The 57,671-nt window shown below is 46.9% G+C and carries 36 protein-coding genes (1 of these 36 running past the window's edge); 13 read left to right on the plus strand and 23 right to left on the minus strand.

The window, feature by feature from the left end; genetic code table 11:
* Window positions 1-48: 48 nt before the first annotated feature.
* Both QUA71_RS06415 and QUA71_RS06420 read right to left on the minus strand, forming a co-directional pair.
* Window positions 49-510, minus strand: a complete 462-nt coding sequence (locus QUA71_RS06415) for a hypothetical protein (protein ID WP_333283413.1) — start codon at window positions 508-510, stop codon at window positions 49-51.
* 213 nt (window positions 511-723) lie between these two features.
* Entirely contained in the window at window positions 724-873 is a 150-nt protein-coding gene (locus QUA71_RS06420; RefSeq protein WP_333283414.1) for a hypothetical protein, read from the minus strand.
* Window positions 874-1,487: 614 nt separating this feature from the next.
* Between QUA71_RS06420 and QUA71_RS06425 the strand changes: the two genes are divergently transcribed.
* Both QUA71_RS06425 and QUA71_RS06430 read left to right on the plus strand, forming a co-directional pair.
* Complete coding sequence (locus QUA71_RS06425; protein ID WP_333283416.1) at window positions 1,488-4,256, plus strand: DUF3536 domain-containing protein; 2,769 nt, start codon at window positions 1,488-1,490, stop codon at window positions 4,254-4,256.
* Window positions 4,257-4,532: 276 nt separating this feature from the next.
* A complete protein-coding gene (locus QUA71_RS06430) occupies window positions 4,533-4,766 on the plus strand; it encodes a ferredoxin-thioredoxin reductase variable chain (protein ID WP_006635793.1) in 234 nt (77 codons plus the stop codon).
* Window positions 4,767-5,057: 291 nt separating this feature from the next.
* Here QUA71_RS06430 and QUA71_RS06435 read toward each other — a convergent pair whose 3' ends face one another.
* From QUA71_RS06435 to QUA71_RS06450, 4 genes are all read right to left on the minus strand, one after another.
* Complete coding sequence (locus QUA71_RS06435; protein ID WP_190661358.1) at window positions 5,058-5,291, minus strand: hypothetical protein; 234 nt, start codon at window positions 5,289-5,291, stop codon at window positions 5,058-5,060.
* Between the two features lie 149 nt (window positions 5,292-5,440).
* A complete protein-coding gene (locus QUA71_RS06440) occupies window positions 5,441-6,235 on the minus strand; it encodes a YdcF family protein (protein ID WP_333283418.1) in 795 nt (264 codons plus the stop codon).
* 181 nt (window positions 6,236-6,416) lie between these two features.
* A complete protein-coding gene (locus QUA71_RS06445; RefSeq protein WP_333283420.1) occupies window positions 6,417-6,800 on the minus strand; it encodes a hypothetical protein in 384 nt (127 codons plus the stop codon).
* Window positions 6,801-6,829: 29 nt separating this feature from the next.
* The gene (locus tag QUA71_RS06450; RefSeq protein WP_333283422.1) at window positions 6,830-8,389 is read right to left on the minus strand and encodes an AAA family ATPase; all 1,560 of its coding nucleotides are present in this window, start codon (window positions 8,387-8,389) and stop codon (window positions 6,830-6,832) included.
* Between the two features lie 152 nt (window positions 8,390-8,541).
* Here QUA71_RS06450 and QUA71_RS06455 point away from each other — a divergent pair, with 152 nt between their 5' ends.
* Window positions 8,542-9,558 carry an adenosine kinase gene (locus QUA71_RS06455; RefSeq protein WP_333283424.1) on the plus strand — a complete coding sequence of 339 codons (1,017 nt, stop codon included), beginning with the start codon at window positions 8,542-8,544 and terminating at the stop codon, window positions 9,556-9,558.
* 374 nt (window positions 9,559-9,932) lie between these two features.
* Here the strand turns inward: QUA71_RS06455 and QUA71_RS29205 are convergent, their stop codons facing one another.
* Window positions 9,933-10,085 carry a hypothetical protein gene (locus QUA71_RS29205; RefSeq protein WP_445243758.1) on the minus strand — a complete coding sequence of 51 codons (153 nt, stop codon included), beginning with the start codon at window positions 10,083-10,085 and terminating at the stop codon, window positions 9,933-9,935.
* Window positions 10,086-10,440: 355 nt separating this feature from the next.
* Between QUA71_RS29205 and QUA71_RS06465 the strand changes: the two genes are divergently transcribed.
* Window positions 10,441-10,791, plus strand: a complete 351-nt coding sequence (locus tag QUA71_RS06465) for a hypothetical protein (RefSeq protein ID WP_333283428.1) — start codon at window positions 10,441-10,443, stop codon at window positions 10,789-10,791.
* Between the two features lie 198 nt (window positions 10,792-10,989).
* On the opposite strand, the gene QUA71_RS06470 is transcribed toward QUA71_RS06465, so the two are convergent.
* Window positions 10,990-11,970, minus strand: a complete 981-nt coding sequence (locus QUA71_RS06470; RefSeq protein WP_190661350.1) for an ABC transporter ATP-binding protein — start codon at window positions 11,968-11,970, stop codon at window positions 10,990-10,992.
* Window positions 11,971-12,080: 110 nt separating this feature from the next.
* Here QUA71_RS06470 and QUA71_RS06475 point away from each other — a divergent pair, with 110 nt between their 5' ends.
* Window positions 12,081-12,269 (plus strand): hypothetical protein, encoded by a 189-nt coding sequence (locus tag QUA71_RS06475; protein ID WP_333283429.1) that lies wholly within the window; start codon window positions 12,081-12,083, stop codon window positions 12,267-12,269.
* A gap of 89 nt (window positions 12,270-12,358) precedes the next feature.
* Here QUA71_RS06475 and QUA71_RS06480 read toward each other — a convergent pair whose 3' ends face one another.
* Together QUA71_RS06480 and QUA71_RS06485 are read right to left on the minus strand one after the other, a co-directional pair.
* Window positions 12,359-13,288 carry a phosphoribulokinase gene (locus QUA71_RS06480; RefSeq protein ID WP_333139879.1) on the minus strand — a complete coding sequence of 310 codons (930 nt, stop codon included), beginning with the start codon at window positions 13,286-13,288 and terminating at the stop codon, window positions 12,359-12,361.
* Window positions 13,289-13,522: 234 nt separating this feature from the next.
* Window positions 13,523-15,166: a GTP-binding protein gene (locus QUA71_RS06485; RefSeq protein ID WP_333283431.1), complete on the minus strand. Its 1,644-nt coding sequence runs from the start codon at window positions 15,164-15,166 to the stop codon at window positions 13,523-13,525.
* A 131-nt stretch (window positions 15,167-15,297) separates the two neighbouring features.
* Between QUA71_RS06485 and QUA71_RS06490 the strand changes: the two genes are divergently transcribed.
* Window positions 15,298-16,503 (plus strand): transposase, encoded by a 1,206-nt coding sequence (locus tag QUA71_RS06490; protein WP_333283432.1) that lies wholly within the window; start codon window positions 15,298-15,300, stop codon window positions 16,501-16,503.
* A 498-nt stretch (window positions 16,504-17,001) separates the two neighbouring features.
* Here the strand turns inward: QUA71_RS06490 and QUA71_RS06495 are convergent, their stop codons facing one another.
* Genes QUA71_RS06495 through QUA71_RS06505 form a run of 3 tightly spaced genes read right to left on the minus strand, consistent with a single transcriptional unit; the run spans window position 17,002 to window position 27,516 of the window.
* Complete coding sequence (locus tag QUA71_RS06495; RefSeq protein WP_445243759.1) at window positions 17,002-18,135, minus strand: hybrid sensor histidine kinase/response regulator; 1,134 nt, start codon at window positions 18,133-18,135, stop codon at window positions 17,002-17,004.
* A 57-nt stretch (window positions 18,136-18,192) separates the two neighbouring features.
* Window positions 18,193-19,269 carry a hybrid sensor histidine kinase/response regulator gene (locus QUA71_RS06500; RefSeq protein ID WP_333283436.1) on the minus strand — a complete coding sequence of 359 codons (1,077 nt, stop codon included), beginning with the start codon at window positions 19,267-19,269 and terminating at the stop codon, window positions 18,193-18,195.
* Between the two features lie 3 nt (window positions 19,270-19,272).
* On the minus strand, window positions 19,273-27,516 hold the full coding sequence (locus QUA71_RS06505; protein WP_445243756.1) for a PAS domain S-box protein: 8,244 nt from the start codon (window positions 27,514-27,516) through the stop codon (window positions 19,273-19,275).
* Window positions 27,517-29,728: 2,212 nt separating this feature from the next.
* Between QUA71_RS06505 and QUA71_RS06510 the strand changes: the two genes are divergently transcribed.
* Window positions 29,729-31,660 (plus strand): ATP-binding protein, encoded by a 1,932-nt coding sequence (locus QUA71_RS06510; protein ID WP_333283439.1) that lies wholly within the window; start codon window positions 29,729-29,731, stop codon window positions 31,658-31,660.
* A 253-nt stretch (window positions 31,661-31,913) separates the two neighbouring features.
* Window positions 31,914-32,444, plus strand: coding sequence for a hypothetical protein (locus QUA71_RS06515; RefSeq protein WP_333283441.1), 531 nt, complete (start codon window positions 31,914-31,916; stop codon window positions 32,442-32,444).
* Window positions 32,445-32,551: 107 nt separating this feature from the next.
* Here QUA71_RS06515 and ilvD read toward each other — a convergent pair whose 3' ends face one another.
* Complete coding sequence (ilvD, locus tag QUA71_RS06520; protein ID WP_333283443.1) at window positions 32,552-34,237, minus strand: dihydroxy-acid dehydratase; 1,686 nt, start codon at window positions 34,235-34,237, stop codon at window positions 32,552-32,554.
* 419 nt (window positions 34,238-34,656) lie between these two features.
* Between ilvD and QUA71_RS06525 the strand changes: the two genes are divergently transcribed.
* Both QUA71_RS06525 and QUA71_RS06530 read left to right on the plus strand, forming a co-directional pair.
* The gene (locus tag QUA71_RS06525) at window positions 34,657-35,499 is read left to right on the plus strand and encodes a pentapeptide repeat-containing protein (protein WP_333214487.1); all 843 of its coding nucleotides are present in this window, start codon (window positions 34,657-34,659) and stop codon (window positions 35,497-35,499) included.
* An 80-nt stretch (window positions 35,500-35,579) separates the two neighbouring features.
* Window positions 35,580-36,443 carry a sulfite exporter TauE/SafE family protein gene (locus QUA71_RS06530; protein ID WP_333283445.1) on the plus strand — a complete coding sequence of 288 codons (864 nt, stop codon included), beginning with the start codon at window positions 35,580-35,582 and terminating at the stop codon, window positions 36,441-36,443.
* A 94-nt stretch (window positions 36,444-36,537) separates the two neighbouring features.
* Here the strand turns inward: QUA71_RS06530 and QUA71_RS06535 are convergent, their stop codons facing one another.
* Window positions 36,538-37,338, minus strand: coding sequence for a hypothetical protein (locus tag QUA71_RS06535; protein WP_333283447.1), 801 nt, complete (start codon window positions 37,336-37,338; stop codon window positions 36,538-36,540).
* A 364-nt stretch (window positions 37,339-37,702) separates the two neighbouring features.
* Here QUA71_RS06535 and QUA71_RS06540 point away from each other — a divergent pair, with 364 nt between their 5' ends.
* Both QUA71_RS06540 and QUA71_RS06545 read left to right on the plus strand, forming a co-directional pair.
* Window positions 37,703-38,029: a hypothetical protein gene (locus QUA71_RS06540; protein WP_333283449.1), complete on the plus strand. Its 327-nt coding sequence runs from the start codon at window positions 37,703-37,705 to the stop codon at window positions 38,027-38,029.
* A 59-nt stretch (window positions 38,030-38,088) separates the two neighbouring features.
* Window positions 38,089-38,628, plus strand: a complete 540-nt coding sequence (locus QUA71_RS06545) for a GIY-YIG nuclease family protein (protein WP_333283451.1) — start codon at window positions 38,089-38,091, stop codon at window positions 38,626-38,628.
* 301 nt (window positions 38,629-38,929) lie between these two features.
* Here QUA71_RS06545 and QUA71_RS06550 read toward each other — a convergent pair whose 3' ends face one another.
* From QUA71_RS06550 to QUA71_RS06560, 3 genes are all read right to left on the minus strand, one after another.
* Entirely contained in the window at window positions 38,930-40,252 is a 1,323-nt protein-coding gene (locus QUA71_RS06550; protein ID WP_333283453.1) for a response regulator, read from the minus strand.
* A gap of 105 nt (window positions 40,253-40,357) precedes the next feature.
* Window positions 40,358-44,488 carry an ATP-binding protein gene (locus tag QUA71_RS06555; protein ID WP_333283454.1) on the minus strand — a complete coding sequence of 1,377 codons (4,131 nt, stop codon included), beginning with the start codon at window positions 44,486-44,488 and terminating at the stop codon, window positions 40,358-40,360.
* A gap of 747 nt (window positions 44,489-45,235) precedes the next feature.
* Entirely contained in the window at window positions 45,236-50,743 is a 5,508-nt protein-coding gene (locus QUA71_RS06560; protein ID WP_333283456.1) for a PAS domain S-box protein, read from the minus strand.
* A 229-nt stretch (window positions 50,744-50,972) separates the two neighbouring features.
* Between QUA71_RS06560 and QUA71_RS06565 the strand changes: the two genes are divergently transcribed.
* Window positions 50,973-54,785: a sugar-binding domain-containing protein gene (locus tag QUA71_RS06565; RefSeq protein ID WP_333283458.1), complete on the plus strand. Its 3,813-nt coding sequence runs from the start codon at window positions 50,973-50,975 to the stop codon at window positions 54,783-54,785.
* 267 nt (window positions 54,786-55,052) lie between these two features.
* On the opposite strand, the gene QUA71_RS06570 is transcribed toward QUA71_RS06565, so the two are convergent.
* The 5 genes from QUA71_RS06570 to QUA71_RS06590 form a co-directional block, all read right to left on the minus strand.
* The gene (locus QUA71_RS06570) at window positions 55,053-55,298 is read right to left on the minus strand and encodes an HNH endonuclease (RefSeq protein ID WP_015179287.1); all 246 of its coding nucleotides are present in this window, start codon (window positions 55,296-55,298) and stop codon (window positions 55,053-55,055) included.
* Between the two features lie 50 nt (window positions 55,299-55,348).
* On the minus strand, window positions 55,349-55,786 hold the full coding sequence (locus QUA71_RS06575; protein ID WP_333283459.1) for a KGK domain-containing protein: 438 nt from the start codon (window positions 55,784-55,786) through the stop codon (window positions 55,349-55,351).
* A 28-nt stretch (window positions 55,787-55,814) separates the two neighbouring features.
* The gene (locus tag QUA71_RS06580) at window positions 55,815-56,201 is read right to left on the minus strand and encodes a type II toxin-antitoxin system PemK/MazF family toxin (protein WP_333283460.1); all 387 of its coding nucleotides are present in this window, start codon (window positions 56,199-56,201) and stop codon (window positions 55,815-55,817) included.
* Window positions 56,164-56,367, minus strand: coding sequence for a hypothetical protein (locus QUA71_RS06585; protein ID WP_333283462.1), 204 nt, complete (start codon window positions 56,365-56,367; stop codon window positions 56,164-56,166). The genes QUA71_RS06580 and QUA71_RS06585 overlap by 38 nt, the downstream gene beginning before the upstream one ends.
* An 84-nt stretch (window positions 56,368-56,451) precedes the next feature.
* A protein-coding gene (locus QUA71_RS06590; RefSeq protein ID WP_333283464.1) for a dynamin-like GTPase family protein crosses the window boundary here: on the minus strand, window positions 56,452-57,671 show its 3' portion. It continues 1,216 nt past the right edge of the window; only the last 1,220 of its 2,436 coding nucleotides appear in the window; its start codon lies beyond the right edge, outside the window; its stop codon occupies window positions 56,452-56,454.

A 57,671-nucleotide genomic window follows, 5' to 3' on the forward strand; every position in this document is an offset into this window, starting at 1 on the left:
CATCAGTTGACGTGCCATAACTCATCACCTCTCAACATTATCTTTATTCTATGCAACTTCATGTAAAATTGGTATAACATCTTCCAAGCTAAAGGAGCCTAAAGCAGATTGAGAAGAAATGAGCCACCCTTTTTCGTAATTTTCTTTAACTGCCTTCAACTTTGACAGATGAGTCTCTAAATTCGTTTTAAGATTCGAGCCCGAGGATACTTCAATTAATGAGGTTCGCTGACTGCTAGTTAATGGGATAACTTGCTCTAGAAGTAACTTGTAGTTAGTCTGCCACTTTTCCCAATCATAATTTCCATCCAAGACATATCTGTCAGGCCCTTGTATAGGTGAATCATCGAAACTGATGACAAATATGCCAGGTGGTTGATCGAAACTGGGAGATCTGGGTTGAGAAAATTCTCCAGGTATGACTTTTATTGCTTTGTACATGGCCTCTCCCTCAGCTATAAGTTCATTAAACTGAGCAAGGTATCTCTTAAAATTGTTTGAAGTTAACATAATTAGGTTTCTGCTTCCATTAATTAATTTCTTGATTTAAGGGAAATCCCACACTCAACTCTAGCAAAAAATCGCGGATGCGATCGATTAAAGCTTTCTCTAATTCTCGCTATTGCGCTTCTAGGTCTAAAAAGTACGGCCCGCACTTGATATTGCACAATAGGTTCCTTAAGTTCTCGCAAAAAATCATGATAATCTTCAGCAATTGACGAACTATCCGCCAGAACCCCCCCTCTGCCGATTTTCCCGAATCATCGCCTCTAACTTGGCACTCTCGGCAAATTGCCTCTCCAACTTCGCCGTCAAATGCAGCATCTTCTCGTCCAAACCCTCCTCCTCCTCCTCCTTCGACTCCGCCCCCACATACCTCTCAGGAGTTAAAACCTAACACTTACTGTTTTGCTTTTTTGTGGCTTTTTGACTTCGCACAAGTGTTACAACTCTTCTGGAAAGTACATTTGCAGCAAATCTGCCCCGCCCTAACCAAACTGGCCTAACTTCTCCAGAACTTAGGTAAAAAGCACCTAAAGTATGATGCGAAACTCGGGCAAAACTCTTACTCTATAAATTCATCGGGCATTAAACCGATATCCACAACCGCCAAGATTTAGTGCCAAAAATTAAATCTTTCCGGCGAAAAGTTGCTATTTAATGAATAAGACTTTACAATCCAGCAAGGTAAATGAAACTCTCAATGAGCAGTGCTGCAAGCACTAACCCGAAATGGGTCGCAAGTGCCAAAAAGCAGCAAAAGCTACATTTTTTAACTCTTTCAACAGCAAAGCATTGGCAAAAAAACCAGGGATCGACGGTTGGCATCTTGGAACGAATGCTTTGCTCGCAATACTACAAATGTATCAAAACTTGTCAGCCAAATTTAGTCCTAACAGATGCCTAGCTGTAACTCTTGCTGCGTAAGGTTTCAGTTTCTAATTAGGCTCGTTTTATTGTCTTTAACTACTTGAGGATTCGATCGCATGATTTCGATTACTACTACTCAATCCGATGTGCTACCTTTGTCTTCGCCAACCGTAACGGCTGCAACCCAAACCAGCGTGGCTGCTGCAACTGGGGTCTGCGTGACGGTTCACGGTCACTTTTACCAGCCACCCCGGGAAAACCCTTACCTGGACGCGATCGAACGCCAAGCCAGCGCGTCTCCCTCCCATGACTGGAACGAACGCATTGACAAGGAGTGCTACCGCCCGAACGCCTTTGCCCGCATACTCAACGATCGCGGCGAAGTCGCGGGGATCGTCAACAACTACGAGTATATGAGCTTCAACATCGGCCCTACACTGATGAGCTGGCTGGAACGCTATGACCCGGAAGTATACCAGCGGATTCTGGAAGCCGATCGCAAAAGCTGTCAGCGGCTCAACGGTCACGGCAACGCGATCGCCCAAGTCTACAATCACATCATCATGCCCCTCGCTAACGAGCGAGACAAATACACCCAAATTCGCTGGGGGATCGCAGATTTTCGCTCCCGGTTCAATCGCGATCCCGAAGGAATGTGGCTCGCCGAAACCGCCGTAGACTACGCCACCCTCGAAGTTTTAGTCGCTGAAGGCATCCGCTTTATTGTCTTAGCCCCCTCCCAAGCAGAACGCTGCCGCCCGCTAATCGGGCAAAACCACGAAGGAGAACCAGCGGAAAATTCCGAATGGCACGAAGTCGGCGGCGGTCAAATCGATCCGACTCGCCCGTACCGCTGCTATTTGAAACCAGAAATGCGGTTGATGGCCGACCACCAACTCTCGCCGCTGAGCACTCACTATTTTGGCCGCCAGCACTCCCAAAATTCTGCAGCCCCACCTGCCAACACTCCCTACATTGATATCTTTTTTTACGACGGCCCGATCTCGCGGGATATGGGCTTCAATGACGTTCTCAGCAGCAGCCACCACTTGGCAGGTCGCTTGGGCCAAGCAGTACGGGGAGACCACCGCCCGGCTCAATTAATCTGCGTGGCGACGGACGGCGAAACTTTCGGCCACCACAAAAACAGTACCGAAAAATGCCTCGCCTACGCCTTCACAGAAGAGTTTCCCCGCCGAGGCTGGACGGTGACGAATTTTGCTCATTATTTAAGTCAAAATCCGAGCGCTTGGGAAGTGGAACTCAAACCCGTGACGGCATGGAGTTGCTCTCACGGGGTCGATCGCTGGCAAGATGATTGCGGCTGCGGTGGTGGCGGCGGATGGCACCTCAAATGGCGCCGCCCTCTGCGGGATACTCTCAATTGGCTGCGCGATCGGCTGATTCCGATTTATGAAGAAGCGGGGCGCAAGCTGTTGAGCGATCCCTGGAAAGCCAGAGATGAATATATTGAGGTCATCCGGGATCGATCGCCCGCTAACGTTGACAGTTTCCTTCAACGCCATCAAGTGCGCCAACTCGACGACGCCGAACAGGTAGACGCACTGCGACTGCTGGAAATGCAGCGCCACACCCTGTTAATGTTCACTAGCTGCGGCTGGTTTTTTGAAGAAATCTCGCGGCCAGAAGGCGTGCAAATTCTGCGCTACGCGGCCCGGGCGCTGGAATTGGCGGGCGAAGTTACCGGCATCCAGCTAGAAAAGGATTTTGTCGCTCAACTAGCCCTCGTACCCAGCAACGTTGACTGTTTTAAAACAGGGGCAGAAGTTTACCGCCAACTGGTGGTGACAGCCCAAATTAGTCTCAAACAAGTGGCCGCCCACTACGCGATCAGTTCTCTGTTTGCCAAATTTCCCCGCGAACAGCGAGTTTACTGCTATCAGGCCGAGCAGCAAGATTTCCAAATTCAGCGCATGGGCTCGATGACTCTGGCTGTGGGTCAATTGCAGTTAACCTCGGAAATTACGCGGGAAACAGAGATTTTTGTGTTTGCTGCGTTGCACCTCGGCGGCTGGGACTTCCACTGCTGCATTCAGCCTTTTGGCAGCCGCCGGTCTTACACTATGCTCAAAGAGCGGTTGTTTGGAGTTATGCAAGAAGCTTCGGCGGCCCACGCCATTCTGGAAATGGTGCGGCTGTTTGGGGATCAGTCCTTTAGCTTGCGGGATTTATTTGCTGAGGAACGCCACCGGATCGTGCAGTTGCTGAGTCAGGAAAACTTGACTCGCTTGGATCAGCTTTACACTCAGGTTTACCGCGAAAATTACGGGGTGATGATGGCGTTCCACCGCGACGAGTTGCAGGTGCCGGTAGAGTTGCAGGTTGCTGCTGAGGTGGCTTTGGGACACCGCTGTTTGACGGCGGCCAAGGCCCTGGAAGTGGAAACGGAGGATGTGGAACCGCTGCTGGCCGAAATTGAGGCGATCGCCACTGAAAGCGGCCATCTCCGCTGTCGGTTGAACGTTCCCGAAGTCAAGGAAATTTTGGAAAAGATGGTTTGGCGATCGCTTGAGGCGCTGCTGCAAGCAGGATCGGGCATGGAGGATCGCTCGCCTGTCCACTTAGAAGCTGATATCCGCACGATCGAGCGTTTGATTGCCGTGGGCGATCGGCTGAGTTTGGGTTTGTGTCTGGATCGATCGCAGGAACTGTATTTCAATTCTCTGTACACTCAAATTGTGCCTCTGTGTTTGGGCTGGCTGCAACTGCAAGATGTCTCGGCGGGCGACAGTGTGGTCGCTGCCGTTGCCTTGGGGATTGCAGGTTCCGGCGCCGGCTGGGACTTGTCTTCGATCCGGCAGTTGCTGGAGTTGGGTCAAACCTTGGCCGTTGATGTTGAGTGTTGGTTAAATCAGTTAAGTTGATCGTTTCTCGATTAAACCAAATCAATTCTCGCCCTTGAACATCCGCCCGATCGAGCTTTAAAGCTCGATCGGGCCTGCGGCTTCAACCGAGAATTATCAACATTTCGGCTGACGTGGATCGCTGCTGGGGATCGAAGCAGCGACAGGGAACCGCCAACTTTGTTTAAGTTTTCGCTCTACTTGTGGGAAGATAAAAAGACTGTCCCCAAAGCGTACAGGTGTTCTCCACTTGCGCGCTTTGTAGAGTTTGGAAGAAAGAACACTAAGTTTAAATTTATGAAAGTTGGCGATCGCGTTTGCATTAAAAACTCTGTTGTTGTCTACCACCACCCTGAAAATCGCAGTCAACCATTTGATATTAAGGGTATGGAAGGAGAAGTCGTGGCGATCGTTCACGAATGGCACGGCCGACCTGTCAGTGCTAATTGGCCGATTCTAGTACAATTTGACAAAAAATTTCGAGCTCACCTGAAAGAGGATGAGGTCGAATTGATATCTTCGGAAGTCTAGCTGTCTCCAAAGTAGAAGCCCGAGGTCAAAGACAATATCAAATCCGGTCAGTCGATTTTAGATTTTAGATTTTAGATTTTAGATTTACTCCACAGATGAATCTGGAATCTTGAACTAAGGTCTAAAATTTTGCGCTGGTCGCGACTCCTGTCGGAAAGCAAGTATCCGTTTTTGGGCGGGAGTCATATAGCTGTTGTACAGTTTGTAGTGAGGACTTCAGTTTTTTCTGTAGCTTTTAGTCGGTCAGCAGGGCTAAACTCCTTACTACAAACCATCTTTTTTATTTAACCCTTAATTTTTCGACCGTCCGCGGCTAAACCAACCGAAGATATTCAAATCTCCCTGCATTTTCTGCAATTCCTGCTGATGCTGCTTGGCTGTAGCGTAATACCACTGGCAGTGAAGTTCTAGTTCTTGACGGTACTTAATTTCCTCGTAAAACTCGCGGACAATTTGGTGTCTCTGAAAAATTTCGGCCGCGGGAGTCGGTTCTGGGGCAATGTTTTGCAACTCGTGGGGCAGCATGATTGTTTGGGGGCGACTGTGGCTAATATTTGCTGTAATGACTTTAAGCTAGCACACAGAATCAATTTTGGATTTGGCAAGTGACTTCACGGTTGAGACTACTTAAATTCTTCCATCCAAAATCCCAAATCTAAAATTTTGTAATTCTGTTAAAGCCATCCCCGCAGCCGATAAACGATTAAGCCGATGTATTCTTTCAAAGCTTTAGTTGACTGGTTTAACTGATAGGTGTCCGGCAATAAATCCAAGGCGACTGCTTGCCAATTGCTTTCTGATGCTGCGATATCCTGCTGCGTTATCTGGAAGTCTGTTGGTGCTGGAATGGCTGCTATGCCTTGCCGCTTGAAAATTAAGAGCGATCGAGTCATGTGCATCGCGGATGTCACTAGCAAAACCGGCCCTTTTATGCCTTTAGCATCTAAAATTTTCCGCACGTTGACGGCATTTTGATAAGTGTTGTGTGAATCGGGGTCTTGCAGAATTGCTGATGCCGGTACACCCATTGTTTGGGCAATTTCTGCCATGTCTGCCGATTCGGGAGGCCCGCCGCCTTTCCAATCTACTCTACCGCCGCTGAGAATTAGCAGGGAAGCTTTGCCTTGCTTGTAAAGTCGGGAACCGTAGATTATTCGATCGCCCGCTTCCGCTAATTCTACCCAAGGACGGGGAGGTAAAGCTGCTTTGACGCCGCCGCCCAAGACGATAATCGCTTCAGCTTGAGGGAGTTCGGCGGTTGGTAAGTTTTGCCATTCGAGCGATCGAACTAATGATTTTGAAACCCAACCGCTACTTCCGAGCAGTAAAATAATTAGAGCCGCAGCAATTGGCGCCGCCGCCAATTTGGGACGCTTCCAAAGTGTGATTAAAGCCGCCATCATTAACAGGCAACTCAACCCCAAAGGATAAATAAACAGCGGCAGGAGTTTCGACAGAAATACAAACATTCAGCAAGTAATTCAAATTGCTAGTTAGCGGTAATGGGTAATTGGTAATGGACTCTCGTTACTCGCTAATCTGTAATTAGTAATTTAGGTGGCGGGAGTTGTTAATTTTTAGTATTGAGTTTTGAATAGTGAACTCTTTAACTTAAAGCTTAAAACTCAATACTAAAAACTATTTTCGGTGCTAGCGACGATCCTCTGGCCCAGACAACCAGTCGAACAATGTAGGAGCTTCACGCCTAGAGGTTTTGGTATAGAATTTGCTCTCGGTTTCCACTACTTCTTTATTAAGGACAGCATCCGAGGTTTTATCCTTGGAACGCATATTCGGGTTGAGTAGTAGTTCGTTGTGCCACCAAGCGACAATTAAACCTGCTGCCACACCGCCAATGACACCAAGACCGAGACTCACGGGCAGGCTACATCCTACTAAGCGAAACCCAACGGTAAACAACACAAACCATATCAGCGCGGGGTTAAACCCCTTGGAGTCTCCGGTAAATTTTGGCATGAGCTGCAAGTTGTGTTTGTAATAACACAGAAAGATATTGACAATATTAGCAGACAATCAAATTCGCAAGGGCGATCGATCTGCAACTACTCTCCACAAATCAAGTTTAATTGTACCTCTAAGTCTTGCGCGGTATCTACAATGTTTACAGAAATTTGCTCTAATTCTGTACAATGTTCAAAAGCTGCTTGCTGCGAACTCAATAGTTCTGCCGTCGCGTCGGCAATATCGCCCCTGCGCTGTTGCAGTCGTTCTCGCAATACTTCAATTGGTGCGGTGCAGTAAATAATTTGTAGGGGCAAGCCGTGGGATTGAGCCCGATCAATCGCATCGGTTCTCAAGTTTTGGCGATCGAACTTTGCATCTAAAATCACATCCCAACCTCGGTCAGCCAGCACTCTCCCCAACTCTAACAATCTACCATAAGTCTGTGCCGTCATTTCATCCGAGTACAAATTTTGCCCCCCGCGTTCATTTAAAGGAATTCCGCCTAAATGCTTGCGAACAGCATCGGATCGAATGTGAATTGCCCCTGTACGGCGAGCCAAATATCGAGCCGCTGTACTCTTGCCAGAACCCGACAAACCAGACATCAAAGTTAACTTTCCCCGGCGCGGTTTTGTGTATTGCCAAGCCTGTTTATAGTAATGAGCGGCAGTCTGTGAAATCTCTGCTTTTTGGGCAGTTGAAATAGCGGCATCGTCCAACATTAACGAAGTTACTTTTGCTCTCACATAAGCTTGACGGCTCAAATACAGAGGCAACAGTTGCAGTCCTTCCCAATCTCCTGTTTGTTCGATGTAAGTATTGAGAAAAGCATTGCCTAAGTCTCTGCGCCCTCGCGATTCCAAATCCATTACTGTAAAAGCGACATCGTACATGACATCAACAAAGCGAAAAGGCTCGTTAAATTCAATGCAGTCGAACAGCAAGATTTTATCTTGCCATAATGCTATATTCCGCAAGTGCAAATCTCCGTGGCACTCGCGAATTTTATTCTTGACCATCCGCAGGTTAAATAACTCTTGATTGTCTGAAAAAAACGTATCAGTATAATCTTTAGTTTCCTGATATTGTGTCTTAGTCTGCGGCCCGCCGATATATTTTTGCGAAATCAGGTAATTTTTGTCTATTGCTGTGCGAATCTGACTGACTTCGCCAAATGTGCGAATGTAGCTATTACTAATTGCCGTGCTGTGAAAGTTGGCAACTTCCCGCCCTAAGTCTGCCATAAGTTGCTCGGTCAACAGTCCGCGTTCCAACAAACTGAGCAACAGCGAATCTTGAGGAAATTCCCGCATTTTCAGCACGTATTCTACAGCAAGTTCGGCAGAATTTATAGCAGGTAGCTTGCTGGAAAATTGAAACGACTCGCCTATTTGCACAATCGCCAAAACTTCCAGATAAATTTCGGCTGCTGTACGCTGGTTCATCAGCAATTCTTGATTGCAAAAATGCTGTCTTTTCTCCAAGGTTGAATAATCGAAAAAGCCAAAATCAACTGATTTCTTGATTTTGTAAACATAGTCTCCGGTGAGGAGAACAAAGGAGGCATGAGTCTGAATTAGCTGCACTGGTTCTGTCACCCCGTGCGGGTAAAACCCGGGCTGCAACATTTGCTGAATCAGAGGTGGGAGACAAGTCATAGCGATTTTAGATTTTGGATTTTAGATTGGGGATTGGGGATTTTGGATTTTGAATTTTAGATTTTAAGTTGGGGACTTTAGATTGGGAGTGGGGATGTTGACTTTAATCCGATTTATTATAGAGTTGATAGTTAGTGTAAAAAAAAGCAGCGATGACAGAAAATAATCAAGAATCTGGTTCAGTGGACGTGTTTGGCGTGGGAAATGCCCTGGTAGACATCCTAGCATTGGTGGAAGATGAATTTGTACTCGCTCACGGGCTTAATCGCGGCGGGATGACGCTGATGGATTCGGAAACGCAGGGGGGGATTTTGCACGATTTAGAGCACAATTCGCTGCAAATGCGATCGGGCGGTTCGGCGGCAAATACGATGATTGGTTTGGCTCAGAGTGGCGGTAAAGGCTATTATTCGGGGAAGGTTGCTAAGGATACTAACGGCGAATTTTATCGGCAAGATTTGCTGGCGGCGGGGATTGATTTTAACGTGCATCCTGCTGAGTCGTCGAAGGAACCCACTGGTACTTGTGTTGTGCTGACTACGCCGGATGCGGAACGCACGATGTGTACTAATTTGGGTGTTTCTACTACTCTGGCTGCGACTGATATTGATGTCGATCGCCTGAGTCACTGCAAGTACAGTTATGTTGAGGGTTATCTTTGGGATGCTCCCGATCCGAGAAAGGCTAGCATTGAGACGATGGAACAGTCTAAGCGTCTGGGTGTGAAGGTTGCTTTTACTTTTTCGGATGGCTTTTTAGTCGATCGCTTTGCTGATGATTTTCACAAGGTGGTTTCGGAATATTGCGATGTAATTTTTTGCAATGCTGATGAAGTTCGGAGCTTTTTTAAGGAGGAATCTCTGGAAGAGTGCGCTCGGAAAATGAGCGAGATTTCGGATTTGGCTTTTATCACTAATGGGGATAAAGGCTGCATGGTGGTGGAGAACAAACAGATTGTTGATGTGGCTGGATTTCCGGTAAAGGCGATCGATACTGTGGGTGCTGGCGATGCTTTTGCGGGCGGTGTTTTGTTTGGAATTACTAATGGTTTGAGTTCTGTACAAGCGGCTCGTTGGGGCAATTTCTTGGCTTCTAGGGTGGTGCAGATTCACGGGCCTCGGCTTGAGGGTTCTCAGGCTCATCTTTTGAGTGAGGTGATTTCTGGTTAGGAATTGAAATGGGCGATCGCACTTTTTGTCGTAAGGGCGATCGCACTTTTTTGCACCGCAGATGAAGGCGGATGAACGGGGATGAACGCAGATGGGAGAAGGGTAATTTATATGTATCAAAAAAATTGATAGAGTTTTCTCAGCAAGATGAGGTACAATCACAGCAGTCAGTAAACCAATTCCCAATATTTTCTGATGTAACTTCATTTAAGGCAAAGTTAATCGCTTTTCATAACTCTTGAAAATTAGTCGTCTTGATAAAACGGAGAATATTTTTAAGTTTTGACCGTAAATTTTCACGGTTGTGAGAAATCCGGCGAATAGGGCGACAAATATATTAATTTTGCCCCTGGGTTTTTGATGGCTTTTTCTATTTATTCTCCGGTATGAATAGTACAATTATCCATCACTACACAAACCGCTTTCCATGATTTTGGTACGAGCTTTCGGATGATAATAGCCTCAAATGTCATTGCATCGGTTGTACCTGTTAAATTGACTGATGTTAGGGCTTCATTAACCGATATGGCTCCAATTATTGAGACATTATCAGAGGAATTAGCGGAAATGGGCGATCGCTATTTAGGACATCCCAAAGCGTTACAACTCATTACAGCCTTGATTCGAGATGATACCGAGTTTCAGGGAAATGTCGGGCTTTTTCTGCACCAGAGAGACTGGTTGCTGATTCGAGATATTGAAAGAGCGATCGATGAAATGATAGCCCGTCTCAGCGACGGCGAGCAAACTTGTCTCAGCCGAATTTCTGTCTATCAAACTTCAGAATATCCCCTATCTTTTGCAGGGATTAGCGCTCAAATGCCAGAAGTTAGCAAGTATGAACTTAAATAAAATATTATTCAGGCACTCAAGCGCCGACAATTGCTATATTACGATCGCCACTTTAAATCCTATCAGTTGCACCCGCTAGTCCGAGAAAAGGGCGAGTACCTACTAAGTCAAAACCCTAAAAATTTCCGTACCGCCCACAGCCAAGCCTATCACTATTATATCAGCATTCCCCTCAAAACTAAATCGGAATGGCAAGATATCGAGGATATTAAGCCCCTAATCAGAGCGCACTATCATGCTTCTCAAGCAGGAGATTTAGATGCGGCCAATGCGATTATTTCTGAAGTCTATGAGTATTTGCGGCAGTGGAATTGTGCAGAGTTAGTATGTGCAAATCTACAGTTGCCATTGTTAACGGAAGTAAAAAACATTAGCCTTTAAGAGGCGGGCAAGATGCCCACCCCACAAGAAACTTGATGTGCTGTGGAACGGGCATCTTGCCCGTTTTATTATTAATCAGGGCGGGAAAGATGCCCACCTCACAAGAAACTTGATGTGCTGTGGGGTGGGCATCTTGCCCGTTTCTATAAGTCAGGGCGGGCAAGATGCCCACCCCACAAGAAACTTGATGTATTGACTTCAACTACTAGAATAAATTCCTCTTTCTTGCAGTTGCTGCATAAAAAACTCTTCCAAACTCGGCTTAGCCAAATTCATCCCAATTAGCTGCCCTCCCGTACCGCTCAGACTAGAAAGAAACTCCTTCGGATCGCCCTGCAAATGACCGTACCACAAATCATTATCAACTTCCATATCCGGTATCCATTTTTTCAGGATATTCAAGTGGCCGCCCCTACCTTCAACCCGGTAAGTTTCAGTATTACCTAGGATTTCGTCGATCGCACCAATGCAGATTAATTCACCCTTCGCCAAAATAGCCACTCGATCGCAAATCTTCTCCACATCAGACAATATATGCGAATTAAAAAAAATTGTTTTTCCTTGATTTTTCAGCGATAAAATTATCTCCCGCATCTGATAACGTCCCATCGGATCTAAACCCGACATCGGCTCATCCAAAAATACCACATCTGGATTGTTAATCAAAGCTTGAGCCATGCCGATCCGTTGCAGCATTCCCTTAGAATACTGGCGCAACTGTTTTTTAATTGCCGCCGATTTAGATAGCCCAACTAAGTCTAGCAAATTCGGAATTCGCTGTCGCTGAATTGAGGGGGGAATTTCAAACAAGCCCGCCGCAAATTGCAAGAATTCCCAGCCGGTGAGATAATCGTAAAAATAGGGATTTTCTGGCAAATAGCCGACTCGCTGCTTCACGGTGCGATCGCCCAAAGGCCTCCCCAACAGCAGCGCCCTGCCAGAAGTCGGCCGTACTATACCCAGCAAAGTTTTCAGCAGCGTAGTTTTCCCCGCTCCATTTTGCCCTAACAACCCGAAAGTTTCCCCCTCAGAAACAGTCAGAGTGCAATTTTTGAGCGATTCAATTTTTTCATTCATCCAGAAGCCAGTACGGTAGAACTTCCCCAGATTAAATGTTTCCACCACTGGGGTAGCTCCGGGCATCTCGGTGAAAGTTGGCGCATCTATAAGAGGTTCCATTTTTGTCAGAGAAATAACTAGCACCTGATTATATTCTATTGCATAACTTCAGTAATAATTGCTGTTTTTAATGTTAAACTAATATTAGCTGTACTTAAAATTGGCAGAATATGGATCGTTCAAAAATTATTGCTATTATCACTGGGGTGATTTCTATAATTTTAGCAGTTGCCTACCTGCTGCTCGTCACCCTCCTCGACTTCCGAGGCGAAATGCTGCCCGCACCTCAAAGTCAGTTGCCAGTCTCCATGCCACTTCAGCAATTAGGCACTGCCAACCCGACTTTGCGAGTACATTAGTTATTGGTTATTGGTTATTGGTTATTAATCATTGCAATAAAAACTAACAATTAACAACCAAGAACTGCCAACTAACAACTAACAACTAACTAATACACATGAATGGCTTTCATCATGTGATATGCAACTAGCAACTGCGTCAAAGCTAGCGGGTAACTTTGCAAAACTTCGCCAGTTGTGCCGATCAGTTTGCCAATTTCCGGGTTGCCTTGGGCGGTGCAAAATCCCCGCAGGTGGGGCAACTCACTGCACAAAAGCATTTCTAGTTCGTTTACTTGCTCGCTGGTAGCGTGGGAGTCTACTTCCAAAACGTCAACAGGTTTGCCCATATCCCGATCGAGTCCCAAGCGAATTGCAGGTTGAAAACTCTCGCTGCCTCGACCTAAAATTTCAGTAAAATCAGGGTGAGGAATTGTCGGTCTGAGCACTAAACGGACGCTCAAATCCGATTGATTGTCCGCTTCTGGCGGGTAAAAACTAACTACAACGTCGGCCGATTTGCGCTGAGGGCGAATGAAGTCTTCAGAGTCCGGTTCCCGTTTTTTTATTTCTGCAAGCACCTGTTCTTCAGTATAGCCGCGCTTCATAATATCGCGCTTAACTTTCCACTGAGTTCGCAACTCTTCGGGAGGAGCAAGATACACTTTTACGTCGTAAGAATCGCGGATTGTTCGAGTTGCGTAACCCAGCAAACCTTCAACTATGACAAATTTGCTGGGCTTGATGTATTCCGGTGGGTCGAATGTACCTGTCGTGTGGTTGTAGATGGGTTTGAGAATTGCTTGTCCGGTACGAAGCAGGCTGAGGTGCTGCTGCATGATGTCGAGGTAATTGCAGTCGGGATGCAATGCTGTGATTCCGATTTCGGCCCGCTGCTTTCTGTCGTAGCGGTGATAGTCGTCAGTGCAAATCACCGTGACATTTTCTGGCCCCAATACTTGGGCAATTCCCCGCGTGAGGGTGGTTTTGCCCGCTGCGCTATCTCCGACAATACCGAGAATAATTGGTCGATCGCTCATTGTTTTTACCCGGACGCACAATAGCAAATTTTGTTGTGAATCTTCAATTTTATCAAAATTGTGTTCCATCCGATCGCTCGGTTTGACTTGATCCCCCCCGGAGTCTCTGCCCTGTGTAAAATTTTTGTAAAACTTCTTAATAAAATTCAACAAAGCATACTCAGGGAACATCTCATTGAACGATCGTAATTACCCAATTCTCAATTCCCTGTTTGCCCAATTCCCAAGGCCCCATTACCACTCATCCTTTCGTTTGTTGCTGTGGGTTTCCCAATCGTCGTCTTGCGGCCGCTGATACAAAGGTTCTGGTTCTATTTCTGATTCCAATTCGGCTGACATTTCTAATTCTGGTTCCGATTCCTGCTGATAAATATTCAGAGGTTCGACAACGCGGGCGATCGCATCTTTGACAAATGCTTTGACAAACTCGTCTTTCCGATTTAACTGAAACTGCCTTTGCACGACTTCGGTGATGCCGCCGTCGCCCCAATCTTGGTCATGGCGGAAATATTCAATAAAACTTTTACCGGCAATTCTGGTTAAATAAGCCGCACTGACTGCTTGAATTGCTTTGCCCAGTACAAACCCCGCTACGCTTAACTGCAGCGCCCTTGACACTACTTGAATTACGCCTTCAACTATTCCCAAACTTGCTAGGGTTTTTGCTAGAGACAATGCCAATTCTTTCGCGCGATCGATATTTAATTCGCAGCCGTAAATCTTGGCAATTTCTACTACCATTTGAGCGTTCACTGCTGCTGTCGCTAACAAATCCACAACTGGCAAAGGCGTTACGGCAATTACTCCGGCTCCGATCCACTGAAATCGCTCTACTGCCTTATCAGCTTGCCGCCTTCTTTGAGCATCAATTAACTTGCGCGCTTGGTCTCCCAAGTGCTGAGATTGCAGCAAAATATTGTCCGCAATTAAGTCTTCGCCTTCAGCTCGCAAAATCGCAGCGACGCGCCGAATTAATGGCATAATATCCGGGTCTGGCTGAAAAATTGTGCCGTCTTCTAGTACAACTTTTTGCGGATTGGCGCTAATGGCTACTACATCCATTGCTGATACAAAACCTTTGACTCGCTGCCGCAGCCGATCGAGAATTTCATCTCTGTCGGTGTCGGGATAAAGGTCAACTTTATTAAAAACCACGATCGACCTTTTGCCAATTTCCGCCAAAGTCCGCAGCGGTTCGTACTCAGATTTTCGCAAATCGCCGTCCAAAACAAATAAGATCAAATCTGCCCTCGCCGCCAACTGCCTCGCCAATTCCTCTCTGTAAGTCCCCGCAACTCCCGCTTCCAAGATACCTGGGGTATCAGTAATTGCTAATTCTCGATCGATTCCTTTCAATTTCAGAGTGTAAGTTTCGCCAACTTCGGTAGTTCCCATCGGCGCGCCCACCTGTCCCGCCATCCGCCCCACCAGCGCATTCACAGCGGAAGTTTTGCCCGCAGAACCGGTGCCGAAAACAACCACTCGAACGCTGCCCCTAGCCATGCTAGCTTCAATTTCGCGAGCTCTCAACAGCAAAGCTTGCCGCGCTACTTCATCTTGAATGCGATCGACTTGTTGCCTGATTGCTTTGAGATTTTCCGAAGCTGCTTCACTTTTGACAACAGGAACCTTCGGAGTAATCGGCCGTTTTCCCTTAACTTTCTGAGGGCGTTGCAGCAGCCTAAAATAGTAAACCAGCGCAAAAATTAGGGTTCCCAAAAGTACAATTATCAGGAAAATCAGCAAATTAGCCAGCAGCGGAGAAGCAGACCACGCAACTTGACTGTAAAGCCCTGTTAAGGAACTCACCAGCCCAATAATCAGCCCCAGGGCGAGGCAGAAAGCAGCAATTAAGGTTAACAGGCGCGGCAAAGGCATGAGGGGAGTGGCAAATAAAAGGGTTATGCTTTGATTTTTACATTACCAAAAATAATGGGTTTAAAGCCCCGCCCTTCTAGGACGGCTTTCTTTAACGGTGGTATACTTACGCTAGTTATGTCAGCGTAAGTATGCTTGTTTTTGAGGCAAAACTAGAGGGACTTGCACAGCAGTACGAGCGGCTCGATGAAGCCATTCGTACTGCTCGCTTTGTCCGCAATAGCTGCCTTAGATACTGGTTGGACAACTTGGGGATTGGCAAGTACGAGTTGAGCGCCTATTGCGCTGTTCTCGCCAAAAAGTTCCCGTTCGCTGGCAAACTTAACTCCCAAGCTCGACAAGCTTCGGCTTCGCGGGCTTGGAGTTCTATCGCTCGGTTTTATGACAACTGCAAAAAAAGCAAGCCAGGGAAGAAAGGCTTCCCACGCTTTAAGAAGCATCAAACACATGGCTCTGTTGAATATAAAACAACGGGCTGGAATTTGTCGTTCGATAGACGAACTATCACCTTCACTGATGGGTTTGAAGCAGGAAGCTTCAAGATGTGGGGAACTCGTGACCTTCACTTCTACCAGTTGAAGCAGATTAAGCGAGTGCGTGTTGTTCGTAGAGCTGATGGGTACTACGTTCAGTTTTGCCTTGACCAAGAACGGGTAGAGAAGAGACAGCCAACGGGTAAGACCCTGGGACTGGATGTTGGATTGACTCACTTCTACACCGATTCGGACGGTCAGACAATCGAGAACCCCCGTCATCTGAGAAAGTCCGAGAAAGCGATAAAGCGTCTTAGTCGTAAACTTTCTCGCACGACCAAAGGGTCGAAAAACAGAGTCAAAGCGAGAAATCGCCTGAGTCGAAAGCACCTCAAGGTAAGTAGGCAGCGTAAAGATTTTGCCGTGAAGTTAGCAAGATGCGTCATCCAGTCTAACGACCTGGTTGCCTATGAGGACTTGCAGGTGCGTAACATGGTTAGAAACAGACAACTGTCAAAGTCTATATCTGATGCTGCGTGGTCGGCTTTCCGTCAATGGTTAGAATATTTTGGCAAGGTGTTTGGTGTGGTAACGGTTGCCGTACCACCGCACTACACTTCTCAAAACTGTTCCAACTGTGGGGAAGTCATCAAGAAGTCTTTGAGTCAAAGAACACATCGCTGTCACCATTGTGGTTTTGTAATAGACCGAGACTGGAATGCAGCAATTAACATACTTGAGTTAGCACTCCGTACCGTGGGGCACACGGGAACGTTAAACGCCTCTGAAGACATCGACCTCTGCATTGGTGAGGCAACTCCTCAATGTAAGTCGAGTCGTGGAAAGAGGAAGCCCAAGAAGTGATTCTTGGAATCCTGCGGTACGGCCGGGGAGGATGTCAAGCCGATAGTCATCAGTCATTGCAAATCTAAAACCTAAAATCTAAAATGGCGAAGCGCCCGATCGTACTGCGCGAACCCGCAAATCCCGATTCTGTCGCACTGCGGGCGCGATTTGCGGGGTTTTAGTGGTAGCGGGTGCAGATGGAGTGCGATCGGGCCCGAGTCTGCAATTGTAGCTTGCACGAGAACTAAGTAAGTCGGTGGGAAAATTCGCTACCAGTATGTAACAAAAGATTAAGTAGGGCGGTTCGAGTTAAATTTAATAGGTTGTGTAAGTTTGTGTACGATTTTTTCTTTACCTTCTACCCCATGAATTACTGCAGAAGCAAGCTATAATTTGGAGCCAAATATTTGCCCTGCTAGTTCATCTTTTTTGATGTGTTGCCGCTCCCATGCAAAGCAAACTTATTCGTTCTCATTATCGATAAAGATGCCACCGGACTTGATATAAAAACTCATGCTAATTGCCCACAATCGGCAGAGTGAGATGTACCGTTGTTTCCTTTTGATAGATACTGGTAATTGAGAACTCTCCTCCTGCCAGTTCGACTATTTTCTGGACAATTTTTAAGCCGATACCAGTACCCTGTTGCTCATACTTCTTGCGCTCAAACTGCATGAAGGCACCAATTTTAGCAATTTGCTCTTCTGTCATGCCCTGCCCCGAGTCTTGTACAGATAAATGCAGCATCTCCCCTACGACTTGACTGCTAACTTTAATGGTTGTCTCTGGTGCGGAGAATTTCAGTGCATTATCAATTAATTCACGGAGCATCGTTGATAGATATCGCTCTGATAGAGCAATCTCCGCTTCCTCAAGACTGAACAACAGATCGTTGCTACGGTTGACCTTCTGAGCCTGATATTTCAACTCGGCTTCAATGGCGGAAGCTGAAAATTGAGTCCGGGCAGATTCGATCTTGTGCTGTTGACTTGCGGATAGTTCTAATCCTAAATAAATCAGGAATTTTTTCGTTAATGTTTCTAGGCGACGGGCAGAGTCATGTGCCCAGCCTAAGAGCTCACGGATTTCGGCGATCTCAATGTCTCCGATCTCGTCCTTGAGCCACCCGATCGTGCCTAAGATGCCATTGAGGGGCGTATTCAGTTCGTGGGATAGAGTAGAAGCTAAGTTGCCACGCAGCTCATTGAGGGTGCTTTCCAAGAGATTGATGGTATTTTCTTGGATGTGGTATAAGTTCTGGATATTATCATACTGTTGCTTGATTCTGAGCATTGAATGCACGCGAGCACGCAGTTCAATAGCATTTACAGGTTTACTGATGAAGTCGTCGGCTCCGGCAGTTAGACAGTTGGCAAGGTCTGATTTTGAGCTTAATGCTGTCACCATAATGATGGGAACGGCTTGCCATTTTGACATGGCTTTGATTTGCCCACAAATCTCGATGCCGTCTATTCCCGGCATCATCACATCCAGCAAAATAAGATCCGGATCAAATAGGTCGAGGGATGCGATCGCCTCTTGCCCGCTGGCAGCGTAATGCAATTGATAATCCTGCTCTGATAACAGGGTTTCAATCACATCAAAGTTATCCGGCTCATCATCAACAATTAAGAGAGAGAATTGAGACATAATTGCCACCCTTTCAATAATGTAAAAATTTTTATTAGTTGATGTGATAGCCATCAGCTAGGCGGCCAAACTGATTTCAAAAATGGCTCCTTGTGGTTGATTACTTCTTACAGAAATGTCACCCCCATGTGCCTCAACGACCATTTTGCAGAAAGCTAAACCCAACCCTATTTGAGAGACATCCGACATCAGATTTCCAATCTCGTATTTCTCAAAAATCTTGTGCCGCAATGTATCAGGAACACCAGGTCCAGAGTCTATAACCTGGATTTTGGCGTTGCCCGATCTGGGGAATTCTACATTCACTATGATTTGACTATTACGTGGGGAAAACTTAATGGCATTCGAGAGGAGATTATCCAGCGTTCGATGTATCATGGTGGCATCAAGCGAGACTTTCCTACTGGTTTCTTCGGGTAATTGAGCGACCAGCGACTGATTTTTTTTAGCAGCGATAGCTTCAAAGCTTGATATGGCAGAGTTGACGAGTTCGGACAGATTAACCTCTGTGTAATTGAGACGATTTTTACCGGATTCTAGTAAAGCAATTTGCAATAAATCATCAATTAATAGCTGTATTGCTTGTGCTGAAGAGTAAAGTCGAGCCAGTTGGGTTTGTAGTTTTTCTCTAGGATACTCTATGGTTTTTAGGACTTCCAAGCCAAGCAAGATACCAGCCAGGGGATTGCGTAAATCGTGGACTACCATTTTAACCATGTCTTCCCGCAATTTGAGTAAGCTTTGCAGGTCGTCATACTGGTGCTTAATTCGCAGCATGGAGTGAACTCGGGCACGCAGTTCAATAGCATTTACAGGTTTACTAATGAAGTCGTCTGCGCCGGCAGTGAGACAATAGGCAAGGTCTGATTTTGAGTTTAATGCTGTCACCATAATGATGGGAACGGATTGCCATTTTGACATGGCTTTGATTTGGCGACAAACTTCGATGCCATCTATTCCTGGCATCATCACATCCAGCAAAATAAGATCGGGTTCAAATATGTCGAGGGATGCGATCGCCTCTTGCCCGCTGGCAGCGTAATGCAATTGATAGTCTTGCTCGCTCAAGAGGGTTTCAATTACATCAAAATTATTGGGATCGTCGTCAATGATTAAAACGGAGGGTCTGTTCACGGGTTATCTTTGCTTAGAAGCTAAAAGTTGTTGAATAGTGCTTGCCAATTGCTTCAGCTTGACGGGTTTGGTGAGGTAATCATTGGCTCCGGCGGCCAGGCAACGATCGCGATCGCCCGTCATGGCTAAGGCAGTTAGGGCAACGATCGGCATATCAACTAAGTTTGGATCGCTGCGAATACACTGCATAGCTTCTAGACCATCCATACCAGGCATTTGAATATCCATCAAAATTAGATTGGGGTTTTCAGACTTTGCCAGGGCGATCGCCTGTTCTCCATTCTTAGCCAAGAGAATGCGATAGCCTTTAGCTCTCAGGTAGCTCGAAATCGTAGTGATATTAGCTTCGTTGTCTTCTGCCAGCAAGATTAAGGGAGAGCCTCCCTGTTCGGGCTGGCTGGGTTCGATGCGGGACTCTGTTTGGGATTCCACATCAACAGAGGAGGGCGCACAACCAGTGCAGGGAAGGTCGATCGTGAAGCAACTTCCTACACCCACAGTGCTGGTGAGCCCCACCTGCCCGCCGTGGAGTTCGACAATGCGTTTCACCAGGGCAAGCCCCAAGCCTGTGCCTGTATATTGACGATTCAGGGCGCCATCGATTTGGATAAAGGGCTGAAACAGTTTGTTGATATGTTCTGGGGCAATACCAATACCTGTATCGATGACGGCAATTCGCAGAGTCTCTTTGACCAAAAAATGGGGTGGGGAATCGGCAGAATCTGGGTCGGCAGGGCGCTGTTGACGGCTGACTTCTAGGGTTATGCGTCCTCCGTTAGGAGTGAATTTGACAGCGTTATTGAGCAGGTTGATCAAGACTTGGCGCATCCGCCGTTCATCAATCAATAAGTCGGGCAGAGTGAGTGGCATTTGAATCTCTAGCTGGATGCGTTTTTGCAGGGCTTGTTGTTTGATAAAGGCCAGACTGGATTGACAGAGATGATTGATTGAAACTGGGGTGCAATCGAGTTCCATTTGGCCCGATTCAATTTTGGCGACATCCAAAATGTCGTTGATTAACTCTAGTAAGTGAGAGCTACTGCGCTCGATGGTTTGTAAAGCTTTGATTTGTTGTTCGTTGACGGTGCCAAAGACTTGCTCTTGTAGCCCCTCGCTCATGCCCAGAATGGCGTTAAGGGGGGTGCGGAGTTCGTGGCTCATGTTGGCAAGGAATTCGTCTTTGAGACGGGTAGCACGGGCGAGTTCTTCGTTAGAGGCTCCTAGTTGTTGGTTGCGCTCGGTGAGTTGCTGCTGGGCTTGTTGTCGTTCGGTGAGTTCCTGCTGCAACTGCTTAAATAGGCTAGCTTGTTGAATTGCGATCGCCAACTGGTTGGCAATTTGTTGCAGGAGTTGCGCTTCCGACTCTTGCCATACTCGTTGTTCTCGACAGGCATGGACGACTAAAACCCCCCATAACTTCTTGGTTTGCCCCGGGGCAACCCATCTATGGCTTTCGCTGGTTCGGACTTCTTGCAGGATAGGTGCAACGATTTTGGACTGGACTTGACCAACGCTTGCGTATTCCACCAAGCAATCAGTCCAGATATCGGTCATTACATCGGGGACGATGCGGGGCTTGCCCTGCCAGTACCGGTTGAGGATTTCTTGCGACCACTGTTCGTCCTCCCAGCGATCGTCTTTGAGCGCGGGGAACTCGCTAGACACAGCTTCTTCAACAATTTGACTTCTGCCATCCCCAAATAGCCGGAACACGATAATCCGATCGCCTTGCAAGATTTCTTTGACTTGCTGTGTCACAGCCGCCAAAATTTGGTTGAGATCCAACGATTCGCGAATTTGCTGGGCGATCGCTCCCAAAGTTCGCTGCCGTTGCAGTTGTAAAGCGATCGCATTTTCTGTTTGCTTGCGGATAGCCAGTTCCGATTGTACCTGTTCGTAGAGGTAAGATTGCTGAATTGCGATCGCTAATTGGTTAGCAATTTGTTTAAGTAAATTGATTTCCCAGTCTTGCCATTGGCGCGGACGATCGCATTGATGAACAATCAGCAACCCCCAGAGGGTTTGATTCTGAATAATTGGAACTACGAGTTTGGCTCTGACCTCGATGTCTGCGAGGAATTCAACCAAGCAGGGTACGATTGACTCGTTTTCATCTTCGGTATCGTTGAGGGCATAAACTCTTCCTTGGATATAGCGCTCGTAGTTATCTTCGGGGAAAACCTCTTCTGGGAAGAGGATATCCACGAGCCTAGGCCTATTGGGCGAAACAGATTCAGCAATGGCAGCCCCCGTCCCTTCAGGAAAAACCCGATAAACCAGCGTTCGGTCTGATTGCAATACCTGATGGATTTCCTCAACAGTGCTATTGAGAATCTCGTCCAGATGCAGAGACGATCGCATCCGTTTAGTAATCGCTCCCAGCAAACGTTCCTGTTTTGCTTGTTGTTGCAATCTCTGTTCGGCTTCTTTGCGATCGGTGATATCCTGAAACGTGCCTACCAGACCAATAACATTATCTGAGCAGTCTCGCAGGGGAGCCTTGTGGGTTTCGATAAATATTGGTTTACCATTAGGTAGGGTTAGCGTTTCTTCGATCCCTAATATAGCTTCACCCGTTTCCATTACCCGCCGATCCATCGCACAATACTCGTTCGCCTCGACTTCTTCTTGGCAAATATCTAAATCTTTTTTACCTATACTTTCGGTCGTAGAGGGCAAGCCTAGAGTTTGGGCAAACTGCTGATTGCATCCTAAAAAAACCGAGTCTCGATTCTTCCAAAACACCGCGAGCGGAATGGTATCGAGTACCGTTTGCAGAAACTGCTGAGATTCCTGCAAAGCCTTCTGGGCCTGTTTGCGCTCGCTGATGTCTACTAATACACAAATAGTTTGATCCTCTGAATCTGGGAGGAGTGCGGCTCCGAGCAGGACAGAAATCCGGCTGCCATCCTTACGGTAGTATTCCTTTTCCAAGGAGTCGATCTCGCCATCCTGTGTCAGGCGCTCGAGCGCTAAAAAATCAGCGGGGAGATATTCGGGGGGGGTCATGGCATCCCAATGAATCATCCCAGCATTTAGTTCCTCCCGAGTGTAGCCAACCATCTGTAAGAAGCGATCGTTGGCCTCGGTAATGTTCCCCTGAAAATCGGCAAACATCATGCCGCTCACACAGGAATCAAACACCCGGCGGAAGCGCATTTCACTGCTTTCCCTGGCGAGTTCAGCTTGTTTGCGATCGCTGATATCCGATAAAATTCCCTGGATGCTAATCAATTCCCCTTCAGCATTTATAACGGGTGTGGCGCTGCTTCTCACCCAGATATAATTGCCATCTCGGTGGCGGTGTCGGAACTCATAATCACTTGACTTTTTACCAAGTGTCATATTCTCGCGATAATCAGCAACCACCAAAGAGCGATCGTCGGGATGCACCAGATATATAAACGACTTACCAATCCATGCACTCTCATCCCAGCCAAACATGGTCTTGAATTGCGGTGACAAATAAGTGAGTATGCCATCGGGTTCACACGACCAGATCAAATCATTAGCCCCTTCTACCAGCCGCCGGAATTTAGCTTCACTCTCTGCTAATTCGGCTTCGATCTGTTTGCGATCGCTGATATCGCGGCATACACAAATCAATAATCCATCGTCTGTGAGGGTGAGGGACAGCCCTTCGGCAAAGGTAGAGCCATCTTTACGCATGGCGACAGCCTCTCCCTCCCAAGCGCGATCGCGCCCCAGCACCGGAAAGACTTCCCGCTCAAACCGTTCTAACTCTTGTTGCAAATACAAAAGTTGCCAGGTTTTGCCCAGCAGTTCATGGGGATGTTCGTAGCCAAACAGTTCTAGATGGGCTTGATTCAAATAGAGGTAGGTATCTCCTTGGATAATCGCAATGCCGTCGATCGCTGCCTCAATTGCCGCCAGTTGTATTTTTAGGGTTTCTTCGGTTTGTTTGATATCGCTAATATCGGCAAAATAGCCAACAATCTCGGTTGGGCGACCTTGTTCATCTCGCACTAGGTGCATTGCATCCCGTATCCAAACGTAGTAACCATCGCGATGCAAAAATCGATATTCATGCTGATGAGTGTCGTACTCAAAGAGAGCCGATAGATCGGCCAAAACTCTAGGGGCATCTTCTGGGTGAAGATGGTGAGTCCAGAAGCTGGGGGTCGATACAACTTCTTTTGGCTTGTAGCCCAAAATAGTTTCGATATTTTTGCTGATGAAGGTTGAGTCATAGTCGCGATTGGGCTTACAGCTATAGATCATCGCGGGACTCGATGCCAGAAGAAATTCCAGGCGTTCTTTCAACAGGCGATTTTCTCGCTCTGTCTGTTGGCGATCGGTAATGTCTTGGATCAGGGCCAGCGAATAGAGATGTCCATCATCACCCGATAGGACAGAGGTGGAAATGGAGATAGTGCGCCGCTGTCCATTTTGACACTGGATTTCCCTTTCCACAGCGATCGGGTGCATCTGTCTGCAGTTGGCGATCGCCTCTTCTCGATCTTCTAGATTCGGGTACAAGGTTTGATACCACCCCAGACGGTTAATTTCTTCTAAGGTGTAACCCGTAATCGCTTGCATTTGCTGATTCCAGACTGTGAAGCGGACAAAGGGAAACTCCTCAACTTGATGGAAAACGCACAGCCCTTCTGCCATGTTTTCTACAATTTGTTGACGGAAAGTATTTTCCTGCCGAAGCGTTGCTTCGGCCAACTTGCGATCGGTAATGTCGAAGCCAATGGCTAGATACTCAAAAGGTCGCCTTTGTTCGTCCAAAAAGGGGACGACGGTGGTGGCGACCCAGTACAGGCTACCGTTTTTTGCCCGATTGCAAATTTCACCGCGCCAAATCTGACTGCTGTTAATGGTGCGCCACAAGTCTTGGAAAAAAGCAGGGGGATGATAGCCAGAGTTGACTATGCGATGGCTGTGTCCGATCAGTTCATCGCGGGAGTAGCCAGAGACTACACAGAAGCGATCGTTGACGTAGGATATCACCCCTTCGCGATCGGTGATGACCACAATGGCAGACTGATCCAAGGCTTGTTTAAAGGCTGATAATTCTTGAATTAACTGCTGTCGTTGGAGTTCAGCCTGTTTGCGTCTGCTAATATCCAAGTTGACCCCTATCATGCTCTGGGGATTGCTTTGGGCATCTCGCACGACGACACCATAGGCTTTAATAAAGTGGAGGCTGCCATCGGGATGCACCACTCGAAACTCGGTATCGTATTCTGCCTCTCCTAAGACGGCTTGCTGGAGCAATGTTTCGGTGGCAGTGCGGTCTTCGGGATGTAGGCGGTTTGCCCAAATGTCGTAAGGCAGAGGGGAATCAGATTGTTTTGTGACACCGTACAGTTCGTACATCCGCTCATCCCAAAAGACGGTGTTGTGTGCAAGATCGAAGTCCCAACAGCCGATCGCCCCTGATTTGAGAGACAAGGCGAGGCGATCCGATACTTTCTTTAGTTCCGCTTCTGCACGTTTGCGATCGCTAATATCTTTGGCGATGCCTAAAAAGCCGATAATTTGCTGATTGACATCCTTGAGGGCGGTGATGGAGAGCGACACAGGAAATCGAGAGCCATCTTTGCGGATATAGCTCCACTCTTCTTCGCTGACCAAGCCTTGGCGTGCTTTGGCAACAAAAACCTCAAAGCCGGGGGGAATATTTTGCCCTAGTTCGGCAGATAGTGATGCTGCCCGGTCAATTACCTCATTTGCATCGTGGATGAGCGCGGGGGTGGCTTGGCCGATGATTTCTTGAGCACTGTAACCCAGCATCCTTTCGCCTGCGGCATTCAAGGTCTGGATGATGCCAGTTGGGTCAGTGGAGAGGATCGAGTAATCAGCACAATCGAGGATGGCGCGTTGCAGGCTGTTGACTTGCCAAAGCTCTTGGGTGCGTTCTGCGACTTTGGTTTCTAGCTGTTGGTTGAGTTGCTGGAGTTTTTGTTCGGCTTGTTTGCGATCGCTAATGTCTGTAGTAGTTCCTACATAGCCGACTACTTGCCCGTCTGCATCCAGTTCGGCAACGGACTGCCCATAAACCGACGTTACCCCACCGTCGGGACGTTGAAAGCGATATTCGAGTTGGAAAGAGCGATTTCTTTGGATAGATTGCTCCCATTCGGCGATGACGCAATCGCGATCGTCGGGGTGTAGCCCTTGTTGCCATCCTTCCCCGACGGCGGTTTTTGGGGTGAGTCCGCTGATCTGACACCAGCGATCGTTAACATAGATGCAATTGCCCACAGCATCGGTGCGAAAAATCCCCACGGGAGCGGCTGCCACTAGGGTGGCGTAGCGTTCTTCGCTTTCTTGCAGGCGGACTTCTGTTCGTTTGCGATCGCTAATGTCGGTAATGGTGCCTATATAGCCGCTCCGATGTCCATTTGCATCGAGTTCGGCGACGCACTGCCCATAAACCCACGTTACCGTACCGTCGGGACATTGAAAGCGATATTCGAGTTCAAAAGAGCGGTTACCTTGAATGAATTGCTTCCATTCGGCCATGACCCAATCGCGATCGTCGGGGTGCACTCCTTGTTGCCATCCCTGTCCGATAGTGGCTCCTGGTGTGAGTCCGCTGATCTGAAAGTAGCGATCGTTGACATAGGTGCATAGCCCCGTAGCATCGGTGCGAAAAATCCCCACCGGAGCAGCAGCGGCAAGGGCGGCGTAGCGTTGTTCGCTCTCGATCAGGGTGGCTTCGATCCGCTGTCGCTTTACCAGTTCCTTCTGCAATTTTTGCTGGATCGTGGATTGCCCAAGGGCGATCGCCACCTGTAGAGAAACTTGTCGCAGGAGTTCGATCTCGTCAGTCGTCCAAGAGTGTGCACTGGCTCGATAACTGGCGATCATTAATCCGCGCAGTTGTTCCTCAATCACGATCGGCACCATCAGCTTGGCGCGAATATCAAACCCCACTAACATTTCCTGATGGCACTGGGTCATTGGTTCGCCGTAGATGTCGTTGATGATGCGAATTCTGCCCTGGCGATAGGGTTCAAGCCATTCTGGGCTCATGCAAGGATCGTGGGCTTCCCTATGAAGCACCGATCGCCCCGTGTCAGTAATCGCTTCCGCAATCACGGTGCCGCTAAAGTCAGGTTGAAACTGGTAAATGATGACGCGATCGCACCCCAGAAGCGAGTGACTTTCCTGTAGCGTAGTCTGCAGAATATCTGACAAATTCAGGGACGAGCGGATCTGGTCGGCAATGGTATTGAGAAGTTGTTCTCGATCGGCCTTTGCTTTGAGGGCGACTGTCCGAGCTTCCACCTGCTGCTCGAGCTCAAGGTTGCGATTTGCCAGCAGCGCCACCTTTTCCGCTTCTAGGCGCACCACCTTCTCTTCCCACTTCTGGACCAGTTTGTATAGCTCCAGCGGGTTGAGGGCTTGCAGCAAACTGGTCTGGGTGACGATGCCTAATAGTTCTCCTAGCTCCCCTGTCACCGCCAACCGACGGATCGATCGCTGTTCCACGATCTGCTGCACAGTCCAGAGCGAATCGTCGGGTCTAACGGCAAAAATCGGCGTACTCATTACCGCCTGAGCCAGACAGGTTTCCAGGTTCAAGCCCAATGTCTGAAATTGCACAATATCCCGCTCGGTGAGAATCCCCACTGGAATTTGTAGCGGTTGAGTAGAGATTCCGCCTGGGTGTACAATCACCACGGAACTGACGCGATGCTCTGCCATAAGTTGGGCGATCGCCAGTAGGGAAGAATCTGGCGCAGCACAAATCACTTCGCTGGTCATCACTTCTGCTACCATACGCAACCGCAGCAGGTCGATCGGTCTAGAGGTTTGGCGCAGACTTTCGTGAGTCACTAGGCCCACTAGGCGATCGAGATCGTCCAGGATTGGTAAATGGCGAATGTGGTGCTGCTGGAGCAGATTAATCGCAAAAAATAAATCGGTGAAGGCGGACTCGCGGAGGGTGACGACGGGGTGTGCCATCACCTCCCGGAGCACCAAATTCTCCAAGGAACGCTGTTGGGCACTCAGCCGCACCACGTCTCGCTCGGTCAGTACGCCGACCAATTGCTCGTTTTCCACTACCAACACGCAGCTCGATCGCGCCTCTAGGTGGAGGTCGTCGAGTTGACCGTCGGCCGTTCTAGGGGTGTTGCAGAGCGATCGCACGCCGCTCATTTGGGCGATCGCATCCATCACCGTCGTATCGGGCGAAACCACCAAGGGTTCCCGGACGATCGCAGTCCTCAGTTCTATTGGAGTGAGAGCCGTAGTACGCATGAACATGAGTTTATAGGGTTTTATTGCTGATTATTTTTTTAAACACTTCGCCTTAAACACATGAGCTGATAGCGTAGCTTGGCGTCAGCCATAGTAACGAGAATAGTTACTTAGCTGCACGACATTCTCTAAATATTATATTTACTTACAGTTCGCTTTTGCATGAAATGAGTTAGGGAAATTAGGCGACTATAAAATAACGATTTCTTATCAATTTCATGAGATAATAAAAATCTAAAGTAACGCTCTTTCATCTATTTCATGAGATAATAAAAACCCAAAGTAACGCTCTTTCATCTATTTCATGAGATAATAAAAAAAGAAAGTGCCGTAAACCCTTTACGACTATGTTGAAGCTCGGAGAACTCGGCGTAAAGATAAAATTTGTTGACGATTGACGATTACGGTGAATTATACAGAGCATACAGAACACTATTCCCCGAAGTGAGAAATTGTGAGGCATTTAATTACTTTCATGTGGGATTTTTCTGATAGGAAGCGTAAAACACTACCAGCAATATCTCGTGTAGTGGGATTAAGCAATCAACAAAAACTCTGGGATTTTCTAAGCGAATTAATTGAAAATTAGAAGGCTTGAGAGAGCTAGATTAAACCTTATTCTACAACAACTACCAGCATTATAATTTTTTATAATTATTGTTGATAAAGTAGGAGATTTAAAAGAAAGGGAATATAACCGATTCTCTAAAACGAGGTCAACACCCAAATATAGTTTTAGTAAGTAGGCGTGAGAAAATAAAACTCTGTTAAAGATATAAGTGACTACAGAGAATGTTTCTACTGAGTAAACTAAATATATGGGGGCTATATTAAGGGTATTTTTGACTCAAAAGCAAGACAAAAATCTCTGAGAATTGAGAACGGCGGATGGAACACAAAAACTTAAGTACGCCCGCCCTTTTAGTTAGATTAAATGCACATGGCTGGTACGTTGGAAAAATAGCTGCTCCGGATTAATTGAACTCCACAAACAGGGAAATAGGTTTTACATAAATGGCACAAACTATGAACGAAAAAGGTTTGGTTATTTCGTGACCGCTTTTTAAAACCGAAGTTAAAAGAAGAAGACATAGAGTTTTTATAATAATGCCTCAAAAAAAACTCCTTACATACAACAGGGTTATATTAGAAATTATAAAAAGAGCGTTCTATTATATTAAGTCACAAGGAATTAAAAAATACTAAATAAAAGGGTTTATTTGCCAATGAGGGAGGAAGAGTCATAAAGGAAACCAGGAAGCTGTATTACACCAAATTAAACCAGACCTAGATATGTTGGAATGAACTGGATGGGTGGAAGAAATTGAGTGAAAATATTTGTTTCAATGAGGGTTTTGTGCATGGAGTGAACCTGGTTACACTTATTACCAACGAGGGGAGTAAAAACTGCTGAAATAAACGAAACGGCGGGATCGTAAATTATTGTAGGAATTTTATAACATTAAATTAGCTGGGTTTGCGGTTTGGTAATTTGGTTTATTTAGCGAAAACTTTATATCAAGCTCATGGAACAATAAGCCCAAAAATATGTTAAGATTAGACGCTCCAGCATCATCATCCAAAACAACTAATAATACACCGATTTCAAGAATTACAACGAATAATAAAAAATAGGTTTTACCTATTTTTTATTATCCAAATATGGTGCCGACATAAACCAAATTTAATTGGAGTGGCAACCCATGAAAAAAGATGAATTAGGGGGAGAGATATTTGACTTGAAGTTAGAAGTCGCCACGCCGTAATTCATAGATTAGAAGTTAGAGGAGAAAGAGGAAACTACCGTACACAATCTGTTAAATTTCACTTTAATCACGATACTTAATATTTAGTTACATAAAGATTGTTCTTCCCGCCTACCTACTTAAGCTACAGCTTATTAGTCTACCGAACCGCAGGCTGGCTTATTTGCATCTACCTACTTATTTATTCGGTGATTTATTCCCTCGCGAGTGGAGCCATACCTTTTTATTAAGAATAAAATATCACATGAAGTATCCAGAAACCTGGTTTCTTAAGGTCAGTGCCTCCTGGAAGCTCCGAAAGCGGCAACGAGAAACCGGGTTTCTTAGGCAAGGTAAGAGCATCCTAATTTACAAAAATTATCACATTAAATATCAATGCGGTACTCTCAAATCCGCCGCGAGTTAAGGTAGACTGAATTGTCAGTGCGTGAATTATTCACAGGTTAGCATCTATGCAGCTCAAACATCTGAATCAGCCTTCACAAGAACTCTCTACCTCTTGCGAGCATAACATCAAAGAGACCCAGCCACCAAAGCCCAATTATTTCGCTCAAATAGCCCGTTCCTTGGGCAACCTCAGTATTCATGACAAAATCTGCCGTGGGTACGCACTGGCTCTTTGTGTTGCGATTGGGGGAACGACTGTCGGGATGTTGGTGGGCACTCATTACTATCGCAGAACTAACAATCAAGTACACCTCGATCGAGAAACTCAGCTTTTACATAAGTTGCAGGTGGCTTTAGTGCGGACGCAAAACAGCCAAGAGTGGCTGATTTACGGCATCGACAAGCCCCAAATATTTGACAGCAAATACCAACAGCTACAAAAGAATATTTACAGCTTAAAAGAGTTACTATCTGAAGTTAAGAAACCTAAATACCTGAAACAAATAAAAGGGATAGGGAAATTTAGAAATACTTGCGATTCGCTACTGTCTAATTATATTTATCAACTAGAAATAGTTAATAAAAAAATTAGTCAGTTGCCCAATAACCCCGCTCAACAAAGCGTAAAACGTAAGTTGCTGTCGAATGTCGCTCGAAATAAAACAGGGTTGCAACTAGATACGGCTGTCAATGATATAGCAGCAATTATCGATCGCGCCCAAGAGCAAGAAGATGCAGGGCGGGAGGATCTGCTGCGAGCCCAGGCGCTGCGGGTGCAAATAATTTTGGGTAGCATGGCACTGTCGATCGTCGTTGCAGCAGTGCTGGCGGGCTTCACCAGTCGGGCGATCGCCAAACCCCTCGCCGCTGTAACTAAAATTGCTCAGCGAGTCACTGAAGAATCTAATTTTCAGTTGCAAGTACCAGTTACCAGCACCGATGAAGTGGGAGTATTAGCAGCTTCGCTGAATCAACTGATTCAGAAAGTAAATCAGTTGCTAGAAGAATTGAAATCTGAACAACAAACCCAGATACTTCAAAATGAGAAAATGGCAACTTTAGGGCGGATGTTAGCCGGTGTTGCTCACGAAGTTAACAACCCAATCAATTTTATCTATGCCAATATCGACCCAGCCCGAAATTATGTTGAAGATATTTTAGATTTGCTCAAAACTTACGAAACAGAAATTGCCAACCCGCCTGCCGCAGTGCTGGCGAAAGGCGAAGAAATAGACATCGATTTTCTGAAAGAAGATTTGATCAAAATATTTGACTCGATGCAAGTAGGCGCTGAAAGAGCCAAAGCTATTATCTTAAGTTTGAAAGATTTTTCTCGCCTCGATGAGGCTGCCCCTCATCCCGTCGATTTGCACGCCTGCATAGACAGCAGTTTGCTGATTCTCAACAGCCGAATAAAACAAGGCATTGAAGTGGTGTGCAATTACGGGAACATCCCGAGTATTGAAGGCTATATGGGTTTGCTTTACCAGGTATTTGTGAATCTTCTGAACAATGCACTAGATGCTGTGGAAGAGAAAGCAAAAATTGAGAAAACCAGCTCTGAGGAGGCGAAAAAACAATCGGCTTCGGACTCAAGCAAACAAGGAACACCGAGTTTTTCGCCGAGAATTGTGATTGCTACAGAATACTTGGACGACGACTCCGTGGTAGTGCGAATTTCTGATAACGGTATGGGAATAGCGCCCGAGAGTCAAGAAAAAATGTTTGAAACATTCTTTACTACTAAACCGAGAGGTGTAGGTACTGGTTTGGGATTGGCAATTGGTCGCGAAATTATCGTCCAGAAACACGGGGGAACGATTAACTTTTGGTCGGAGGTGGGAACGGGGACGGAATTTTCGATCGCCCTGCCGATTAAGTATGAGGATTCAATGCCAAATGCGCTCTTACCACCTCCAATTGCTCGGGAATCAAATTCCATAGGCAACGATAAAGTGCCAACCCAGGCCGAAAAAAGAGGAACTGTAAAAACTTAAAAATCATCCGTTTTTATCCCTGTTGGAAAAAAGAATGCAACTGCAAGCAAGCTCCCCAATCTGATGTCATAATTCATTCCATCTCTAAAATCTAAAATCTAAAATCTAAAATTGTATGAGATTGCTTACTGACTGGCTGTCGCTACCCCACTGGGTGAGTGATAATACCAAAATAAAAACTATTTTCCATAATCTTGAAAAACAGGATTTGCTATAATTTAAAGTTGAGCAATCACTGTACGGAGCGAAAATTATGGGACTATTTGACCAAATTTTGAGCGCGATCGACAATCCCAACCAACAAGCAAGCCCCAATCAGTTGGGCAACATTCTCGGTGCGGTAGAGCAGTTGAGCGGCAACCAGGGCATCGATGCGGGTACGACTCAGCTAGCAATGTCGGTTTTGGGCGGACACGTGCGATCGGCATTGCAAAACGTGCGATCGCAGTCGGGAGACGCACAAGCTCAACAACTTGTCAACCAATTTAGCGGTACAAATCCCAATCCCCAAGCGGTACAGAGTTTGTTCGGAGCCGGCCAACTGACGCAAATAATAGCCGATATCGCCCAAAGAACCGGTTTAAATAACGCCACAGTGCAAGCGATGATACCTGTTTTGGTGCCGCTCGTACTGAATTTGCTACAAACCGGCGGCAACGCCCAAAATCCTGCCCAGGGCGGAAATCCCGTTTTGAATACGTTTTTAGATGGAGATGGAGACGGCGATGTAGATATTACTGACGCCATGTCGATGGCTAGCCGCTTTTTGAATCAGCGCCGTTAATTTGGGATTTTTGTAACTGCAGATATCAGCGGATGGACACAGATGAACGCAGATAGGATTTTATCTGCGTTTATCTGCCTTCATCTGCGGTTAAAAAATTTCCAACTTTAACCCAAACCCAAATCAGTCACAGCACCGACACTGCTAGAAGAAACCAACTTAGCGTATTTAGCCAAAACGCCCCTAGTATAGCGAGGTTTAGGAGGCTGCCAAAGAGCCCGCCGCTGCTCCAATTCTGCATCAGAAACATTGAGCTGCAACAAGCGATTTTGAGCATCAATCGTAATTGAATCGCCCTCTTGTACCAAAGCAATTGTCCCGCCAACTTGCGCTTCGGGTGCCACGTGCCCGACAACCATGCCGTAAGTTCCGCCAGAGAAGCGGCCGTCAGTAATTAACCCGACAGAATCCCCCAAACCAGCGCCAATAATTGCCGAAGTTGGTGCTAACATTTCGCGCATTCCCGGCCCGCCTTTGGGCCCTTCGTAGCGGACGACAATCACATCTCCGGCTTGAATTTTGCCCGCTAAAATTGCCTCCAAACAATTTTCTTCAGATTCAAATACCCGCGCTGGGCCAGTAATTTGCGCTTTTTTAACGCCAGTAATTTTAGCAACGGCTCCTTCTGTTGCCAGATTTCCCCTGAGAATTGCTAAATGTCCTTGGGCGTAAATCGGGTTGTTCCAAGGGCGGATGACATCTTGGTCGGTGCGGGGTTCGGCTGGAATATCTGCTAACACTTCCGCAAGAGTTTGACCGGTAATTGTCAGCGCGTCTCCGTGCAGCAAACCCTGTTCTAGCAGGATTTTCATTACTTGGGGAATGCCGCCGGCTTTGTGCAAATCGGTTGCTACGTATTTGCCGCTGGGTTTGAGGTCGCACAGCACCGGCACTTTCGCTCGAATAGTTTCAAAATCGTCGAGGGACAACTCAACGCCGATCGCATTGGAAATGGCTAATAAATGCAGCACAGCATTGGTTGAACCGCCGACTGCCATGATTACCGCGATCGCATTTTCAAAGGCCTTGCGAGTCAAAATTTGGCTCGGTAACAACTGTTTGCGGATCGCTTCCACCACCACTTTTGCAGATTCGGCAGCGCTGTCAGCTTTTTCGGCATCCTCAGCAGCCATTGTCGAAGAATAAGGCAAACTCATGCCCATCGCTTCAAAAGCACTCGACATCGTATTTGCTGTGAACATTCCGCCGCAAGAACCCGCACCCGGACAAGCATTCTGTTCCACTGCATTGAGTTCTGTTTGGTCAATTTTGCCCGCGCTGAATTGACCGACTGCTTCAAAAGCGCTGACAACGGTTAAATCCTTTCCGTTGTGGTGTCCTGGTTTGATCGTGCCGCCGTAAACAAAAATAGCAGGAATGTTCATGCGGGCGATCGCAATCATCGCCCCCGGCATATTCTTATCGCAACCGCCGACAGCCAGCACCCCGTCCATACTTTGGCCGTTGCAAACAGTTTCTATCGAATCCGCAATCACATCTCTCGACACCAGAGAATATTTCATCCCTTGAGTTCCCATCGAGATCCCGTCGCTGATAGTAATCGTACCGAACATCTGCGGCATCGCCCCAGCTTCCTTTGCACCCGCAGTGGCCCGCAAAGCGAGCTCGTTCAATCCCATATTGCAGGGCGTAATCGTGCTGTACCCGTTGGCAATCCCCACAATCGGCTTAGTGAAATCGCCGTCACCAAAACCGACTGCCCGCAGCATTGCTCGGTTGGGCGCGCGCTGCACGCCCCCAGTCACAGCTTGGCTTCTCAAATTTTCAGGCATTTTAAAATTTCCTTTGTCTGTTGACAGTTGACCGTTGACAGTTGACAGTTGACCGTTGTTCAGTTGTCAACTGCCAGCTCGCCCAAAAACGAATACAAGTTTCCGATAATCGTCGTGGTGAGCCCATAATTTTAGACCAAAGTTCCGGCTCCCAGATGAATCTGTGGAGCAAATCTAAAATCTAAAATCTAAAATCGACTGACTCAGTGCCGAGCGCCGAGAGTTTTACCCTATTGTTGATTTTCTCAGAAGCTTTGATATTTGTCAGACCTTTTAGGAGGCAGTGGCACAGCAGTGCCCGGAAAGCCGTGCAAAGATTCTACAGATACTACAGCGTGCAGAGTGAATACCGTGGTTATCTGGGATGATGTGGTAACACCCATCACTCTAACGTTTAAAAAAATTGCGAGGCGAATGACATGGAGGCCGATCGAATTCTGAGGCAATATGCGGCCGGAGAAAGAAATTTTCGAGAGATTAACCTCGTCGGGGCCGACTTAAAAGGGGTAAACCTCAGCGAGGCTAACTTTACCAGATCGAATTTCCAAGACGCAAACCTCAAAGGCGCTAACCTGACGGGAGCGAACTTGCGCGAGGTGAAATTGGCAGGGGTGGACTTGACGGAAGCCAACCTCAGCGAAGCAAATCTCATCGGTACCGATTTGAGCCGCGCCAATCTCAGCGGGGCTAACCTGATGGGAGCCAACCTGCGCGGCTCAATGGCCAGAGAAGTCAACATGACCAAAGCTAATTTGACCGAAGCTAATTTGACCGAAGCCAACTTTACCGAAGCGAATTTGTTTGCGGCCAACTTAACCGACGCTAGCATGATTCGCATTAATTTGATGAAGGCAAATTTGAGTTGGTCAACTCTCAAAGCGGTAAACCTGACAAATGCCATTCTTAGCCAGTCGCTTTTAGAAAGAGCTAACCTGAATCAGGCAATTCTCAGCGGGGCGATGCTCAGCGGGGCTAACCTGACTGGTGCAGACTTGCGCCAAGTAACGATGGTGGGAGCTAATCTGAGCGAAGCTAATCTGAGCAATGCTAATTTGAGAGTTGCTAATGTGAGTTGGTCAACGCTAGCAAAAGCTAATTTGAGCGGTGCTAATTTGTACCGTGCCAAGCTGTGCTGGTCTAATTTTAGCGGGGCTGTTTTGTTGGAAGCGGTTTTGATTGACGCTAATCTCAATCGAACTAACTTCCGCGATGCAGATTTGAGGCGGGCAATTATGCCGGACGGCACGACTAATGATTCTTAAAATTTGATTGTTAACTGTTAACTGTTGACTGTTGACTGTTGACTGTTGACTGTTAACTGTTAACTGTTGATTAATAACTAATGACTATCACTGAATTATTGATTCTCGGTGCTGCAGGAATTTTTGCCGGAATTCTAGCTGGATTTTTGGGTATCGGTGGCGGTACGGTGCTCGTACCTTTGTTGGTTGCTCTCAAGTACGCCCCGGTACAAGCGGTTGCTACTAGCGGTTTGTCGATCGTCATTACAGCTATTTCTGGCAGTATCCAGAATTGGCGCATGGGCTACCTCAGCTTGAGCCAAGTCGCAGGCATCGGATTTCCAGCCGTCATTACCGCACAAATCGGTGCTTATTTGGCGGGGATATTTCCGCCTTACTTGCTGTTACTTACTTTTGGGTTGTTGCTGTGGCTCAATATTTATTTGATTGAAGTTCGCAAGCACCTGACAGCTAAGAAGAAAGCGGAAGCAGAACAAGAGGAACTAAGAGGAGAAGCAGGACAAGGAGACAAGGCTCAATTACCAATTACCAATCACGAATTACCCAATAATTCTAATATTTTATTCAATCCAACTTTTGCTAAAATTGCTACCGGCAGTGCTGCGGGTTTATTAGCCGGTTTGTTCGGCGTAGGCGGCGGCGTAATTATGGTTCCCCTGCAAATTTTGCTGTTAGGAGAAAGCATTAAAACCGCAATTCAAACCAGCTTAGGTGTCATCGTCATCACGGCAATTTCGGCGACGGCGGGACACGCGGCGCGCGGCAATGTTTTGTGGGTTGTGGGGTTGATTCTGGGGGGCGGCGGTTTGTTGGGCGCGCAGGTGAGCACGCGGTTTTTGCCGAGATTGCCCGATCGCATTGTTAGTTTAGCTTTTCGATCGCTCTTGGCAATCTTATCGATTTATGTTTTCTGGCAAGCTTGGCAAAAATTTAGTAACGGGTAATTGGTAATTGGTAAGGTGCGCGGCAGAAGAGCCCCCTACAAAAAAATCCCGGAAGGTACCCGCGCAGCACCCTACGAAAAATGAATAAGTAAGACTAATTTGCTGATAGTTTCTTCACGGCACGAGTCAGACGCTGCAAATAAGGCTTGACAATTTCTTGATTTTGCCTCTGCAACTCGGAAACTTGCTGCTGCAAATGCTGAATCTCGGTTTGCAACATCCCTGTGTCTATTGTGGGTCGATCGAGCAAATCCTGCAATTGCTTCAGAGAACCTTGGATTTGATCCAAGTCTACTTCGTTCGATCGCTCCTGCAACTGAGCCGTAATAGTTTTAACTTCAGTTAACTTTTCGCCCATCAATAAAAATCGGACGTTGACATTTTCCCAATCATGCTCTCTCAGGGCGCTATTTTCCAAAAGGCGGACTTTCTGCTGCAAATCCGACAGTTGCGTGTTGAAATCCTCAGAATCGGCCGGAAGCGCCTGCGCTTGGCGTTCGAGGGAGGCTACGGCAGCTTGTACCTCGGCGATGACGCCGGATTCCAAGCCGAGGAGTTTCTGCTGCAAGTCGGAGACGGCGGTGTAGAGTTCTGCAGGTTCTCCAGGTAGTATCTGAACTTGCTGCGATCGAGGTTCTACTGCGGCCTGTACGTCCGCGATGGCAGAATTTGCCTTTTGTTGCATTTGTTGCTCGAAACGCTGGCGATTGGCGAGATTTAGCGAGAGTGCTGCGGTTAAGGGGGCGGCAGCGTAGAGAATTTGGTTCGACAATACAGCAGTAATCGTGCCAATTGCTGAACCAGCCACAGAGGCGTATTCTGCCAATTCTAGCCAGTCCGGCTGGTTCGGGGCACTTCTCAAAGCTGGGAATGATGCTTTTTCAATCTTCTGCATAGCCTTTTAGTCGTAGTGGGATAGATGGCGATAGGGACATGATAAAAGCGATCGGCAAATAAATCAGGGCTATTTGTCAAAATTTCCGGATTGTGGTATTCTCATTGACCGAAAGCATCCAGCATACAAGCCCCCGGATTCATCCGTGGAGAAATAAAAAACCTGTATCCGACAAACAAGGCCCCGAATTTATCCGTGGGGTCAATGCTTCAATTCTTTAATCTAAAATCTAAAATCTAAAATCGATTGACCTCCTGCCGAATACCTTCTGACTTCAAAACGGTCAGTCTCAGGTAAAATTCAGGATTAAGTCGATCGCTTAAGAGTTAACCATTAACCGCCGTCTGTCAGGAGTCTACAGAAAATGGGTCTCAAGATTATTGAAAGCTACGATAGCAGTTTTGTCCTCGAACCCGATGCTAAAACGGCACTGTTCGGTTTGTTAACCGGTGAAAGCTTTGTCAAACAAGTAGCGCTACAATTGCAATGCTCGCGCATTGAGTTTGCCGAGTTACTTTTTCAGCCAGTCCCTTACAGCAGCGAGACGCCGAAGGGAATGCCTGCGGAATTTGAAAAGTATCATCAATCGAGCGATTTTGCGATCGTCAACGTCCCGCCTAATTTCATGTTCCAAGCCAAAATATTTAAACCCAGCCGCCTCTGTGCCGTTTATCGAGTTTTTAAGAGTTAGGTAAAGGCTGGTTAATCTGTGGTTAAATCTAAAATCTAAAATCTAAAATCTAAAACCGGATGACAGAAGACATTCAATCTCTCGCCAGCTTAGAATTCATTCCATACATAGACTCCGAGGGGAAATTGCCCGATTTTGTTCAGGGAAAAATCGGCGTTTACGCGATTTTTGACAGCGAGAAAGTCCTGCAATTTGTCGGCTATTCTCGGGACATTTACCTCAGCCTCAAACAGCATTTGGTACGCCAAACCCAATATTGCTACTGGCTGAAAGTCCAAACTATTGACAAGCCCAGCCGCACTATCCTAGAAAGCATTAGAGAAAGTTGGATTGCCGAAAACGGTTCCAAACCCCAGGGTAACGGTGCCGATGCTGCCAAGTGGAACGATCCCATCGACACCAAAACTGTGATGACTACCGAAGAAGTTGCAAATTATGAAGGTATCTTTGCCGATGAAATTGCCAAAGATAAATTGTTGAAAAATGTAGCGCGGCGCGTGGAAAATGAAATTTTCTCGCTGTTGAAAGCTCGCGGCGTAACTGAAGAAATCCGGTTTAATCCCAAGCTAAAAACTAGCGGATTGCTGGATTTAAAGTAAATACCGCTCACCCGGCACTCCCCCAGGGAATGAATTCCCTGTCTAATAGCGAATGTCCTCTAAAAGAGGACTGAATAATCTATTAGTCCTCGGAAGCGAGGACTTTCGCTTTGAGGCAGGGGTTTCAACCCCTGACGGACTGACGGAATATCGGTTTTACTTTAAGGGAACACCAATAGCCATTGCCGTGTCCATAATTTCCGTGCCGCGACAGCTTAATGCCGTTTCCCTACAGATGCTCGCGTACAATCTATGTGATATATTCTCTGGGTCTGATTAAATTTTAAAAGGTTAAAATTTATTAAGATTTAACACATATCGGAATCTGCAAAATTAACTCTGTTCCTCGGCCCGGAGCAGAAATACAACTGATTTGACCTCGATGTTTTTCCACTACAATATCGTGACTAATGGCCAACCCTAATCCAGTACCGCGACCTACAGGCTTCGTAGTAAAAAATGGGTCAAATATCTGGTGGCGCACTTCCTCACTCATCCCACAACCGTTATCGGCAATGTGAATAACAACGGATTTATAGTTTTGAGCGGCTAATTTGGAGTCTTGATTGTCCAGGGCCGATTCTGACTCAGAACTTACTGAAGTGCTGATGGTAATTTTTCGGGGAGACGGTTGAGTTTCCAGGGCATCAATAGCATTAGTTAGCAGGTTCATGAACACCTGATTTAACTCACTGGCGTAACAGGTGACTCTTGGCAATTGGCTGTAGTGTTTAATGACCTCTATCTCACCAGCTTTGTTCGCTCCCTTCAACCGGTGCTGCAAAATAACTAAAGTATTGTCAATGCCTTCATGAATATCCACTGGCTTGTACTTTTGTTCGCCAAGGCGGGAGAATTTCCGCAAAGACATCACAATTTCGCTAATCCGAGAAGCACCCTCTGTCATCGACTTCAGCAGTTTTGGATAATCCTCTGCGATGAATTCGGGTTGAATCTCGTCCAGTTCGCCGATAATTTCTGCAACGGGGTGGGGGTAGTAATGTCGGTACAATTCGACGAGGCGAAGCAAATCTCGCGCATAGTCCGCCGCTAGAGCAATATTACCGTAGATAAAGCTGACGGGATTGTTGATTTCGTGAGCAATTCCTGCCGCTAGCTGACCTAAAGAAGCCATTTTTTCCTTCTGTATTAACTGAGCTTGAGTTTTCTTTAGTTCAGTTACGGTTTGTTCGAGTTCCTTGGCATAGGATTGTGTTTGTTGGAACAACTGGCGCTGCACGAGTTGATTTGAAACGCGGGCGAGAACTTCTTGTTCGTGAAACGGTTTTGTGATATAATCTATACCACCAACTTCAAAAGCTGTGACTTTATCAAACACTTCATTTAAAGCACTGATAAAAATAACCGGAATGTCCTTGGTTGTGGGAGAAGCTTTCAATGCTTGGCAGACTTTGTAGCCGTCCATACCGGGCATCATGATGTCGAGCAAAATCAAGTCAGGAGGAGTTAACTCGATCGACCGCAGCGCTAGTTTGCCGTCGGGTGCGGTGCGTGTTTTGTACCCTTGCTGCGAGAGTATTTGAGCTAAAAGTTGCAAATTAGCCGGAATATCATCAACAATTAAAATATTCCCTTTTAAGGCGGGAGTTGGTTCGGAATTCATATTTAGTTCCGTAAAATAACCTTTATAGGTTTGTAGTGAGTACGATCGCCCTCATAAAACCCCCTCGGACGATCGTACTCACTACAAACCTATCTCATATCCTTATTATTTTGGTTCGGGATGGATGAGAGCTAGTATTTGATTGAACTGAAACTCGTTAGCCAATGCGGCTAGAGCGCTTGCTAAAGCGTCATTGCGATCGCGCATTTGCTCAATTTGGAGCAGAATTAACTCTAAATCGCACTCAATTGTGGCTTTCTCTAAAGCTGCCAGCCAATCTGCGGGTAAAGCTGCCAGAGTCTCTGGAGTCGGAGCCTCGATTGAAGTTGACTCGGGAACACTCTCCGGTTCACCGTAAATGTAACGCACTCCCAGATGTTTGTGCAGGGTGGCAAAAATTTCTGTATCTCGAAAGGGTTTGTGGATAAAGTCATCGCAATCATCTGATACAGTAACGGTTTGCGCTTCCTCGGCGTTACCGGCACTCACGGCAATAATTGCCGTAGCTTGACCTTTAACGGTGGCTTTAATGCGTTTGGTCGCTTCATGTCCATCCATCACGGGCATCCACATATCCATAAAAATTAAGTGTGGCTCAAAACTCGACCACTTTTCAATAGCTTCTATGCCGTTGGTGGCTTCTTGGAGTTCAAAGTTAAAGGCAGCGAGGAGTTTGATCAGCAGTTGGCGGTTATCAGATCGATCGTCCACAATCAAAATACGATAGCGCGGCTGGTTGCGTTCCAGCGCTATCACCCGACGCGGTGGCTCTACGGGTTGAGTCGCCGGGGCATCAACGGCGCTGACGGGGATATCAAACGCGAAGGTGGTGCCGCGTCCTACTTCACTGCGTACAGTAATCAGGCCGCCCATCAGCTTGACAAACTGTTGGCTGATAGCCAGTCCCAAGCCTGTTCCTTGCTGAGATTTGGTTCCTGTTTTGGTTTGCACAAAGGTTTGAAAAAGTTTATCTAACTCATCAGCAGCTATGCCGGCACCCGTGTCTTCTATTTCAAAATGTAATTGGTAATTACTGATTGGTAATTGCTGAGCTTCCCCCTCCCTAACCGCACTTACTCTTACCCTAATTTCTCCTTCTTTCGTAAACTTAATGGCGTTAGAGAGGAGATTGATTAAGACTTGGCGCAACTTAAGTTGATCGGTTTGTACGTATTCGGGAGTTTCGCTAGAGCAGTCAAATATTAACTGCAATTGTTGCTCCCTTGCCTGGAGTTGAAACATCTCTTGCACATCGTTCAACAGGCTCCTTAATTGAAAGTCTGTTGGGTTGATTGTCATGCGTCCCGCCTCTATTTTGGCTAAATCTAATATTTGATTGATTAGAGCGAGCAAGTGTTCTCCGCTGCGGTTGATAATGCGGATATTTTCCTGTTGTTCGCGATTGAGGTTGGTCGAACGCTGCATCAATTGCGAGAATCCCAGAATTGCGTTTAGCGGGGTGCGAAGTTCGTGGCTCATATTCGCCAGGAAAGTGCTTTTGGCAAGGTTGGCGGCTTCTGCGGCCCACGCGGCTTGTTGAAGCTGTACTGCTTGCTGTTGAGTCGCTTCGAGCAATTGAGCTTGTTGTAAGGCCACTCCCAGTTGAGTGCTAATTTGCAGCCCAATATTGATTTCAGCTTCGCGCCAAGTGCGGGGTCCAGAATTTTGATAGCTGGCGAGCAAACCCCAAAGTTGACTGCCGCAAAATATGGGAAAAATAACGTAGGCTGTAGCTTGAAATTGTTTTAACAGTTCTATGTAACAAGGGCTCAAGCTAGCGCTGTATATGTCTTCAATTATGCGGTAAGGAACGCCTCTAGCGTACATACCGCCTTGATTTTTTTGTAGATAAGTATCCAGCACTGGTGTACCGCCGGCTTGCATAGTTTTCACGGTACAGCGAGAGTGTTCGACGAGAGTGTTTGGCACATTACAATCGTCGGTTTCTTGGATCAGAGATATCCAGCCGGGAGCCATTGATTCGGCAACAAATTCCCCGCTCCAATCAGGATTAAAGCGATAGATACCGACACGATCGCATTTTAGGGTTTGTCGCAGTTCAGAGGTTGTGGTTTTGAATATTGTGTCAATATCTAAGGATTGACGGATGCGCTCGATCGATCGGGCGATGGCTTGTTCTCCCTGGGCGCTTTCTCGCAAAGCTGACTCGGCTTGTTTGCGATCGCTAATATCCAAAACAGTGCCGAACAAACGGATCAACTGCCCTTTTTCATCATAAATCGGTTTTCCTCGAACTTCTATGTAACTGAGCGAGCCATCTCTTCGCATCAGCCGCAAATCAATTTCAAAGCTTTGTCCCGACATAGCTTGCTCGCGCACCATTGTCAGATAGCGCGATCGATCTTCTGGATGAAAACGCTCGATTAATTGTTCGGTTGGCAGGGGTTTTTGAGTAGGATCGAGCTCGTAAATGCGATATAGTTCTTCACTCCAAGTGGTTGTTGCTGTGGCGATATCGTGTTCCCAACTGCCAATACGGGCAATTTTTTGGGCTTCCAGCAGTCGAGATTCGGCAAACTGGCGATCGCTAATGTCGCGCGCTACCCAAACCGCAGAGCTATCCGACAGCGGCGAAATTTTAGCAGCAAACCAAACTTCTTGGTTATTAATCTGCAGACTGTAATCAAAACTAATAGTTTGTTTTGTTTCCAAGGCCTGTAGAACTTGAGCGAAATAAATCTCCTCGCTTTCCTCATCAAAAAATTGTTCCATGATGGAGTCGATCTGATTCGTGTGATAGTTGTATTGAAAAATTCCCTTAGTGGGTATAATTTGGATGGTTTTTTCTTGGAAATCAAAAATCAATACAATATCTGTAATCGACTCAAATATTTTTACAAATTGCTCAGTCGAAGAGTAAAGTTTTTGCTCGAGCAATTTGCGATCGGCAATTTCATGTTGTAATAGTTCGTTAGCACCAGCTAAGGCGCAGCTACGTTCTGAAACTTCGGCTGCTAAAGTGCGATTGTAGTCAGTTAATATTTTTTCAGAGTGTTTGCGCTGTGCGATGTTATAAAAAGCATTGATGGCATAAATAATGTTTCCGCCTTCGTCAAAAATTGGTGTGGCGCGCACCTCAAAAGGAATAAATTTCCCATCTCGATAAAGTTCTACATCTTCAAGGAATACCGTTTCACCGCGCAGTGCTCGGAATGCGGGCAGTTCTTCAGTGGGATAAAGCTGGTTTTGGCGGTAGATTTGATAAACTTCTACTGCTTCTTCTAAAGTCGCATCGGGAATAGTTTCTACGCCGAGCCAATGCTTGGCAGTTTGGTTGAAGTACACGACTTTACCCGAAGCATCGTGGATAGATACTCCCGCAGGTATGGCTTCGATAAATTGCTTGAGTTGGCTCTCGCTGTGCGCTAAAGCTTCATGTAAAGAGTTTTTGTCTGCAAAAGCCTGTTGCAGTTGCGCTGCCATAAAATTGAAGGAATTGGCGAGATCTCCGACTTCATCCAAGCGTTTAATTTCTAAAGGTCGATCCCATTCTCCTTTGGCAACATTTTTGGCAGCGGTATTCAAGCGCATAATTGGTTTTGTCACCCAACGGGAAGTCAACAATCCGATCGCGATCGCCAGCGGCAGTGTACCGGCCAATAACCACAATGTGTTGCGCGTATTTGCTTGAATCGGAGCCATGAAATCAGACTCTGGCACCACCACCACAATTAACCAATCCAAACCACGGACATCTCGATAGGGAGTGACGCGGACAAACTGCCTATCGCCCTTGCTCGCCAGGGTAAATTTCTGAGTAGTTTGCAGCGTGCGGAAGTTGCCAAATCGGTTGGCGAGTTGTCGAGCAATATCTCGCGTTCGCGCATCCTTGCTGTTGGTGGCTAGCAATGGCGTCGGTTGCTTTTTTGCTGGCGCCACCAAGGGTGTTTCTACTGTGGATGTGGCAATCAGATTGCCCGATCGATCCATAATAAAAGTTTGTCCTGAAGCCGAGAATTGCAGCCCAGCCAGAAAGGTATTGATTGCCGACAGCCCATTATTATCCGTGAGGCGATCGCTAATTCGCTCTCCTACTTGTTCGATTAGCTGATGCGCTACATCCTCGACTGATTCCTGACCACTTTGGAAAGAAAGATAGCCCACTAGCCCAACTACACTTACCGTTTGCAAAACCAACGGAACAATCAGAACCGTTCGCAGCGGCAGCTTGCTGAAAAATTTGGCGGCTAGGCGGTTGAAGCGATAAATGGGCATGGGTGTAAACCAATTGCGCTGATAATCGTATTTTAACTGCTGTAGCGTGATTTTCCCGGCAATTGGCGCGCCCTAAAAACTGTGAAATTTTCCGCCCGGTTCAATATAGCCAACTACTAGCGAAGATGGGACGCGGATGCGAAATTTTGCTTCTATGATATAAATTCCGGTTGCACTACTTATGATAGGCAAGGTCGGACAGGGCAATGCCGTTTCCCTACCCCATAATTATCAATTTTCCTCGATGAAAGATGTAACAATTGCCGGATTAATTGTAGCGAAACTGCATTGCCCATTGGTTTCAATTTAAGCGGAAAATCTATCAGTCAGCCCGTCCGCCAGCGAATGAATTCCACAGGAATTTTAGCTAAAGTCCTCATAGCGAGGACTAATGAGTTTAAAAGTTTTATTTTCATATCGTTTATGGTTGTTTGGGAAGGATTAAACCGCAGAGGACGCAGAGAACACGGAGGAAGAGAACAGAGAAATGAATAATTATGATACCAACGGATTTGATATCAGTCTTCGCTAGGAGGACTTTAGCTTTGAGGCTGGGGTGTCAACAAGAGCCGGACTATCGGTTTTAGGCTAAGTTGACACCAATGCCCTCGAACGAAACCCAACATTCAATTAATGAGTGTTGGGTTTCGTTCAAGGGCCAACCTACTAACTACTAACTACAAACATTTTTTATTAAGGGTAATTGACCCCATAGAAGATCGAAGTTTGCAGTAATGCCCGATCGCCCTAATGCAAATTTGTTAACTTGGCTAAAACGGTGGCGAAGTGAGCGGGTTCGATCGGCTTTGTTAAATGTTCGTTGTAACCAGTGGCGATCGCCTGATCGCGGTCTTCTTCGCTAGCATAAGCTGTCAGCGCCACGGCCGGCAAGCGCTTGATTTTGTCTGATTCCGACGATCGCACTTTGCCGATCAGCCAGTAGCCGTCCTCAATGGGCATACCGATATCACTAACTAAAATATCCGGCGGCGACTGCTGTAAAATGTCGATCGCCTCCGCAGCCGTTGCAACCGCAGTCGCAGTCGCCCCCAACTGTTCGAGGGCCCCAATCAAAAACTCGCGGTTGTCGGGTTCGTCATCAACTACCAACACCTTTAAACCTGCCAAAATACCCGGACGAATTTGAGGGAATTTGCTTTCCTCCCTCAACTGCGGCTGCTGACTCCGACGCTGTTTGAGCGGCAGTTTCACCGTAAATGTCGCACCCTTGTCTTTACCGGGACTTTCCGCCGTCACAGTGCCGCCGTGGAGTTCCACCAAGTGCCGGACGATCGCTAATCCCAGTCCCAAACCGTTTTGATGCCTCGTAAGCGAACTGTCTGCTTGTCGGAAGCGATCGAATACGTAGGGCAGAAACTCAGCAGAAATGCCCTTTCCGGTATCGCTGACAGTAATTTGCACGTAATTAGGTGATGAGGAATTGGTAACAGCTACCGCAGATAAGCGCATTTTTACAGTTCCTCCAGAAGGCGTAAACTTGACGGCGTTAGTCAGCAAATTCGACATTACCTGCTGCAACCTCTGGGCGTCGCCCCACATCAAGTTGACTGCGGGGTCCAATTCTGACGAAACGGTGACAGACTTGGCCTGGGCTGCAAAACGAACAGAATTCAGAGCAACCTCGATCGTCGGTTTCATGATGAACCAGCCGGGTTTCAGAACCAGCTTACCTTGAATAATCCGGGAAACATCGAGCAAATCTTCCACTACCTGCACCTGCACCTTCGACTGACGCTCGATCGCTTCCAAACCGCAAGCTAAATCATCTTCCGTGTAGGGGAGGGCGCGCAGCCTCTGCGCCCAGCCCATAATCACATTTATAGGCGTGCGGAGTTCGTGGGAAAGAGTGTCTAGAAACTCGTCTTTCCGGCGGCTGATAGCTTCTGCTTCCGCCCGCGCGGCCTGTTCGCGCTCGAGCAACTGAGCGCGTTGGGCCTCGACTTGCTTGCGATCGCTGATGTCGGCGATGATCGACATACAGTTGATATTGCCGTTGCTGTCGCGGACTGGAGTTGCCCACAAACTGATGTCGATCGAGCTGCCGTCTTTCCTTTGGCGGTGGGTTTCCATGCCGGCGATCGCGTTTCCTTCGCGAATTCCTTTCAAATTAGCCGTGAATTCCTCCCGCTTGTCTGCGGGAACGCTGGGTATAAATTGACCTACCGCCTCTGATTCGGGCCAGCCAAAAATCCTCTCGGCGGCTGGGTTCCACATTTTCACAGTCCCGTCCTCGCAGTCCAAAACGGTAACTGCTAGGGGACAAGCCTGAATCAAGGCTTCTAAAGTTTGATGGATGTGCGATCGCGCTGCTTCTGCTTGTTTGCGAGCGCTGATATCGACGTTCACCCCGATCATCCGCAAAGGCAAACCCCCATCGCCCTGAAACACCCTAGCCCTGCAAGCAATCCAGCCCACGCTTTTGTCCGGGCGGCAGATGCGGAACTCTATGTTTAATTCCTCCCCGGACGCCCCCGCAGCTTTTACCTGCTGTTCGGTAACAGCGCGATCGTCTGGATGCACCATTTGGGCCCAACTTTGATAGCTGTCGATAGCGCCGGCCGGCAGCCCGTACAAAGCCTCTAACTCCGGCGTACAGGCGATATCGCCGGTTTGGACGTTCCATTCAAAAGTTCCGATTTTGCCTGCTTGCTGAGCGATTTGGAGCCGTTCTTGATTGTTTTTGAGTTCTGCTTCCACGCGGGATATCTCGGTCAAGTCGATGAAGAATGCGACGATCGTCTCGGGTTCGCGATCGTCCGGGGACAGAGTGGTTCCGCCCATCAGAATCGGCACGCGGCTGCCATCTTTGCGGATGTACTCTTTCTTGAAAGGAGTTGCGACTCCCTTAGCCCGCAGTTCTTGGGCCGCTAAGGCGTCGAGGTGCAGGTATTCGGGGGGGGTCATCCTGTCCCACCGCATTTTACCCGAGAGCAAGTCTGAGCGGGTGTAGCCGACCATGTTGAGCAGGGATTGGTTGGCGTAGGCGATGCGGCCGGTAAAATCGCCGATCGCGACTCCGAAAATATTTGACTCGAACAGCCGCCGGAATATGGCTTCGCTTTGCTGCATTACCCGTTTTGCTTCTTTGCGATCGGTGATTTCGGCAACCACCGTGCTAACTCCCAGCAGTGTTCCTGATTCATCGTTCACTGGGTAAAAGCTGATTTGCCAATCCCGCAAAACTCCCGGCTGTTGCTTGGTTTCGGCCTTAATTTCCAAGTCGAGCACGGGGGTTTGCGTCGCCAGCACTTGGCGGTAAATCCGCTCTACCATATCGGCCATTTCGGGAATTACTTCCCTAACGGTGCGCCCGAGGTGATCTGCGATCGATCGGCCGTTGATCGCAGCGAGGCATTCGTTCAGGCGGATGTAGCGCAAATTGGTATCGACAAAGCACAGCCCGACTGGTGTGGTTTTGTAAACTAAGTCGAGTTCTGCTAGTTGGCGGCGAATGCGTATTTCGTTTTCTCGAAGTTGATTTTGGGCTTGTTTGCGATCGGTGATATCGAGTACGAAGAATGCTCCTTTGTCTTTGCATCCTTGGAAGTTTCCGCCGCCGACTAAAACTGGGAAGCGCGTGCCGTCTTTGCGGAGATATTCTTTTTCAAAAGGCGCGCAACTTCCTTCTGCTTCGACTTGCGCGAGGGCGACGCGATCGAGTTCTAGATATTCCGGCGCCGTAAGTTCGAGCCAGCGGATCTGTCCCGAAGCTAAGTCTTCCCTTGTATATCCGATCATTTCCAGCAAGGCGTCGTTAGCGTCCGTAACTTCCCCGCTGGCATCCCAGAAACCAATGCCGATTATGTTAGATTCTACCACGCTGCGGAAGCGCATTTCGCTTTCCCGCAAAGCTAATTCGGTTTGTTTTGCTGCGGTAATATCTGTGATAATTAGGCCGACTCCGATTATTTCTTCTCTTTCATTTTTCACTGGGTAGTAGTTGGCGAGCCAGTAGCCGAAATATCCGGGTTTTCCCGGAGGTTCGCCGCTAATTTCTAAGTTTAAAACAGGCTGGCCGGTTTCTAAAACTTGCTGAATTATCGGTGCCCATTTGGCGGCGCATTCTGGCAACAATTCCCGGAAGTCTTTACCGATATGCTGTTCGGCTGGCAAACCGTAGAGTTCTGCTAAAACTTGATTGATACGGATGAAGCGCATTTCGCGATCCAGAAAGCAAATCGCTAGGGGAGATGCTTCTAATAGCGAGTCAATTAAGGCGAAGGATTGCGATGTTTGAGATAGTGCTTGCTGCGCTTCTGTGTAAAGTCTGGCGTTGTCTAGGGCGATCGCCACGCGATATGCTAAGTCTTCTAGCATTGCCATGTCTTCTGCACTGTAGCGGCGGCCCAACTTGGAGGTAAAGCAAGTAATGGAACCCATTACCCGCCCGCGGGCTTTCAGCGGTACGCAAGCCTGAGATCCGATATTGAGCGATCGCAATATTTCCAATTCTGCTGCATTGTCGGCTCCTGCTGCTAAAATTTCCTCATCCACTTCGGCAATTAGTTCGGATGTTCCGGTGCGGATTACCAGGGGATAGCCGTTAACAGCATTCTCGGCGATCGAACTGCGGATTCTCAAGTTATTAATAGTATCAATCGTGGAGGGCTCTGCGTGAGCCACAGCCACTAGCCGCACTTTTGAGTCGGTTTCGGTCAAATGAATGCAGCACCCGTCGGCGATCGAATTTACGGCTAATTCTGCTACCTTTTGCAGCGCCGTTTCCCCGTCAAACGCATCAGCCAGCATTTTGCTGACTTCTGCTAAAAATGCCGAGCGCTGCTGTTCAATTTCCGCTTTTTCCCTCGCTGTTTGCTCGATTGTTAACTGCAATCTTTGAGTTTCCGCAAGTTTTATTTCTGTGATATCGCGAGCGACAATTAAGGCTGATTCGGGTACGCCATTTTTGTCCAATTCTGGAACTACGTGGGATTGATAACTTCGGAAACCGTTGATTGAGAAAGCCTCAAATTCGATAATTTCTTTTTGACCTGTTTCTAACACTTTGTGCAGGGTTTCCTCCCACATCTTGCACTGTTCCGGCGGCATTCCTATTTCTTGACTGGTTTTACCCAGGAAGAATGAAATTGGTTTTCCTTGGCTTCTTTCTACTGCTTGATTGACATAAATATAACGCAGATCTTTGTCAGCGCGAATAATGATATCTGGCGTATTTTCTAGCAGCGTTCTCAGTTGCTGTTCGCTGCTTTTCAAAGCTGCTTGCGCTTGTTGTCTTTCGGTAACATCTCTCACCGTGCCCACGTATCCGATGAGTTCGCCGGAGTCCGAGAACATCCGCGAGGAACAAACGTTAATCCAGCGCACAATGCCCTCTGGTGTTTGCAGGCGATACTCGATCGCATATTCTCCACCTTGCCGAGTATAATCCAGCCATCGGCTCAATACGCGATCGCTGTCTTCCGGGTGAATGCAATTCTCCCAACCGTTTCCTAAAAGTTCTGTCAGACTTAAGCCGCAAATAGCCTGACAGCGTGGGTTTGCATAGGTGTAGCGCCCCTGGGAATCGGCCATAAAAATGCCGACAGGCGAACACGAACTTAAACAGCGAAATCGTTCTTCTTGAGCTTGCAGCGCTTCTTTAGCTACTGTTAGTTCTGCTGTGCGTTGTTTGACGTGGCTTTCTAGGTTAGTGTAGGATAAAGCCAGGGCTATTTCTGCTTGTTTGCGGTCAGTAATATCGATGCCTGTTCCTATCACATATTCCACCCAGCCCTCGCCATCTAAAGTCACAGTATTAGACCAAGAAATTAAGCGCTGCTCCCCATTTTTAGTGCGCCAATAGTTTTGATATTCGCTGTGAAAATTTTCGACTTTGAGCTTTGTAAAAACTGTTTTAACTGGCTCTATTTCTTCGGGAATTAAGAACAAATCCCAAACATATTTATTGATTACTTCTGCTGCCGAGTAGCCTGTAGTTTTTTCGCAAGCTTGGTTAAACCGGACAATCCGTCCTTGGCTGTCGAGAACTACAATCAAGCAAGCTGTGGTGTCAACTATTTTGGAAATAATCTTACGTTCTATTTCTACTTTTTGTTCTGCGGAATTTAAGCCAGCATACCAAGCGATAACCATTGCAGCGGCCAAAAGTAAGATTGCAGGAGCTGCCTGGAAGGAAAACAGTAACAGAGTTGTCAGCAGTAAAGCGGTGCTGGCACTAAATAGAGCAATTTTGTAGGATGTAATGGGTGAGGCCAAGACCTGAAACCAACTCATTTTTGTTGACCTGTAGCGATGGCGCGATCGCACTATTGCTTATGTCGATGAAACAACCTCGTTAAAACTTAGTTAAAACTAAGTATTTATTTTTTCTCTACAAAACCACATTTGTGGGTCGCGTGCCATCTTCCCAGAGACAGATTGGCAGCGGGATTGGTGCTGAATCAACTGCTATCATAGATCCAGGGACAAATTAGATTATCTAATTTTTGGGAGCAATAAGCGAGTGAATGACAAGCTGGCAAAAATTATCGGGTTATTTTTCGCAGCCGCCACCCTCTTTGGATTCGTCGGTTACGCGCTTCAATATCCCAACGCAGGTAGCAGCTCAGCGATATCGATCGGCTTCCCCAATCTTACCACCCTGGCCGTCGGGGCGATCGACAACAAACGATCCCAAATCTATCTCAACGGAACTTGGCAATTTGTCCCCGCAGTTGGCAACCCCCAAAACCCCCCCGTCTCCCCAAATTGGGGTTCCATTTCGGTGCCTGGAGACTGGCAAAAAGAAAACAACGAATCCGTACCCGGAATCATCACTCGCGGCAGCGGCAAAGATTGGGAAAACTTCAACAGTAAACAACTATCAAAAGCTTGGTATCAGAGAAATATAGACATTCCCGGCGACTGGACAAACCGCCGAATTTTTCTCGACTTAGCCAGAGTCAGCACAGATGCAGTCATCTTTGTCAACGGCATTAACTGCGGTCAAATTCCATGGCCCTACGGCACTATTGAAATTACCAAAGTAGCAAAACCAGGTCAAAACACCCTATCTATTTTAGTCGTGGCAGTATCCGATGAAAAGGAAAAAGCCGTCATCATGGGCCCCACAGAAATCTACACAGAAAAAGCCAACTTGCAATCGCGGGGAATCATCGGTGAGGTACGGCTTCTGAGCCTTCCCCCCGGCCCGCTGATTAGCGACGTATTCGTCCAAACTTCCACCAGAAAAAAGCAAGTTAAATTAGATGTAGAACTCAAAGACGTTGCCCAAAACGGTCAAGTTGAATTAATCGCGCAAATGCTCGACGAAAAAGGCAAAGTCGAACAAAAATTTACCGGAACTGCCCGGGTTCAAGCTAAACCCATTCAAACCGTACAAGTTCAGTGGAATTGGCCAAATCCCCGTCTTTGGGATGTCGGCAAACCAAACCTTTACACCTTGCAATTAGAAGTAAAAGGCAGCGGCGTTAACACGCAATACGACCAACCTTTTGGCTTCCGCGAATTTTGGATAGAAGGGCGCAAATTTTTCTTAAATGGAACTGAATTTCGGCTGCGACCAAACTTGCACTCGGATACTTGGCAAGGCGGGACAGTAGAAGTTTCTGACAGCCTAATTGATGGCTACGTAAAAGCCGGTTTTAACATAACAGAAATGTGGCCTTGGAACCACGACGAACGCGGTAGGTGGCACTTCCGAGAGTTATTTTCCGAAAGAGCCGACCTCAAAGGTTTTCCAATTATGGCTCCCGCTTTAGACATTAGTCCTATCGCTTGGAACGGCAAGTGGAAAAACCGCCAGTGGAACGACCGCTGGAAAGCCCGAATGGTGATTGAAATGCATCGCTACCGCAATCATCCATCAGTATTAATGTGGGCGACAAGTCCTAATTTTTTCGGCCACGCTGACGACCAAAATCCCCGCCGCATCGGCAAAAGAAAAGTAGAAGGAACTATCAGTACCTCCGAAAACGAGCGTTTGCGGGTGAACACTCCCCTAGGAAATGACGCTATAGCTGCGATTAAATCGGCCGACCCAACCAGACCTGTGATGGTACACCAAGGCGCCAACTTCGGCGAGGTTTATGCGCTGAATTCTTATTTAAATATGATTCCCTTACAAGAACGGGAAGAGTGGATTTCGGAGTGGAGCAAAACCGGGGAAATGCCCTACATGGCAGTCGAGTTTGGGACTCCTCTGCACGCAACGATGATGCGGAACCGCAGAGGTTTTGGTCAGGTGATTCTCAGCGAACCTTGGATGACTGAGTTTGCGGCAATTTATTTTGGCAAGCAGGCTTACGAGTTGGAAACGGCCGCTTATAAAGCTACAATTCGCGAGCAATTTGTCAAGGGTCAGGAGTATCAAAGCTGGCATTTTAAAAAAGAGTTAGATTTTGCACCAGCTTTTCAAAAGTTGCAGCAGTTATTCAGTACAAATACTTGGCGGAGTTGGCGGACTTTTGGAATGTCTGGGGGGATGATTCCTTGGAATGACGGACATGGTTGGGAAGTTTCCGAGGCTGGCAAAAATAAGGTGGATATTGGGGCATTTCAACCTGGTCGCCGGGGAGTTTATTTGAAGCAAGTCTCGAATAATCTTTTGAATTATTACCAGCCAGAAGCTTACACTGTTCATCCTGGGGGCGAGGCAATTATGAAGAATAATAGCTCGACTTTGGCTTGGATTGCTGGTGCTAGCCCGGTTTTTACTGCGAAAGATCACAATTTGTTGGTGGGCGGAAAACTGGCAAAGCAAGTAGTGTTAATTAACGATACGCGGGCGCCACAAGAATTTTCGTTTAATTGGCGGGTTGTGGTGGGGGGGAAAGAAGTAAAAAAAGGCGAGCAAAAAGGGAGAATTCAGTCGGCAGGCACGCTGTTTTTCCCAATAGACGTAAATTTGCCCAATACCATTTCTAGCAAGGCTGACGGCGAAATTCGCTTGAGTGCACGGGTGGGCGATCGATCGCATTCTGATACATTTGCTTTCCGGGTTTTTCCCAAGCAAGCCAAAAGCAAGGATACGCTGACAATCTTCGATCCAGCGGGCAAAACCTCGGCAATGTTAAAACAGTTAGGTCATCCGCTTGTACCGTGGAATGGTTCGCAAGTTTCATCGCTATTAATTATCGGTAGGGAAGCGTTTTCGAGCGGGCAACAATTGCCGGGAAGTTTAGAAAGTTTTGTCCGAAACGGCGGCAAAGCAATTGTGTTTCCTCAGCGCAGGGAATGGCTGCAAAATACGGGTTTCCGGGTTGCTGCCCACGTCAGCCGCCGCGCTTATCCAGTTGACAGCAACCATCCCGCAATTAGCGGTTTAGACAGTGAAGATTTGCGGGATTGGGTTGGGGAAAGCACGCTGCTTGAAGCTTATCCAGATACGATCAAAACTGGCCCTAATTTGAGTCCGGCAAATAAACCTTGGTACGGCTGGCGTTGGGGAAATCGCGGCGGTGTCAGTAGCGCTTCAATTGAGAAACCGCACCGCAGCGGTTGGCGCCCCATTTTGGAATCTGAGTTTGATTTAGCTTATTCGCCGCTGATGGAATTGGATTACGGAAAAGGGCGGCTGATTTTAAACGAGTTGGATTTGGAAGACCATTATTCTGTAGATCCTGGGGCGGCGCAGTTAGTGCAACAAATTGTGAGTTATGGGATAAATTCTCCGGTGGTTGGAAAGCCGGATAAAGTGGTTTTAATAGGGGGAGATGGAGATGCCCAAAAGTTGGACAGTTTGGGGGTAATTTATCAGCGCGCTAGTTCGCTTTCTAATGATGTTGGTTTGGTCATTGTGGGGACAGAAGCGAATCTGAAAGATGCAGATTTGCGCGGTTATTTGAATGCTGGCGGGAAGGCGTTTTTCTTGCCGCGTCAAGTGCCTGCTGCGGGTTTGGGCGTGGGTTTGCAGGAAGCGCAGGATTTCGGGGGTTCGCTGGCGGTTCCGAGTTGGGATGAGGTGAAGGGGGTTAGCGCTTCAGATTTGCGATCGCGCTCTTTTTATGATACTTGGTTGATTAAGTCTGGGGGAGAAATCGGTGCTGACGGTTTGTTAAGTCGGGTAAAAGTTGGCAAGGGTGTGGCGATTTTTTCTCAGATTGAACCGGACAGTTTGAATGCGGATACTAAGACTTATTTGCGTTTTACTCGCTGGCGGCAAACCAGGGCAAATGCTCAGATTTTGGCTAATTTAGGGGCGAGTTTTAAAGCGGATGGTTCTGTGTTTAACGGTTCGAGTCGGGAGTTTTATCACTGGGATTACAAGACGGATTTTGAGAATGGGGATGATCCTTATCGGTATTATCGATGGTAGGAAGAAGGAAGTTTAGCAACGGATTCGCTCTACGGATGTAACGGATGTAACTGAGATGTTGCACCATTCTCAATTACTTGCTTAGGAACAGGCAAGATGCCTGTTCCACAAGAGATAAATTTTCTTGTGGAACAGGCATCTTGCCTGTTCTTGACAATGGTGCCATTTGTCACCATTGCAGTTATCCAAGCTAGGGATTAAAAGTGCGCTCGAACAGAGGTTAGCAATTTCAAGCTTAAATTACTGATTTTATTATACTGTTAAATATCAAAGGTCAAAGTGTCGCCTGAAGCGCGGGTCTAATTTGTCTGTTTTCTTTTGGTTGCAGGTGCCGCAGAGGGTTTGCAAGTTGCTGATGTCGTTGCTGCCGCCGCGCGCTAGGGGGATGATATGATCGATCGTCAGTTGGGTTTCTAGTTTGGTTTGGCCGCAGCTTTGGCATTGGTATTTATTGCGAGTAAATACGTATTTTCTGACTTCTGGGGGAATGGGGATTCTAGGGGTTTTAGACATGATGATTTTTAACCGCAGATGAACGCGAATTAACGCGGATGTTTGATGGATTAGCTGGGTGAGTTTTCTTGATTGAGAAGTTGGCGGCGCAAATCATCGAGGGGAGATTCTGGTTGGCTAGTTTCTGACTCGTTGTTTTCTGGTGTTTCTTCGACTTCGGGTTCATCTGGGCAAAACTCTATAGTGACATTGAGTTTGAGCTTAATCTTTCCTTTCTTCCAGCCATTAACACCCACTCTGAGAATTTCACAATCTATACCTTCACCAAACCATTTCTCATATGAAAAACGTTTTTGGCGAGTGTCAAGAGGTACATCGATATTTAAGTTCTGTTCTTTTAACGATTTATTGAGTGTCTCTCCTAACCCATACTCAGGTAAAACTCTATTTACTACTGTTTCCTTGAGTTTTCCTACTTTAAGCATTGCGTTACCAAAAGATAAAGCATCATCATTACCACAGTTGTGAAAATCAAATTTATTTTCCATATTCTTGCCAGCCTCGCGTTAGCCTTATTTAATCTACTACTCTTTCTAATTCCAAAGCTATCATCAAACAGCGATTAACGTGGTTTATAGCCTCATTTGAAAGGGAACCGAGTTTCCGGGTAATCATTGACTTGTTAAGGGTAAAAATAGACTCGCACCTAACTACCGACTCAACTCTAATACCAGCTAATACAATTTCATCTCCTGTTATCAAATATTGAACTGCCGTCAAAGGGCGAGTTGTCTTAGAGGTACAAGGTATCACCATCACATCGTCAATAATTTGGTTGAGATTATCTGCCGAAATTATTACAGCCGGACGCAGTTTAAACTGTGTTAGCTGAGTAGAAGGCATTGGCACTTGAGCCAACACTACATCACCGCGCCGTAAGTTCATCGGCAAATAGTTCGTCATAAATGTCATTTTCCGCACTCAGCCAATCTTGATAAGCTTGGGATACAAGCATCGGTTGAACAGATTCTTTCCCACTTTTCAAGAATAGGGCTATCTTCAGAAGTGTTGCTAACTTATCCTCTGGAAGTTGTTCGATTATTGTTAAAAGTTTTTGGCGAATGTTCATAGGATTAAAGTCGCTCTTTGTTAGCTATTATAGCACAATAAACAGAATCAAGATAGCGACGACTTCTATTCGCAAAAATTGCAATCATTCACCATCCACGGAAACGCTATCATTTTGTGCAATTACAGGCAACAAATGCTCGTGCAACTTCATCGCCTGCAAACAACTATTGATTCCAGAAACCGCCCGATCGTACTCTTGAATCTTCTGCTCATTCTCAGCTTGCCGCCGCAGATTCCCAGCAATCTTTTCCTCAGCTTCCTGTGCCAAAGTTTGCTCCAAATAATCGCGGGCTTGACTGTATTTCTGCAAAATATCATCAGCTTGCTTTTGGGCCAGCGGCAACAAATGCTCTTTCAGGGTTTGGTTGACAGTTTGGCGGAAAGTTTGCCGAATAGTTCTAGATACTTTCGGCTCAAAATCCAGGCGCAATAATTGCCGAATTGCCGATTGGGCGTCCACCATGTTTTCGCAGTCGTAACCTTGAGAAGTTTGCTGCAATGTTTCCCGGAATTGATAAATCGAAAATGTGCCTTCGTCGTAAAAACGGGGACTTTCTCGCACGTAGCGATCGCACTCAACGCCCGCCGCATTTACCAAAGCATCCGAAACCCGCTTTGATAACTCCTCTAACTGCTGTTCAATTCCTCCGTCGTTCCCCAACAACCGATAAAGTAATCGATAGTATTCAGACTTGCGAACGCTATCTTTCAAATACTGGAAATAATTATCAACCAGTGACTTAGTAGCCTCTACTAAAATATCTTCCAACTGATTCGCTAAATAATAAAGTGCTTCAACTAAAACAGCAATTAAAGGTGCTGTCGCATTGCGGGGATGATTCCGCAAGGTGCGTCCGTAAGCCGCCTCAACAGAAAATCCATCTAACAATTCATCCAAGCGCCGGATCATCCGAGATTGCAATTGCCGAAAGTCTGTATCGAAAATATCGCATTTATTCATAATCATTTCATTGACTTCTTCGGCGATATGTTCCCTAAAATCCTGTCCGACTTGCTGCAATTCTTGATTTAGCCGCAAAAGTTCTTGTGCTTTCATTGCTTCAATTTCGCGGGGCTGGCTGTCCAAATTCCGCTGAATAGTTTGGTAATGTTTCCGCAGTTGAATGCACAAGTCTTCTAAGTCGTCAGCTAAATTTTTGAACAGTTGCGGGCGTTTTTCTTCGGTGAGGTACCGGGTGATGGCTGTGCGAAAATCTTCGATCCCGCTATCTTGAATTAATTGACCAATTAATGGTTGTCCTTGCTCTGCAAGAATCCGCACGTAGTTTTCATTGGGTGTTT

Origin of the sequence: Microcoleus sp. MON1_C5 (assembly GCF_036701875.1) — a bacterium.
Classification (GTDB): Bacteria; Cyanobacteriota; Cyanobacteriia; order Cyanobacteriales; family Microcoleaceae; genus Microcoleus.

What these genes read in the sequence shown, in the direction of transcription:
- QUA71_RS06415 (WP_333283413.1), bottom strand. Translation starts at nt 510, where the DNA reads ATGTTAACTTCAAACAATTTTAAGAGATACCTTGCTCAGTTTAATGAA.
- QUA71_RS06425 (WP_333283416.1), top strand. Translation starts at nt 1,488, where the DNA reads ATGATTTCGATTACTACTACTCAATCCGATGTGCTACCTTTGTCTTCG.
- QUA71_RS06430 (WP_006635793.1), top strand. Translation starts at nt 4,533, where the DNA reads ATGAAAGTTGGCGATCGCGTTTGCATTAAAAACTCTGTTGTTGTCTAC.
- QUA71_RS06435 (WP_190661358.1), bottom strand. Translation starts at nt 5,291, where the DNA reads ATGCTGCCCCACGAGTTGCAAAACATTGCCCCAGAACCGACTCCCGCG.
- QUA71_RS06440 (WP_333283418.1), bottom strand. Translation starts at nt 6,235, where the DNA reads ATGTTTGTATTTCTGTCGAAACTCCTGCCGCTGTTTATTTATCCTTTG.
- QUA71_RS06450 (WP_333283422.1), bottom strand. Translation starts at nt 8,389, where the DNA reads ATGACTTGTCTCCCACCTCTGATTCAGCAAATGTTGCAGCCCGGGTTT.
- QUA71_RS06455 (WP_333283424.1), top strand. Translation starts at nt 8,542, where the DNA reads ATGACAGAAAATAATCAAGAATCTGGTTCAGTGGACGTGTTTGGCGTG.
- QUA71_RS06470 (WP_190661350.1), bottom strand. Translation starts at nt 11,970, where the DNA reads ATGGAACCTCTTATAGATGCGCCAACTTTCACCGAGATGCCCGGAGCT.
- QUA71_RS06475 (WP_333283429.1), top strand. Translation starts at nt 12,081, where the DNA reads ATGGATCGTTCAAAAATTATTGCTATTATCACTGGGGTGATTTCTATA.
- QUA71_RS06480 (WP_333139879.1), bottom strand. Translation starts at nt 13,288, where the DNA reads ATGAGCGATCGACCAATTATTCTCGGTATTGTCGGAGATAGCGCAGCG.
- QUA71_RS06485 (WP_333283431.1), bottom strand. Translation starts at nt 15,166, where the DNA reads ATGCCTTTGCCGCGCCTGTTAACCTTAATTGCTGCTTTCTGCCTCGCC.
- QUA71_RS06490 (WP_333283432.1), top strand. Translation starts at nt 15,298, where the DNA reads ATGCTTGTTTTTGAGGCAAAACTAGAGGGACTTGCACAGCAGTACGAG.
- QUA71_RS06495 (WP_445243759.1), bottom strand. Translation starts at nt 18,135, where the DNA reads ATGTCTCAATTCTCTCTCTTAATTGTTGATGATGAGCCGGATAACTTT.
- QUA71_RS06505 (WP_445243756.1), bottom strand. Translation starts at nt 27,516, where the DNA reads ATGTTCATGCGTACTACGGCTCTCACTCCAATAGAACTGAGGACTGCG.
- QUA71_RS06510 (WP_333283439.1), top strand. Translation starts at nt 29,729, where the DNA reads ATGCAGCTCAAACATCTGAATCAGCCTTCACAAGAACTCTCTACCTCT.
- QUA71_RS06515 (WP_333283441.1), top strand. Translation starts at nt 31,914, where the DNA reads ATGGGACTATTTGACCAAATTTTGAGCGCGATCGACAATCCCAACCAA.
- ilvD (WP_333283443.1), bottom strand. Translation starts at nt 34,237, where the DNA reads ATGCCTGAAAATTTGAGAAGCCAAGCTGTGACTGGGGGCGTGCAGCGC.
- QUA71_RS06525 (WP_333214487.1), top strand. Translation starts at nt 34,657, where the DNA reads ATGGAGGCCGATCGAATTCTGAGGCAATATGCGGCCGGAGAAAGAAAT.
- QUA71_RS06530 (WP_333283445.1), top strand. Translation starts at nt 35,580, where the DNA reads ATGACTATCACTGAATTATTGATTCTCGGTGCTGCAGGAATTTTTGCC.
- QUA71_RS06535 (WP_333283447.1), bottom strand. Translation starts at nt 37,338, where the DNA reads ATGCAGAAGATTGAAAAAGCATCATTCCCAGCTTTGAGAAGTGCCCCG.
- QUA71_RS06540 (WP_333283449.1), top strand. Translation starts at nt 37,703, where the DNA reads ATGGGTCTCAAGATTATTGAAAGCTACGATAGCAGTTTTGTCCTCGAA.
- QUA71_RS06545 (WP_333283451.1), top strand. Translation starts at nt 38,089, where the DNA reads ATGACAGAAGACATTCAATCTCTCGCCAGCTTAGAATTCATTCCATAC.
- QUA71_RS06550 (WP_333283453.1), bottom strand. Translation starts at nt 40,252, where the DNA reads ATGAATTCCGAACCAACTCCCGCCTTAAAAGGGAATATTTTAATTGTT.
- QUA71_RS06555 (WP_333283454.1), bottom strand. Translation starts at nt 44,488, where the DNA reads ATGCCCATTTATCGCTTCAACCGCCTAGCCGCCAAATTTTTCAGCAAG.
- QUA71_RS06560 (WP_333283456.1), bottom strand. Translation starts at nt 50,743, where the DNA reads ATGAGTTGGTTTCAGGTCTTGGCCTCACCCATTACATCCTACAAAATT.
- QUA71_RS06570 (WP_015179287.1), bottom strand. Translation starts at nt 55,298, where the DNA reads ATGTCTAAAACCCCTAGAATCCCCATTCCCCCAGAAGTCAGAAAATAC.
- QUA71_RS06575 (WP_333283459.1), bottom strand. Translation starts at nt 55,786, where the DNA reads ATGGAAAATAAATTTGATTTTCACAACTGTGGTAATGATGATGCTTTA.
- QUA71_RS06580 (WP_333283460.1), bottom strand. Translation starts at nt 56,201, where the DNA reads ATGACGAACTATTTGCCGATGAACTTACGGCGCGGTGATGTAGTGTTG.
- QUA71_RS06585 (WP_333283462.1), bottom strand. Translation starts at nt 56,367, where the DNA reads ATGAACATTCGCCAAAAACTTTTAACAATAATCGAACAACTTCCAGAG.